Source organism: Oceanisphaera litoralis, from assembly GCF_016907015.1.
In the GTDB taxonomy this organism is placed as follows: Bacteria; Pseudomonadota; Gammaproteobacteria; order Enterobacterales; family Aeromonadaceae; genus Oceanimonas; species Oceanimonas litoralis.
This window is the reverse complement of sequence record NZ_JAFBBE010000019.1, coordinates 1-56,446: the sequence shown is the minus strand read 5'-3', so window position 1 is coordinate 56,446 and position 56,446 is coordinate 1. Positions and strand designations below refer to the sequence as shown.

The following is a 56,446-nucleotide window of genomic DNA, read 5'->3' as shown; positions in this document are numbered from 1 at the left end:
CTCTTGCCGCGTTTCGGGGACCACATCATCCAGCAGGCTTTTCTGCAGTTCCTGGGCCGCCGATTCCCCCTCGTCCAGCAGACCCAGGTCCCGGTCCTGCTCCAGCTCCTGCAACCGTTGCCGATACAACCGGGTATTGAGTTGGTTACGGCTATGGCTGGACTCGGCCCGGCCTCGGGTCAGGGGCAGTATTATCACCAGTGCCAGCAGCAGCGTCAGCAGGCCGCTGGCGATCCAGAATAAGGTCATATCAGCTCTCTTTGTCTTTGTTCAGCAGGTCGGCCAGGCGCCGTTTTTCTTGCTCACTCAAGGTGCTATCGGCGCCGGCTGCGCTGTTTCGCGATTTTTTTCGCGTCCGTACCAGCACGATCACCAGTCCCAGCAGCATCACCAGCACGGGGCCGAGCCACAGGATCAGGGTCGAGGCCATGACCGGCGGCCGGTAGAGAATGAAGTTGCCGTAGCGGGCCACCATGTAATCGATGATCTCTTTCTTGCTGCTGCCTTCGCGCAACATGCTGTAGGTCTTCTCGCGCAGATCCTTGGCCAGCTCGGCATTGGAGTCGGAAATGTCCTGATTCTGGCACTTGGGGCAGCGCAGCTCCCGGGTCAGCTCGCGGAAGGCTTCTTCCTGCTGAGGGGAGTCGAATTCATAGACATCGATGGCAGCCATGGCCGGCGGCAGCCATAAGCCTGCCAGTAATATCAGCACAGAGCATAAACGCATCGCTTTACTCCATCCGCTCGAAAATGGGTTTCAGGGTCTGCTGCCATACCTGTTCGTTCACATCGCCCACGTGGCGGTAACGGATCACCCCCTGGCTGTCGATGAGAAAGGTCTCGGGAGCACCGTAAACGCCCAGATCCAGCCCCAGCATGCCGCGAGGATCATACAGGTCGATGGCATAGGGATTGCCCAGGTTTTTTAACCAGCGCAGGGCCTTTTCCCGCTCGTCCTTGTAGTTCATGCCGACAATATAGATACCCTCTTTCGCCTTCAGCTCGTTGAGGTATTCGTGCTCGGCATAACAGGTCGGGCACCAGGTGGCCCAGACGTTGAGCAGCATGGGCCGGCCGGTGAAAATGTCCCGGCTGAACTGCTGCTCCGGGTTCTGCAACGAGGTCAGGGCAAACTCGGGCACCTGCTGGTCCAGCAAGACCGACTCCAGCTTACGCGGATCCGAATACAAGCCCTTGTACAGGAAAATGCAGGCCCCCAGAAATATCAGCAGCGGGATGGACAGAATCAGTACACGACGGTTCATACAGCCTCCTGCGGCGTTTTACCACCGAAACGGTAGCGTTTGTCGACCATGGAAATAACACCGGCGACGGCCATCAGCAGGGCGCCGAACCAGATCCAGCGAATAAAGGGCTTGTAATAGAGCCGTACCGCCCAGGCGCCATCATCCAGCTCTTCACCCAGAGCGGCATACAGATCCCGGGTAAAACCGGCGCTGATGGCCGCTTCGGTCATCGGCATGCGCTGTACCAGATAGAGCCGCTTTTCCGCCTTGAGACTGGGCAGCACGCGGCCGTCCTTGCTGACGCCAATCACCCCCTTGAAGCCTTCGTAGTTGGGGCCGTCGGCCCGACGGGTACCCTCGAAGGTAAAGGTGTAACCGGAGAAGGTCACGCTGTCACCGGCAGACATACGCACGTCCCGCTCTATGCTGTAGAGCTGGGTGCAGCTGATGCCGATGATGGTCACCGCCAGGCCGATATGGCCGAGGAACATGGCCCAGTGGCTGTTACCCAGCTTGCGTACCCCCACGCCGAATGAATGGCGATGGGTGGAGCGAACCCAGGTTTCCTGCAGGCTGGTGATCACGATAAAGGCCCCCAGACCCAGACCGACCGCCGCCCAGACTTCGAAGCTGTCGGCAAAATACCAGGGCAGAAAGGCCCCGATGGCCACACTGGCCACCGCCGCAAACAGCAGCTTGCCGTTGATTTCCTTCATGCTCTGGCGGCGCCAGCGGAACAGGGGGCCGGCGCCCAGCAGCAGGGCAAAGGGAATGATCAACCAGGCATAAAGGCTGTTGAAGAAGGGCGCGCCGATGGAAATACTGCCCAGGCCCAGTTCCTTGTGCACCAATGGCAGCAAGGTGCCGATCAGCACCACCACCAGCCCCGCCATCAGCACTATGTTATTGCCGAGCAGCATGCTCTCTCGGCTGGCCAGCTCATGCTTGCCGTGGCTTTTGACTTCCGCTCCCTTGATGGCGTAGAGCAGCAAGGAGGCGCCGACCACCAGCATCAGGAACACCAGAATAAAGAGCCCTCGGGTCGGGTCCGACGCAAAGGCATGCACCGACACCAGCACCCCGGAACGCACCAGAAAGGTACCGAGCAGACTCAGTGAAAAGGCCATGATCGCCAGCAGTACCGTCCAGGCCTTGAAGGTGGCCCGTTTTTCGGTTACCGCCAACGAGTGGATCAGCGCCGTACCGGCCAGCCAGGGCATGAAGGAGGCGTTTTCCACCGGATCCCAGAACCACCAACCGCCCCAGCCCAGCTCGTAATAGGCCCACCAGGAGCCCAGTGCTATGCCCAGCGTCAGAAAAATCCAGGCGGCCATGGTCCAGGGGCGCGACCAGCGCGCCCAGGCTGCATCCAGCTTGCCGGTCATCAGGGAAGCGATGGCGAAGGCAAAGGCCACCGAAAAGCCCACGTAGCCCATATAGAGCATGGGCGGGTGGAAAATCAGCCCCGGATCCTGCAGCAGCGGGTTCAGATCCCGGCCATCGACCGGAAAAAACGGCAGGGTGCGCTCGAAGGGGTTGGAGGTCACGATCACGAACAGCAGGAAGCCGACGCCGATCATGCCCATCACACTCAGCACCCGGGCCACCGCATCCAGCGGCAGCGCCCGGCTGAAGCGGGCCACGGCGGCGGTCCAGCCGGCCAGGGTCAGCACCCACAGCAGCAAAGAGCCCTCATGGGCGCCCCATACCGCGGAAATGCGATATTCCAGCGGCAACAGGCTGTTGGAGTTGGAGGCCACATAGAGCACGGTAAAGTCGTGGTCGATAAAGGCCCAGGTCAGGCAGCCGAACGACAGCAGCAGAAAGCCGAACATGGCGTAGGACAGGGGGCGCGCCAGCAACATCATGTTGACGTTGCCGCGAGCGGCCCCGAGCAAGGGGTAAATACTGAGTATCACGCTCGCCGCCAGGGCGAGGATCAGGGCAAATTGCCCTATTTCTGGGATCATGACCGGCTTCCTTTAAGCTGCTCCGGGGAATATTCGGGTTTGATGTGCTCGATTCCCTTGAGCGCTTCGGCCAGTTCCGACGGCATATATTCTTCGTCGTGTTTGGCCAGTACCTCGAAGGCGGTGATGGTGCGCGCATCGTCCAGGTGGCCCTGGGCCACTATGCCCTGCCCTTCCCGGAACAGATCCGGCAGTATGCCGTCGAAGACAACGGTGATCACTTCACCACCGGCGTCCACCAGATCGAAGCTGACCTCAAGGCTTTGCTGATCCCGGCTGACCGAGCCCGGTACCACCATGCCGCCGATGCGCAGACGCTGGCCCACTTCCGGTTTGATTTTGGCCTCACCCTTGCCCTGCACCAGCTCGGTGGGGGTATAAAAGAGGTCAATATTCTGCTGCAGGGCATAGAGCACCAGCCCGGTCATGACCGATAATCCGATCACGACCGCCAACAGCAGGGTCATGCGTTTTTTACGTCTCGGGTTCATAAGGTATTCTCCAACTTCTGGGCGGCTTTACGGCGGGCCGCCCGGGCCTGTTTCTGTTTCACTGCACGCAGCAGGCTTTTTTTGGTCGTCATGGTCGACACCACCAGTGCCAGCAAGGCAAAAATGGTCAGACCAAAAGACAGCCACACATAGAAGCCGTAGCCGTCCATGGCCCAGAATGCGGACCAGCTATCAAATTTCATCCTGTTCCTCCGCCAGTTTCAACACCCAGGGACGATGGGACTCACGCCGGATCAATTCATTGCGCAGCCGCATCAGGGTCAGGGCCCCCAGAAAACACGTGAAGGCCAGTATCATGATCAACAGGGGCCAGAGCATGTCGTTGGAAATGGACGGCCGGGCGAACTTGGTGATGCTGGCGCCCTGATGCAGGGTGTTCCACCATTCCACCGAATAATGAATGATGGGCAGGTTGATCACCCCCACCAGCGCCAGAATGCCGGCGGCACGACCGGCCAGCACCTTGTCGGAAATGGCGTTATAAAGCGCGATAACACCCAGATAGAGAAACAGCAGTATCAGCTCGGACGTCAGGCGCGCATCCCACACCCACCAGGCGCCCCACATGGGTTTACCCCAGGCGGCACCGGTAAAGAGCGCGATGGCGGTAAAGACGGCCCCCACCGGCGCGATGGCCGCCACCGCCATGTCGGCGGTCTTGATTTGCCACACCAGACCGATAAAGGCGGCGATGGCCATCGAGGAGTAGGCGCCCATGGAAAGAATCGCGGAGGGCACATGAATATAGATGATGCGAAAGGCATCACTCTGCTGATAATCCGCCGGCGCAAAGGCCAGCCCCCAGGCCAGGCCAATGACAAAGGACACCACACTGAACACGGCAAACCAGGGTAACCAGAGGCCGGCCAGCCGATAGGCTTGCTCCGACTTGGCGTAGGGATGTAACCATTTCCACATGTTGCTCACAGACCTTTTTTGTATTGAAGATTGTTTACAGGTATTTGGTTAAACAAGGGCCCAAGATATCCCAAATTCCTCTTTCAGGACACTATGCAGACACCATGCAGACACCATACAGACACCATATTCTCAGTTGACGCTGACTCGCAGTGCCGAGGCGATGGCAAAGGGCGCCAGGGTCATGCTGCCCACCAGCATGGCCGCCAGAATCGCCAGCTGACCGTCGTACGGCGCACCAAAGGCCGCCGCCTCGATGGCCGAGGTAGCAAAAATCAGTACCGGAATATACAGCGGCAACGTCAGCAGGCTCAACAGCACGCCCCCCTTGCCGATGCCCACGGTAAGCGCCACCCCGATGGCACCGAGCAGGCTCAGGATCGGCGTGCCCAGTAACAGGGTCCAGAACACGGCCTGAAAGGCCACCATGTCCAGGCTCAGCAACACGGCCACCAGGGGGGACAGCAGCAGCAGCGGCAACCCGGTCAGCAACCAGTGCGCCAATACCTTGGCCAGCATCAGTACCCCAAGAGGACAGGGCATCAGCATTAATTGTTCCAGGGTACCGTCAATAAAATCGTCTTTGAACAATCGCTCCAGCGCCAGCAGCGACGACAATAGCGCCGCGACCCAGACGATGCCGGGGGCGATACGCGCCAGCAGCGTCGGTTCGGGGCCTATGCCTAACGGAAACAGGGTAATGACAATAACGAAAAACCACAGGGGATTGAGGATATCGGCCCGCCGGCGCAGGGCCGACACCAATTCGCGACGCAGTACCCCGGTAAACATGGATCTCATGCCATCTCCTCCTGATAGGGGGTCAGCTGCAGGGTACGAGCCCGGTCGGCACAGAGAGAGAGATCCTGGTGGGTGGTGATCAGGACCATGCCGCCGGCGTCGGTATGGTCCAGCAGCAGTCGCTCCAGTACCCTGACACCGTGTTTGTCGATGGCGGTGAAGGGTTCATCGAGAATCCATAGCCGGGGACCTCCCAACCATAACCGGGCCAGCGCCACCCGCCGTTTCTGGCCGGCAGACAGCTGGCCGGCGGTCTGATCTTCCAGTCCGGCCAGGCCCACCATGGCCAGCACCTCCCACAGATTGGCGCTACTGTCGGCATGGTGCATGCGGCGGAAGAAGGCCAGATTCTCGAAGGCGGTCAGTTCATGCTTGATACCGGCCTGATGGCCGAGATAGAGCAGGTCCCGATGATAGTCGTCCCTATGCTGCTCTATGTTCTCGCCCTGCCAGTGCACCTCACCGCCGTAAGGGCGAGACAGGCCGGCCAGCAAGCGCAGCAGACTGGTTTTACCGACGCCGTTGGGGCCGGCCACCTGCACCAGATCGCCGGGCGCCACCTTCAGCGATAACTCGCTGAACAGGGTGCGTTCTTCACGGACACAGGTCAAGGCTCTGGCTTCAAGCATAATCGTTGATAATTCAAACCATTAAAATGGGCGCCAGTTTAACACACGGCACCCATATGTGCAGAAAGAAACATCGGGAACGGTAAGGGATAATGAGCGGGGAAAACTATTTCCGGTGCAGGGAAATAAGCAGCTCGGCTTCGGCTCTCGGCATCTCGCACTCGGCCATGATTTCGTCAATATCGGCCCCCAGTTGCACCATGCGGGTCGCCCGGCTATAGAGCCTGCCCTGAGGATCCTTCAGCGCCAGCTCCTGCTGCTGCTCGCTTAACTGCCCCTGCAGGCGATGCAGGTCGCTCACCTTGTTGCCGAGGCCGATATTGGCCGCCTGCAGCTCTTCTATCTGCTTGCGGTAACTGTCCCGGGTACGGGTCAGTTCGCGCATCAGCCGGCTCATGGCCTCCAGCTTGCGCTGGCTATGCCGCCACATAGACCAGGACACCAGCAGGGCAACCGCGGCCAGCATCAGCGCCACTGTCGCCAGTATGAACGCCGGCTGCAGCCACATTACAGCTGGCCCAACTCGTCCCACTCGTCGTCGGACAGCAGCTTGTCCAGATCCACCAGGATCAGCAGCTCCTGCTCACGGTTGCACACGCCCTGAATAAACCTGGCGCTTTCGCTGGTGCCGACATGGGGGGCGTTTTCGATGTCGGACGACTTGAGATACACCACCTCGGACACGCTGTCGACCAGAATGCCGATGACCTGTTTTTCCGCCTCGATGATCACGATACGGCTGTTGTCGGTCAGCTCGGCCGGCTGCAGGCCGAACCGCAGCCGGGTATCGAGCACCGTCACTACGTTGCCACGAAGATTGACGATGCCCAGCACATAATCCGGGGCCCCGGGTACCGGGGCTATGTCGCTATAGCGCAACACTTCCTGCACCTGCATGACATTGATGCCGTAGGTCTCGTTATCGAGACGGAAAGTGACCCACTGCAATACCTCACCTTCGGCAAGATTTTCCGCTACGTTGCGATGACTGTTCATAGATTTTCCCTTATGCCTGCTCAGACCTGATGTCCGTCGATATTCTTGCCCTGCTCCAGCAGCCCGATCAAGGCGTCCACATGCAGCAGGGCACACATTTTGTCTTTTACCATGCCCGCCAACCAGGGTCGAGAGCCCGGTACAGCGCGCCATTTCACCTGTTCCCGGGTCAGCAGAGCCGTGCCTTTCAGCTGATGGCAACCCAGCCCCCAGTTGCTGTCACCCAGGGTCACCAGATACCGGTATTCTTCTTCGTCCTGATGGCCGGGCATGGCCCAGCGGGCGGTATCCACCACATAAAACTGACGTTCACGCTCGCTCAGTACACCGGCAAACCAGTGGGGTTGGCCGAACAGGCTGGTCAGCCTGGCCATCTGATGGATGCCCCCGAGGCGGGTCAGCGGTACCGCAAAGGTCATGCCCGCCACCTCGAAGAACAGGGCCTGAAAACTGCTTTCGGTGTCCATATTATGCCATTCGGTGACGACCGGCACGTCGGCGGTTACCGGCACCTCGGCAGCCACCGGCGTTTCAGTCGTTATCGGCATCGGCGGTGTCAGCGGTACCGGTTCGGTCACCACAGGATCGTCGATTGACACCGGTGCCAACGGGGGCACAAACAGGGGGATTTGCTCCCGTTCCGGTTCGGGAGCCGGCACGTCAACCGGCGGCGGCAGGCTTTCCTCTTCTGTCAGCTCTGCTACCCGGGCCAGCAGAACCTCCAGCCCCCGGCGTCGCTCCTCCCCGGCCGGATCGGCAAAGAGAGTGGCAGGGCCGGAACCGGCAACCGGTACCGGCCGGGCTGGTAATGGTGATGGTGATGGTGATGGTGCAGGGGAACTCTCTTCCAGCAGGGCACCAAAATAATCGTCGAGGGCGTCGGATTGTCGTTGATTCATAATGCCGGCTCCACGCCATCGAGCTGCCACAGGTAGCGCAGCAGGGTCTGATAGGCATACACCCCCCGGCTGCCCCTGGCGAAGTAGGAAGGGGGTTCATGACGCAGGCTGGCATCGCGGAACTTGGTGTCCACCGGGATGACCGAGGGCCAGAGCCGCTCACCATACCGCTGCTTCAGGCTGTCCAGACTCTGCACCGAGGCCCGGGTGCGCTGATCGTACATGGTGGGCACCACCGTATAGTTGAAGCCGTTCTTTCTGGCCCTGTGCATCAGCCCAAAGGTACTGACCATGCGTTCCAGCCCCTTGATGGCCAGAAACTCGGTCTGCACCGGCACCAGAATGCGATCACAGGCGGCCAGCGCATTGACCATCATCACGCCCAGCACCGGTGGGCAGTCGATGATGACCACATCAAAGTCATGCTGCAACTCTGCCAGCAGGCGCTTCAGAATCAGCCCCATGCCTTCGCGGCTGCTGGAGGTGCGATCCAGCGTCGCCAGAGAAATCGACGCCGGTAGCAGCGTCAAGCCGTCGAAACAGGTCTTCAGCGCGACCTGTCCGAACAGGGCGCGGTTCGGGCGATCTGCCTGAAACAGGTCAAACAGGGTGTACGGCAAGGCATCCATATCATAATCGAGATAGGAGGTCAGAGAGCCATGAGGGTCGGTGTCGATCAGCAGCACCCGCTTGTCGCGCTGCGCCAGCAAACCGGCGAGCGCCACGACGGTCGTGGTTTTACCGACGCCCCCTTTCTGATTTGCCACTGTCCAGACAATCACTGCTTGGCCCCGCCCTGTGTTGCTGTTGTGCCGATACGTATGCCGCCGCCGGGCAGCTCATACACCCGCAGTATCGGGCTCTGTTCCGTATTCAGCGGCCGTGAGGGCAAGGCGGTTCCAGGTTGCCATCTGTGTGCCGAAATGGCGATTTCGACCCGACGATTGCGGGCCCGCCCCCGCTCGCCCGGCTCTTGATCTCTGGGATGAAATTCGCCGAAGGCCTCCAGCGCCAGGCGCGGCGCGGCAATCCCTTCCTGAAGCAGCCATTCCAGCACCCCCCGCGCCCGCTCGGCAGAGAGCTGCCAGTTGGAGGCATAGAGTTCGTTGCTGACCGGCAGGTTATCCGCATAGCCGCGTACCCGAACAAAATGATTCACCGGCGCCAGCACCGGGATCAGGGCACTCAGCACCGGCTGGGCGTTGGCCCCCGGCAAGGCGCTGCCACTGGCGAACAGCAAACTGCCATCAAAATTCAGCGTCAACCAGTCGCCGTCGTTTTCAAGTTCCACCAAGCGACGCTCCAGCAACGGCGCCAGCCGTAGTTCCAGTTCGGCTTGCAGACGGGCCAGGCTGGAGTCATCCAACGGCGCGCCGGTTCCGGTGGCGGCAGATTCGGAAGCAAGCGCCATCCTGCTTATCGCCGCCGTGGCAGGCAGTGCATCGCCGCTCAGGCGTACCAGTGCCTGCTGCATACCGTCCAGCATGGGCTGCTGCAACTCCGTCTTGCCGGCATGAATGCTGTACAGCACCACAAACAGTGCAAACACCAGCGTCATGTAGTCCGCATAAGATACCAGCCAGCGATCCAGCCCGGCACTGTAGGACCCCGAGACCAGGGAGCGACGCCTCATTGACGCTGCCCCTGATATTGGGCCAGCTGCCGGCTGACCGACAGGCTACCGTCACCGCGGGCGATCGCCAGCAGGCCGATGGCGGTCAGCTCCCGGTAGCGCAGCTCCAGCCGGTACATGGCTCGCAGCCGGTTGGCCAGTGGCAACAACAGCAGGTTGGCCAGCCCCACCCCGTACAGGGTGGCGACGAAGGCCACCGCGATGCCGGCTCCCAGCTGGCCGGAATCATCCAGATTCGACATCGCCTGAATCAGCCCCAGCACGGCGCCGATAATACCGATGGTCGGACTGTAGCCGCCCATGGCTTCGAATACCCGGGCTTCCAGCTCTTTCTGCTCTTCGATACGGTCCAGCTCGTTATCCAGCAGCCGCTCCAGCGCCGCCGGCTCGGTGCCATCCACCAGCCATTGCAAGCCCTGGCGGGTAAATGCATCCAGTTCATGCCGTTCAAGGTGAGACTCGAGGGACAGAAAGCCTCCCTGTCGTGCTTCGTTCGACCAGTGCAGCAACCGCGAGGCCTGTTCGTGAAAGGGCCAGGGTGGCCGGCCGACCAAGGCCGTCAATGCCTTGAGTGCCGCCAGGCACTGGGGCCAGGGCGTCTGCAGCATCACCGCCCCCAGGGTACCGCCGCAGACGATCAGCAAGGCGGGCCCGTCCAGCAGCCCCCACAGACTTCCCCCATGCCACCACTGGGCAAGAGTGAGACAAACCAGCGCCAGCAACAGTCCGGCCAGCGCCATATCAGCCGCCCATCTCGTTGATGATGGCGTCACCTATCAGCGACAAGGGCAAGGATTCGGTGGCGATCCCGGCCTTGGCGACCGCCTGGGGCATGCCGTAGACCACGCAGCTTTCTTCGTCCTGTGCCCAGACGCCGGCGCCCTGCTCTTTCAGCAAGCGTGCACCTTCGCGCCCGTCCGCGCCCATGCCGGTCAGCACCACCGCCAGTACCTTGCCACCGTAGGTTTTGGCGGCAGAGGCAAAGGTGATGTCGACACTGGGTTTGTAACTGACCTTGTCGTTACCGTCCATAATACGCAGCCGGACAGCGCCGGGGCGGCCTTCAAACAGCATCTGTCTGCCACCCGGCGCCAGATAGGCATGACCGGGACGCAGCTGATCACCATCTTCCGCCTCCTTGACCCGGATCTGGCACTGGCCGTCGAGCCGGCCGGCAAAGGCGGTGGTGAAGGTACCGGGCATATGCTGGATCAGCACGATGGGATGGGGAAAACTCGCCGGCAGCCCTGTCAATACCTTCTGCAGCGCGACCGGGCCGCCGGTCGAGGTGCCGATGGCCAGCAGTTGATAACTCTTGCCGCTGCGCCGAGGCAAGCTGCGGCGCTCGACAACCGGCTCGGCCGCAACCGGTGTGACCGGTGTGACCGATGCGGCGGCGAGGCGGCTAGCAACGCCGGAGCCGGCCGGCGCCGAGCGGGCGCGCAGCGGGCTGGACGCCGTCGCCCGGGGCGACATGAAGGCCCGGCGACGGGCAATGGCCTTGACCCTTTGCTGCAGCAACAGGGTCGCTTCCTCTTTGCTGCGGGCTATGTCTTCGAATCGTTTGGGCAAAAAATCCATGGCGCCGGCGTCCAGCGCATCCAGCGTGGCCCGGGCACCATCGTGCGTCAGTGAAGAAAACATCAGTACCGGTGTCGGGGTCGCCTTCATGATGGCTCGCACCGCGGAAATGCCGTCCATCACCGGCATTTCTATGTCCATGGTGATCACATCAGGGCGCAACAAGCGGGCTTTCTCCACCGCTTCCTGACCATTGCTGGCCGTATCCACCACGGTCAGCACCGGATCCTGCTCCAGGATCTCGCTGACGCGACGCCGAAAAAAACCGGAATCATCAACCACCAACACCCGAATAGCCATGATTATCCTCGCACTCGCTTATTGTTCTCAGGCATAACGCCGGGCATAGGCCTTGATCAGACCCGCCAGGTCCAGAATTAACGCAATGCCGCCATCACTGGTAATGGTGGCCCCGGCCATGCCGGGAGTACCGTGCAGCAGCTTATCGAGTGGCTTGATCACTACTTCTTCCTGACCGATAAGGCCATCGACCACAAAACCGACCTGCTGGTTACCCACCACCACTATCACCACATGCCCCTTTTCCTTGCGGGCCCGGCGTTCGCCTTTCAGCAGCCAGTCCTGCAGATAGAACAGCGGAATGGCCCTGTTGCGCACCACTATGGTGAGCTGGCCATCGACGGTGCTGGTACGGGTCAGATCGAGGTGGAAAATCTCGTTGACGTTGGTCAGTGGCAAGGCAAAGGTCTGCTTGCCCACCAGTACCATCAAGGTCGGCAATATCGCCAGGGTCAGGGGTACCTTGATCTGCAGCCGGGTGCCCTTGCCTTTTTCCGAGTCGATATGAATGGAACCATTCACCGCCGTAATGCCGGTCTTGACCACATCCATGCCCACACCGCGACCGGAGACATCGGTAATTTCCTGTTTGGTGGAAAAGCCGGGCGCAAAAATCAGGTTATAGGCTTCGTTGTCACTCATGCGGGCCGCACCGTCCGCATCGAGGATACCCCGCTTGATGGCGATACTCTTGAGCTTTTCCGGGTCCATACCGGCACCGTCATCTTCGATGCCGAGCTGAATATGATCGCCTTCCTGAGAGGCGGTCAAGCGAATGGTTCCCGCCCTCGGCTTGCCGGCCGCTTCGCGCTCGCCGGGCATTTCTACCCCGTGATCGCAGGAATTTCGCACCAGGTGCACCAGGGGATCGGCCAGCGCCTCCACCAGGTTTTTATCCAGATCCGTGTCTTCCCCGACCATTTCCAGATTGATTTCCTTGTTCAGGCTGCGTGCCAGATCGCGCACCACCCGCGGAAAACGGCCGAATACCTTCTTGATGGGCTGCATTCGGGTTTTCATTACCGCGCCCTGCAGATCACCGGTCACCGCATCCAGGTTGGCGACGGTTTTGGAAATATCTTCATTGTCATGGCTGGCATCGAGGCTGAGCAGACGGTTACGCACCAGCACCAGCTCGCCCACCATGTTCATGATGTTATCAAGCGTTCTGGTATCCACCCGCACCGTGGTATCCGGTGCCGGAGCCTTGGCCGGCGACTTGGCCGGCGGATTGGCCGGCGGTTTGGCCGGCGGTTTGGCCGGTGCCCTCTCGGCAACAGCCGTCGCCGCCACGATGTGGGCTCCCGACGTCGTTACCGGATCGGAGGCGGGAGGCGTCACGGGAGCAGGCACAGAGGCCGTGACCGTGGGGCCCTTGCCGGCACCATGCAACTGATCGAGCAAGGCTTCAAACTCGAGATCGTCAATCTCGTCATCGCCGCCGGAGCTCGGGCTGGGCGGTGCCGCAGCCGGCAGAGGAGCGCCACCGTGCTTGCCGACACCGTGCAGTTGATCCAGCAGCGCCTCGAATTCATCGTCGGTAATATCATCCCCGCTGCCGGCCGGGGTATTGTCGGCAACGGTGTCAACAACGGATACAGTGTCGGCAACGGATACGCTATCGGCAACGGATACAGTGTCGGCAACGGTGTCGGCAAGAGCGGCAGAGGCCATATCGGCACGGTTTCCGGCGGCTACCTCTGGTACCAGTTCATCCAGCATTTGCCGGTATTCCGTTTCGCTCAAACCGGCAATGGTCGAGTCCACCACGGGCGTCATCCCGGTATCAGCCATCGCTTCGTCGTCGCTGGCGGGCTGGCAATAACGTTCCAGGGCGTCGAGCAACGGCGGCTCGGCCGGGGTCGGATCCTTCCTGTCCTTGATTTCGGCAAACATGCTGTTTACCGCATCCAGCGCCCGCAGTATTACGTCCATCAGCTCGGAGTTCACCCGGCGCCGGCCGGTGCGCAATATATCGAACACGTTTTCGGCTTTGTGGCAGATTTCTACCAGTGCAGTCAGCGACAAAAAACCGGCACCACCTTTAACGGTGTGAAAACCGCGAAAAATCGCATTGAGCAGGTCTTTATCATCCGGTTGGCGCTCCAGTGCCACCAACTGCTCCGACAAATGCTCCAGGATCTCCGATGCCTCCACCAGAAAGTCCTGCAGAATATCCTCGTCTACCTCAAAGCCCATGTGCGCTCCTTAAAATCCCAGACTGGACAGCAGATCGTCTACGCCGTCCTGATCCGAGACCACATCATGACGATGCGCTTTATTGATGATGGGGCCTTCGGCAGCAATGGCCGAGACCGGTGCACTCTTTGGTTCGGCCCAGGCGTCTTCCATACCGGGCAAACGACCAAAGACGGAAAGAATGGCCACCAGCTTGGCCTCCACCTCGTGCGCCAGGTTGATCACCCGCCGTATCATCTGACCGGTCAAATCCTGGTAATCCTGCGCCATCAGGATCTCGGTCAGCAGTTGCCGCAACTGATTGGCATCCTGCTCGGATCCCTGTAGAAAGTCGTCAAGCTGAAAGCACAACTCTTTGAATTTGTTCAGCTCAAGCTGGCGCTGCATCAAGTCACGCCAGCCCGGCATCACCTGTTGAATACGGTCATTGAGCCGGTCTGCAATAGGCAGGCTGGCTTCTACCGCATCCATGGTGCGGTTGGCGGCCTTGTCGGTCATGTCGATGACATAACTCAGCCGTTCTCTGGCGTCGGGAATGTCATTTTCCGCCAGCTCCGGCAAGCGCGGATCATTGCGAAACTCCTGCAGCGCGTCATGCAACTGACGGGTCAACTGCCCGACTTCACCGAGCAGATCTTTCGTCTGGGGCATGCACACGTCGGCAAGATAACGGTCTGCCCCCTTCTGATCGCCACGCTCCAGCATGGCGACCAGTATCTGAGCCTGCTCCAGACTGATCATTCCTTTCTGTTGTGCCATTGTCATGCCTTTTTATCCGATACGCTCGAAAACCTTCTCGAGTTTTTCCTTGAGGGTGCCGGCGGTAAAAGGCTTGACCACATAGCCGTTCACCCCCGCCTTGGCAGCGGTAATAATCTGCTCGCGCTTGGCTTCCGCCGTCACCATCAATACCGGCAGGTGCTTGAGCCTGTCGTCGGCACGAATGGCACGCAGCAAGTCGATGCCCTGCATGCCGGGCATGTTCCAGTCGGTGACCACAAAGTCGAAATCACCGCTCTTGAGCATGGGCAAGGCGGTGGTGCCGTCGTCGGCCTCATGGGTATTGTTGAACCCGAGGTCTCGCAGCAGGTTTTTAATAATCCGGCGCATGGTTGAAAAATCATCCACGATGAGGATTTTAATGTTCTTGTTCAAGCCTTTCCTCCTATCAGCCAAGCCTTCTGCCGCTGAACAAATATCTTCACTATATCGACCCGTTATACCTTAACTTGAATCGTATATTGCGCTGTTGGCACACTAAAATACATCGAAGCCCCGATTTCGATTGTTTAATAACCACAACCGCGCATCTTCTCTTGTCATGCCCGCGCAGGCGGGAACCCAGAACCTGTGGCACAGAACGGTCAAACTACGGAACGCTTGCAAAGGCACTGGACCTCCGCCTTCGCGAGGGTGACGATAAAGGCAAAACAGCCCCACAATCCACATCAGTCATTGGATATGGCTTTATTTCACTCTTTCCATTCTTTCAGTCTGGCGCGCAAGCGGTGCATGGCCTGACTGTGAATCTGGCTGACCCGGGATTCGCTGACCTCGAGTATCCGGCCTATGTCCTTCAGGTTCAGCTCTTCGTCGTAATACAAAGACAGCACCAGGGCTTCTCGCTCGGGCAAGGTCTTGATATGACTCGACAGAGCGCTCAGGAAGCGTTGCCTGGCCATGTCGTCAAACGGACTGCCCGCATGGCTTCCCTCCTCCGCCTGATGATCAACACCGGATTCAAATTCGTCCATTTCCAGCATCTTGCCGTTGCTGGTGTCGCGCAGCATGGCGTAGTAGCTGTCCAGACTCACACCCAGCTCCTCGGCCACCTCTCTGTCGTTGGCATTGCGTCCTTCCCGCCGCTGTATGGTGGCGATGGCGGTGGAAATCTGGCGGCTGTTTTTGTGTACCGAACGCGGCACCCAGTCGCCACGGCGAATTTCATCGAGCATGGCGCCGCGAATGCGAATACCGGCAAAGGTCTCGAAGCTGGCGCCCTTGCCGGCGTCAAAATTACGGGCGGCTTCCAGCAAGCCGACCATGCCCGACTGGATAAGGTCGTCCAGCAGCACCCTGTCCGGCAATCGCGCCAGCAGATGATGCGCGATGCGACGTACCAGCCCCGCATGGCGCTCCACCAGCTGGTTGCCCTGCTGTCTGGCATACACCAGCGCCTTATTCGCCCCGGACATGGGTCTCTACCACCGGCGGCTGCAACAGTTTTTCGATAAAGAACTGCAAATGGCCGCCGGCTCGCTGGGGCGCCGGCCAGCTCTGGGCCTTGGCCGCCAGCAGCTTGATCGCCATGGCAGAAGGTGAGGCAGGGTATTGATTGACCACCAGCGTCTGGCGGCGTACCGCCAGACGCAGGTTGCCGTCGAACGGCACGCAGGCCACCAGTTCGAGCGCCGCATCGAGAAAACGGTCGGTCACCCGGGTCAGCTTGGTGAACAGCTCCTGGCCTTCGCGCTGGCTGCGCACCATGTTGGCCACGATTTTGAAGCGAAACACGCCATGGTCGCGAGACAGTATCTTGATCAGGGCGTAGGCATCGGTGATGGAGGTGGGCTCGTCACAGACCACCACCACCACCTCTTGCGCGGCCCGGGAGAAGCTGAGCACCATGTCGGAGATGCCGGCGGCGGTATCCACCAGCAGGATGTCAATCGGCGTCTGCATCTCGCTGAAGGCGCGGATCAGACTCACATGCTCCATCGGTGACAGCTCTGTCATCGACTGATTGCCGGAAGTCGCCGGTATGATCTTCACTCCCTGAGGCCCTTCCACCAGCACCTCGTCCAGGGTGCACTCCCCCCGCAATACGTGGGAAAGATTGCGCGTGACCCGGATACCCAGCAAGACATCGACGTTGGCCAGGCCCAGATCCGCATCCAGCACCATGACCCGCTTGCCCTGTGCCGCCATGGCCGAGGCCATGTTCAGGGTGATGTTGGTTTTGCCAACCCCCCCCTTGCCGCCGGTAACCGAGATAACCTGTACCCTACTTGTTTTTTGCATGCGTCGCAGTCCGCTCGCCTGGTCCTGAAACCAATTATTCATAAAAACGCGCATCCTCTTCATCAAACTCGGAGGATTCCCAGTAATAAGGATCCTCCCGACGCTGCTCTATGGTGCTCAATGCCTGTTTGACCAGTTCGAGGGCGTCCGCCAGCCGCAGGTCTTCCGGTACTCGTTGCCCATCGGTGATATAGCTGATGGGCAGGCTGTTCTGAATGCTGATGTCCAGCACATCCCCCAGCGACAGGCTTTCATCCAGCTTGGTAAGGATGCAACCGGCCAGGGGGATGCGGCGAAAGTGATCCACCGCTTCCTGCAATACCCGGCGCTGGGCCGTGGCCGGCAACACCAGATAATTGCGGATCTTGATTTGTTTATCCCCCACCAGGGTGTCGAGCTGCTCGCTGAGCCGCAGATCCCGCTGGCCCATGCCGGCGGTATCGATCAACACCAGCCGCCGATGGCGCAGCTGATACAGCGCCTGCGCCAGCTCCTCATAGGTGCGCGCCTGCTTGACCACCACCCCCATGATGCGGCCATAGGTCTGCAGCTGTTCATGGGCGCCAATCCGGTAATGGTCGGTCGTCACCAGCGCAATCTGGTCGGCCCCGTAACGGGAGGAAAAGCGGGCGGCCAGCTTGGCGATGGTGGTGGTTTTACCGACGCCGGTGGGGCCCAGCAGCGCCACGGCCCCGCCCTGGCGCAAGATGTCGTCTTCGCCGGTCATCAGTTGCTCACTCAGGGTCGCTTCAATCTGACGCCAGGCTTCATGGGGCTGCGCCTTGTCATTCACCCGCATCGCCAGCTGATCGGCAAAACCGTCGCTGAATCCCAGCCCGCTCAGCTGCTTGATCACCATGGCGCGTACCGGTTCGCGTCGTTCCACCTCCTGCCACATCAGACCCGAGACCTGATGCTCCAGCAACTGCCGGATACTGGCAATTTCCTGACGCATGGCATTCAGTTCCTTGTCCTTGGCTCCTTCGTTGCGCTTACGCTCGCGGCTGTCATGCAACTGGGGCTGAGCCTGCGGCTCTCTCGCCCCCAGCTCTCTCGCCCCCAATATGGGCTCCTGACGTTGCTCCTTGCTCGAGGCTTTCGGCCCGGGTTCGGCCCAACTACCCTGCTCGGCCAGGGTCTGGGGAGACGATTCGCGTCGGCCACGCATCAACAGCGACTGCAGGGTTTCGGACTGCTGCTTTTCATCCAGAGGGGAGATAAATTGACGGGCCTGCGACGATATTCTGACATTGTCATCCCGCAGCGGTCGTGCCACCGGGGCGACCTCTGTATCCTCGTCATCCACCGCCGCCACTATCTCGATGCCGCCCGAGACTTTTTTATTGGACATGATGACCGCGTCCGCGCCGAGCACCTCCTTCACTTCGGCCAGAGCGGCTCTCATGTCCTTGGCAAAAAATCGTTTTATCTTCATTCAAGCTACCACCCTGTTACTGCTGGCCAACAGACGCCACAATGCGGATTTGTCGATCATCAGGCACTTCCTGATAAGACAAGACCCGCAGACTGGGAATCGTGTGTTTTACAAAGCGCGCCAAGGTGGTGCGCAACATGCCGGAGGTCAGCAATATCGCCGCCTGCCCTTCCATTTCCTGATTGGCCGCCGCCTGGGCCAGCGATTGCTGCATGCGCTCGGCCAGGCCGGGCTCGATGCCGCTGCCCTGGGCGCCGCCGGCCTGCAAGGAGTTCTGCAATATCTGTTCCAGTTCTGGGGCCAGGGTGATCACCGGCAGTTCCCGCTCGGTGCCCGCTATTTCCTGCACCATGAAACGACGCAGGGCGATACGACAGGCGGCGGTCAATACTTCCGGATCCTGGCTCTTGGTCGCATACTCGGTCAGGGTCTGCAGTATGGTGCGCATGTCACGGATGGTCACTCCCTCATGCAGCAGGCTCTGCAGCACCTTGGTCACCAGGGCCAGACTCATGGCGCCGGGCACCAGCCCCTCTACCAGCTTGGGCTGACTGCGGCCTGTCTGATCGATCAGGTGCTGTACTTCCTCATGGCCCAGCAACACGGACGCATGGTTGGTCAGCAGTTGACTGAGGTGGGTGGCCACCACGGTGGCCGCATCCACCACCGTATAGCCCAGGCTCTGGGCCTGCTCGATGTGATCCTTGGCAATCCAGGTGGCTTCCAGATCGAAGGCCGGATCCCGGGTATCGATACCCTGTATCGGTCCGAAGACCTGGCCGGGGTTGATGGCCAGCTCCCTGTCCGGATAAATGTCGGCCATTCCCGAGCTCACCCCCATCAGGGTGATCTGATACTGGTTGGGGCCCAGCTCCAGGTTGTCGCGAATATGCACCGCGGGGATCAAAAAGCCCAGCTCCTGGGAGAGCTTCTTGCGCACTCCCTTGATCCGGCTCAACAATTCGCCGCCCTGGGCCTGATCGACCAGGCTTATCAGCCGGTAGCCCACTTCCAGGCCTATGGTGTCCACCTGCGCCACATCGTCCCAGCTCAGCTCTTTCATCTCGGTGCCCTGCACCGCCGGTGCCTGCTCCTGTTCCACCGCTTGCTGCGCATGACGCGCATTGCGTTTGATGGTCCACCAGGCCGCAAAGGCCGCCAGCCCACCCAGCAACAGAAAGGCGAAATGGGGCATGCCCGGCACCAGCCCCATGGTGATCAGAATGCCGGCGGCAATGGTCAGCGACTTGGGATTATCGAACAGCTGGCCCAGCATCGCCTGGCCCATGTCTTCCCGGGTATTCTGGCGGGTCACGATAATGGCGGCGGCAATCGACAGCAGCAAAGAGGGAATCTGCGCTACCAGGCCGTCACCTATGGTCAGCAGGGTGTAGATTTCGGCCGCCTCGCCGAACGGCAGCCCGTGCTGGGCCATGCCGATGATGAAGCCGCCGATGATATTGATGAACAGGATCATGATGCCGGCGATGGCGTCGCCCTTGACGAACTTGGAGGCACCGTCCATGGAGCCGTAGAAGTCGGCCTCCCGGGTCACTTCGTCCCGGCGCAGCCGCGCCTCGTCCTGATTGATCAGGCCCGCATTCAGATCCGCGTCTATCGCCATCTGCTTGCCGGGCATGGCGTCCAGGGTAAAGCGGGCACTGACTTCCGAAATGCGTCCCGCGCCCTTGGTGACCACCGCGAAGTTGATGATCATCAGGATCAGAAACACGATAAGGCCAACCGCGTAGTTACCGCCGATCACCACTGAGCCGAAGGCCTCGATCACGTTACCGGCCGCATTACCGCCCTCGTGCCCTTCCAGCAGCACCACCCGGGTCGAGGCCACGTTCAGTGCCAGCCGCAACAGGGTCGCCACCAGCAGCACGGTCGGAAAGGCGGCAAAGTCCAGCGGCCGCTGGCTGTATACCGCCACCAGCAGGATCACCAGCGCCAGGGAGATATTGAAGGAGAACAGAATATCGAGCAGCAGGGCAGGAACGGGCAACACCACCATGCCCAGTGCCGCCAGCACCAGCAGGGGCGTACCCAGCCCTTTATGAAACCACGAGGACCAGGGTCCTGCCTGTAAAAGCTTGTCCTTGAATGCCATTACCGCTGCTGTACTGCCGATGATTGATGCGGCTTAATATGCAATAAACAGGCCAGAACCAACTATAAGCCGTAAGCAATCGGCTGTAAGCAGCCCTCCCCTTGCGTTGCACCCCGCTGTCATTCCGACAAGCCGAGTCAAAGGGGAGGGTGCAGATCGACGCCGAGCTGCCCCTCCCCCTTGGCAGCGGGACCACTGGCATAACGGCAGATTTGCGCCAGGGGGAGGCTGGGAGGGGGTGTCACTTCGACAGCGGTACCGAGCCTGCGGAACATGTGAATATTCTGCAGTAACCCCTCCCCAGCCCTCCCCTTGCGTTGCACTCCGCCATTGTTCTGATGACCTTGAGGCCAAGGGGAGGGAGTAAAGCGGCTGCTTGATCAGACCCGATATTCATCCGGTATCGGCAGCTCTTCCTTCAGCGGTACGGGTTTATTGCCCTGGCCCTTGCGCCAGGCGTTAAGCTGGAAGACATAGGCCAGCACCTGGGCCACGGCCACGAAGAGGCCATCGGGAATTTCCCGGTCGAGCTTGGTGGAGTGATACACGGCCCGTGCCAGGGCAGGAGACGAAATAACCGGCACCTCGTATTCCCGGGCAATTTCCCGGATCTTGAGCGCAATCTCATCCAGCCCCCTGGCCACCACCATGGGGGCGGCACCGGGCTTGTCCTTGTCATAACGCAGGGCCACCGAGTAATGGGTCGGGTTGACCACCACCACGTCGGCGGTGGGCACCTCGCCCATCATGCGGCGGTTGGCCATTTCCTGCTGCAAACGACGAATACGGCCTTTCACCTCGGGCTTGCCCTCGGTGTTCTTGTATTCGTCCTTGATTTCCTGCAGCGTCATCTTCAGCTGGCGGGTGTGATTCCAGATTTGAAAGGGCACATCGATGGCGACGATGGGCAACAGGGCCATGCACAGCAGCAGCCCCATGTGCAGCAGCAACTCCAGCGATCCCACCATGGCGGCAGGCAGGGTCTCATCGCTCAGGCGCAGAATATTGTCAAACTGGCCCCACAGCAGCCAGATGGCCAGGGTGGCGATAAACACCACCTTGGCGATGGACTTGAGCAGCTCCACCAGCGCCTGCATGCCGAACATCCGCTTGAAGCCCTTCATCGGGCTCATGCGATCCAGCTTGGGCAGCATCGCCTGGCTGCTGAAGTTAACCCCACCGAGCAGACTGTTACCCACCAGCGCCGCCACCAGCACGATGGCAAAGAAACCAAACAGGGGCCACATCAGCCCCAGCAAGGAGTCACGCAGCGCCGGCATCATGGTCTCGGGGTCGAACAGGGCGGCCCTGTCGACCCGAAAGTTCTGCTCGAATACCCGCGACATGGCCTGGCCCAGCGCATCACCCACCATCATGAGTCCCAGCGCCGCACTCAAGAGCACGGCGGCGGTACCCAGCTCTTTGGAACGGGGGATCTGGCCTTTTTCCCGTGCCTGGCGAAGGCGTTGTTCCGTAGGCTGTTCTGTTTTTTCCTGACCGTCCGACTCCGCCATTCAGCCTCCCTCGCAGGTCAGATTAAGGGTGTCGCACATCACCGTCTGCAGCCGTAGCCACTGATTTTCAAAATGCCCCAGAAAACCGCCCAGGGTCAGCCACAGAATAAAGAGGCCACACACCATGCTGACCGCAAAACCAACGCTGAAAATATTCAGCTGGGGTGCGGCCCGGGTCAGCACCCCGAAGGTCAGGTTAATCAATAACATGGCGACAATGGCCGACAGCGACATGGCCACCGCCGCCTGAAACAGCAGGCTCAGCAGGCCGGCCAGATGTTCCCAACTGGTCACCGACAAACCATTCATCGCCACCGGCAGGGTGTCGAAACTCAGCACTATGGCTTCAATCATCACCAGATGGCCGTTCAGGGCCAGAAACAGCAGGGTGCCCAGCATCAGATAGAACTGACCCACCACGGGGGTGGACTGACCGTTGAGCGGGTCGACCATGGAGGCAAAACCCAGGCTGGTCTGCATGGCGATGATCTGGCCGGCGGTAACGAAGGTTTGCAGCAGAAACTGGGACAGCAGGCCGATCACGGCGCCAATCAGCACCTGCTGCCCGGTGATCAGAAAGCCACCGACCGAGAACAGCGCCACATCGGGCATGGGTGGCAGCACAGGTGCCACCGTCAGTGTGGTAGCGAGCGCCAGCAATACGCGGTTATAGACCGGCGTCAGCTGGGCACCGAACATCACCATGGTCATCATCATGCCGGCGATGCGGCACAGGGGCCAGAGATAAGCGGCCAGCCACATCAGGATTTGCTCGGTGCTGTAGTTCAAACGCCCTATCCTGCCATTGTTAAAGATGTGAGGGGTAAGGGGTAAGGGGTAAGGGGTAAGGGGTAAGGGGTAAGGGGTAAGGGGTAAAACACAGCCTCGCTTCACTCCTCACATCTCACTCCTCACATCTCACCCCTCACCCCTCACAAAGAGGTTACCCAACCACCTGCGGGATCTGGTAAATCATCTCGTAGAAGAAATCCATCAGCATATCGAATCCCCAGTGGGCGCCTACGGCCAGCGCGCCCAGGGTCACCAGCAAACGGGGCAGGAAACTCAGGGTCTGCTCGTTGATCGAGGTGGCCGCCTGAAACACGGCCACCACCAGGCCGATGGCCAGACTCGGCAATATCACCGCCGACACCAGCAAGGTCACCAGCCAGAGTGCGTTGCGAAAGATGTCGACGAAGGTTTCCGGACTCATTATCCCGCTCCCAGACCAAAGCTGTTGGCCAGGGTGCCCATGATCAGGTTCCAACCGTCCACCAGCACGAACAGCATCAGCTTGAACGGCAGCGAAATCAGCATCGGCGACAGCATCATCATGCCCATGGCCATCAGAATACTGGCCACCACCAGATCGATCACCAGAAAGGGCAGAAACAGCATGAAGCCAATCTGAAAGGCGGTTTTCAGCTCGCTGGTCACAAAGGCCGGTATCAGCACCCGCAGCGGCACTTCGGCTTCGCTGTCGACCTTGATATCGGCGATGTCGAGAAAGGTGTCGAGATCCCTGACCCGGGTCTGGGCCATCATGAAGTCGCGAATCGGCAACTCGGCCCGGGCCAGGGCTTCCCGGGAGCCGATTTCTTCCGCCAGATACGGCTGCAGGGCATTCTCGTTCACCCGGTCCAGCACCGGCGACATGATGAAAAAAGACAGAAACAGGCTGATGCCGATCAACACCTGATTATTGGGACTTTGCTGCAGGCCCAGCGCCTGACGCAGAATCGACAGCACTATGATGATCCGGGTGAACGAGGTCATCATGATGACCATGGCCGGCAGGAAAGACAGCGCCGTCATCAGCGCCAGTACCTGCAGGGTCAGGCTGTATTCCTGGCTGCCATCGGTATTGGTGGTGACCGTCACCGCCGACATGCCCTGCTGGGCCATGGCCGGCCCTGCCAGCAGCAGCACCGGCACCATGAACAGCCAGCCGCTACGATTTCGCATCATGACGCCTCGCCGGCAGGGGACCGGCCTGTTCCGCAACCAACGGCTGCGCAAGCTTGCCCAGATCGGATATCTGCTGGGCGGTCACGCCCAGCAGCCGCTGCTCTTCGCCCACCTGCACCACCAGCAGGCGTTCACGCTGCCCCAACGCCAGGGTCGCCACTATCTTGAGTTGGCGGCTGCCGCCCAGCAGCGCCCCCCCCCGCAACCGGCGTAACAGCCAGCCCAGGACCAGGATCATCCCAATCACCAGCACCGACGACAGCGCCCACGAATCCCAGCGGATTTCCGGCCCCTGCGCCAGCGCCGTGGCCGGCAGCAACAGTAATACCGATACCGATAACAGACGCATTATTTCAGCTTTTTGATGCGTTCGGTCTGGCTGATCACATCGGTCAGCCGAATACCGAACTTGTCGTTCACCACCACCACTTCGCCATGGGCGATCAGGGTGCCATTGACCATGACGTCCAGCGGCTCGCCGGCCAGCCTGTCCAGCTCCACCACGGATCCCTGGTTCAGCTGCAACAGATTGCGGATGCTGATCTTGCTGCGGCCCACTTCCATCGAAATGGTCACCGGAATATCCAGAATGGCGTCAAGTTTCCGACGCTCGTCACCGGATAACGGCGCCGCGTCACCGCCATTGAAATCATCCAGCTCGACCCGCCTTGCCGCCGATGCCTGTTCTTTCCCGCCTTCCCCGGTCACCGGCTCGGCCATGGCTTCGCCCCAGGCATCACCCAGCTCATTCTGTTCATCACTCATGATGCATCCTCAATGGTTCTTTCCAGTTCTTCCAGTTCGGCCTCGCCGTCGATTCGCACCCCGCGGCGAGTAACATGACTCAGCTCGGTCTTGACCGTTTCCGGCTTCTTGATTTTTTCGGTGATCCGCACCGCCATGCTCTCGCCGGCCCGCCCCAGCCGGCCACGGAAGCTGGGCAGTTCCTCCACCGAGACCAGCAAATGCTCGGGCATGTCCACCGGAATGATATCGCCGGCCTGCCACTCCATGATGGCGCGCAGGCTCAGCTCCTTTTCCAGCAACTTGACCGACATATCCACCCCCACATCGAGGATTTCATCACGCAGCGCCTTGCCCCAGCGCAAATCGTTTTCACCCTTGTCGCTTTGTACCCCCGCATCCAGCAGCTCGCGAATGGGCTCCAGCATGCCGTAGGGCAGGGTCACATGAAAGTCGCCGCCGCCGCCATCCAGCTCGATATGAAAGGAGCTGACCACCACCACCTCGGTCGGACTGACGATATTGGCCATGGTCGGATTGACTTCCGAGTCCAGATATTCGAATTCCACATCCATCACCGGCGCCCAGGACTCCTTGTAATCCTCGAACACCAGTTTCAGCAACAGCTGGATCACCCGCCGCTCGGTAGGGGTGAATTCACGGCCCTCGATCTTGGCATACCGGCCATCGCCACCGAAGAAGTTGTCCACCAGAATAAACACCAGCCGGGCTTCCATGGTGATAAGGCCAATGCCCTTGAGCGGGCGAAAGCGCACCATGTTCAGGCTGGTCGGCAAAAACAGCGAATGCACGTATTCGCCGAACTTGATCATCTGCACCCCGTTGACGGACACCTCGGCGGTGCGGCGCATCATGTTGAACAGACTGATGCGCATATGCCGGGCGAAGCGCTCGTTGACCATTTCCAGCGTCGGCATCCGCCCGCGAACGATGCGATCCTGGGAAGAAAAGTCGAACATGGAAACGCCGCTTCCATCATTGACCTCTTCTTCCGCTACATCCTCCACCCCGTGCAACAGGGCATCAATTTCATCCTGAGATAACAGATCGCTCACGAATCACCTATTGCATTACGATACCGGTAAAGAGCACCTTTTCTATCAGGGGTGCTCCCAGCTCTTTCGTCAATACCGCGTTCAACCCGTGCAGCGCTTCCTGGCGGACCAGCTGTTTGCCTTCGGCCGACAGATAGTTATCGGCGCTCTGACGACTGAACACCGTCAGCAGCACACTTTCCAGCAACGGCAGGTGACGCCTGGCCTTGCCGTCATTGGCGCTGCCCCGGATCATTAACTGAACCTCAACCTGCACCAAACGGTCCCGTCGGCCGGCAGGCACGGAAAAGACAAAGGGCCGGGAGAAACCGACATAGTGCACCTGATTATCCTCTACCGACGCTTCAACCTGTGCCTCGGCACCGGGCATCCACCACCAGGTCAGGCCTGCCGCCGTCACCGCCAGCAGCGTGACGGCTATCCAGACAAGTTTATGTTTGTACCATGCCACCCCCGGCATGGTCAGTTCATCGGCCATGTTGTTTCTTTATCCTTACTGAACAGTGAAGGGATCACTTGTTTGAATCATGCAAAAAAATCAATTCTGCCGGTGTCACGGGCAGTCAGCCGCGTTCGCGCTTCCTCTGGCAACGCCAGAGATTCACCGCCGTCGGCGGTGCCGTGCAAGCCCTCACGGGAGCCTGCTTCCGACGATTGAGCTTCCTGCCCGGTTTCCTGCTGCGCACCCTGATTGAAGCCCCCCTGCTGGCCCTGACTCAGGTTCAGCCCCTGCTGACTCATCATCTCTCTCAGCCGAGGCAAGGCCTGATCGAGCAGCTCCCGGGCCTGGGGATGGCTGGCCACAAACTGCACCTGCACTTCACCCTGCTCCATTTTCACCTGAATTCTGAGGCCGCCCAGCTCCGACGGATTAAGACGAATATCCGCCTCCTGCAGGTTCTGGCTCACCATCACCTGCACCTGCTGCGACAGTTGCCTGGCACTCTGCTCGGGGGAGCCGTGCAGGGACAGGGGGCGATCCGGCGACAGGGCGCGCTCGTTCGATAACAGCGGCGCCTGCCCCTCTCGGTTCAACGCCAGATTCGCGTTTATGCCACCGTCGCCTGCCGGCGGCAGCGGGTTGCCGCTGTCGCTCCCGTCGGATTGCAGCAGGCGGTGACTGTGCGCTATCTGTTCCAGCCAGTCGCTTGTCGGCTCATCGGACGTCTGCGGTATCTCGTCCGGCTCTTCTCGCCTGGCAGCCCGTCCAGACCGTTCGGACCGCTCGGACCGCTCGGCATTCAGGTCGGTGGCTTCCGCCTCCATGGTCTCCCCGGCCTGCACCGCCTTGAGCTGAGCCTGCCTGGCTGCCAGCGCTTCCCGGGCGGCATCCTCTTCGCCGCTGGTGTCTGCCGTCGCGTTCGCCTGAGCCGAGCCTTCCCCATAGTGCACTGCGGTGTTACCGGTTGCGTTTGCCGATTTTAGATCCTGCACGGGTGCGGACTGGCTGCTTAGAAAAGGCTCGCCTGCACCATGGTGCTTGTCATCCTCCGCTACCGGCTCCTGCTCTTCCTCGCGGGAGGCCTTGCCGGGCACTTTTTTTGATGCATTGTTCGAGACGTTGTTCGAGACATTGTTTGAGACAGTGTCCGAGGTATTGTTAAAGGCATTGTTCGAGGCACTGTTCGCGGCATTGTGCCTGGTGCTATCGGCGGCAGCAGGCTCCCGCCCGGCCAACAGCTCGGCAAAACCGGTATCGCCCTTTTCGTTTGCCGCCAGGCCGCCCGCCTTCGCCCCGGCTCCGCTCGTGGCCGTCACCCTGCCTATCATCATGCCCACTCCCCGCTTGTAGTGTGATCAGGCCATATGGCCCTGGTGCGCCGGCTCAGATGCCTGCCCGTGACAAGCAAAACACATACCAGTTGTTAAATACTCTTCTTGTGAAACCGGTAGATGGCCAGATTATCCAGCATTTTCTGCTCCTGCCGGTGGCTGTCGAGCCGCTGTCGTTCGGCCTCCCGCTCCAGCAGCTTGTCGATGGCCTGCTTGCGGGTACGTATCGCCATCCAGGCGCTACGGCTTTGCTCCAGCTGTTGCCTGGCCTGCTGCAGGCCGGCTTGCTGCTGTTGCCGAGACAATTCCAGCTTGTCGATAAAACCCTGAAAGTGACCGAACTGATGCGCGCTGAGACCTTGTTGGCCACGGCGGTGAAATTCCTGACTGTAGTGGCGCTGATACTGGCTCAGGGTCTGCTGCTGCTGCTCCAGCCGTTGCAGTTGCAGCCGGGCGGCACCCAGCTCTGCCGCCGCCTTGCGTTCCTGGCCATCGAGCTGATCCAGCAATAACCGTAGTGCCCGACTCATCCGCCGGCGCTCAGCAAGGGATGACTGATGCTTTCCAGCTCGGCCAGGCACATGGGCAGCGCCATCACGTCTGTCATGCTCTGGGTCAGGAAGTGATCCAGCCGGGGACGAATATGAATGGCCATGTCCAGCCGGGGGTCGGCACCGGACTGATAGGCGCCGAGATTAATCAGGTCGTGATTCTGCTGATAGAGGGCATAGGCCTGTTTGACGGCACGGGCCTGCTGCTGGTGCGCCTCCGTGGTCACCGCCGTCATTACCCGGCTGATCGACTTTTCGATATCGATGGCCGGGTAATGGCCGCTGTCGGCCAGTTGCCGCGACAGCACTATGTGGCCATCCAGGATGGCCCGGGCCGCATCGGCGATGGGATCCTGCAGATCGTCCCCTTCGGTCAGCACGGTGAAGAAGGCGGTGATGCTGCCCTGGCCTTCGGTGCCGTTACCCGCCCGCTCCACCAGCGCCGGCAGGCGGGCAAACACCGAGGGCGGATAGCCCTTGCTGGCCGGGGGCTCACCCACTGCCAGCGCAATTTCCCGCTGAGCCTGGGCATAGCGGGTCAGGGAGTCCATCAGCAGCAGCACGTTGAGCCCCTGATCGCGAAAGTATTCCGCCAGGGTCAGTGCCGTTTCGCAGCCCTTGAGTCGCATCAGGGGCGATGCATCGGCCGGCGCCGCCACCACCACGGCGCGAGCCCGGCCTTCTTCGCCGAGAATGACATCGATGAACTCTTTGACCTCCCGGCCCCGTTCACCAATCAACCCCACTATCACCACATCGGCCCTGGCGCCGCGGGTCATCATGCCCAGCAGCACACTCTTGCCGACCCCCGAGCCGGCAAAAAGCCCCATGCGCTGGCCCTGCCCCACGGTCAGCAGGGCATTGATGGCGCGCACCCCCACGTCCATCGGCGCCTCGATGGGCTGGCGTGCCATCGGGTTCAGTCGCTGGGCGGTAAAATCGGCGGTGGTACTGGTGACGATGGGGCCCAGGCCGTCCAGCGGCTGGCCGATGCCGTCGATCACCCGCCCCAGCAATTCCATGCCCACCGGCACCCCTGCCCCCTGCCCCACCGGCGTAACCCGGGCCCCGGGGATCACGCCCTTGAGCGATTCGCTGGGCATCAAAAACAGCCGATCGTCGGCAAAACCGACTACTTCGGCGTTCATTTCACCAAACATCGTCTGAATCTTGCACTGACTGCCCACGGCGGCGGTACAGCCCACCGCCTCCAGCGTGAGGCCCACCACCCGGGTCAGCTTGCCACTGGCCGCCATGGCCGGCATCAAGCCCCGGGTCTGATAGGCAGCCAGCCGCTCAGGGAGCGTCATGGAAACGATGCCAGTTGGCCTTGAGGAAGTTGGCCATCAGCTCGTCGATACGCTGTGCCAGGCTCACATCCAGCTCGGACATCGCGGTTGTGACCCGCAGATCGCCCCGGGCCAGATCCGGCTCGCTTACCAGCTCCCACCGTCGCTGGCGGCGGCTTTTTTCATCGAAATGCTGCTCGATAATGGCCATATCGTCCGAGTGCAGGTACAGGGTGATGTCGCCCTCATGGCCCGGCAAGGCCGCCACCGCCTCACGCACCGTGGCCAGCAATAACTGCGGCGAGGTGGTGGCTTCGGTTTTGAGCAGATTACGGGCCAGCTCCTGCGCCAGGGTAACCAGGCTCTGCTCCACCACCTTGTCCATCTGCGCCAGCGGTGCCTGCAACCGTTCCAGCAGCTGCTGCCATTGCTGCAGTTGCCGGTCGATTTTTTCCTGCCCTTCCGCCAGCCCCTGCTCCAGCCCCTGCTCCAGCCCCTGCTTGAGGCCGGCCTCGTGGCCCTGCTGCAAGCCCGTCAGCCGCCCTTCTTCCTGCCCGGCAACCAGGCCCTCCTGTTTGCCCTGTTCAAAGCCTTCCTCATAGGCGGCCTGGCGAATGGCTTCCAGCGCCTCGGCCGTCAGCGGCTCGGGCTCGGGTTCCGCTATCGGCTCGGGAGCGGCCACCTCGGCCCGGCGCTTGATATTAAGCGCCCGCTCTTTGGGCTCGGTTCCGGGTTGGGTCATGTCCGGCCAGGGCCAGTGCTCGGCGGCCGCGTTGTCATCGCGGGGCGGATGGCCATGACCAGAGGAATAGGCGTTACGACTCATATAAAGTCATCTCCGCCGCCCTTGGACAGCATCATCTCACCGCTGTCCGCCAGGCGACGGGCGATGGCCAGAATTTCTTTCTGGGCCAGCTCGACCTCGCTCACCCGCACCGGACCCATGGCGTCCAGATCGTCCTGCATCATTTCGGCGGCCCGCTTGGACATGTTGCGCAGAAACTTGTCCTTGAGCTGATCATCCGCTCCCTTCAGGGCCCGCTGCAACAGCTCGCCGCCAACCTCGCGCAGCAGTATCTGCACGCCGCGGTCATCCACATCAATCAGGTTTTCGAACACGAACATCAGATCCTGAATCTTCATGCTCATTTCTTCGTCTTCGTCACGAATGGCCTCCATCAGCGCCCCTTCGACGGTGGTATCCAGGTAGTTCATGATACTGGCAGCGGCTTTCAGGCCCCCCATCTTGGCGGCCTTGGCGCCACTCTGGCCGGCAAACTGTTTTTCCATGATGTCGTTCAGCTCTTGCAGCGCCGCCGGCTGCACTTCTTCCAGCTCGGCAATGCGCATCACCAGATCCAGGCGCAACGGCTCGGCAAACAGCTGCAGAATTTCGGCGGCCTGCTCCGGATCGAGATAAGACAGCACTATGGTCTGAATTTGCGGGTGTTCGTTGAGAATAATACCCGCCACCTGGCGTGCATCCATCCACTTCAGCGAGTCCAGCCCGCGTGAACCGGCACCGGCCGAAATCTGGTTGACCAGGCGGCCGGCCTTGTCTTCGCCCAGGGCCGAGACCAGGGCGTTGCGCACGAAGTCCTGACTGCCCACACCGATTTTGGTGAAGCGCTGAATATCCTCGATAAAGTGACGATGCACGGCCCCCACCCGGTCGGGGCCAAAATCGCCGACCGAGGCCATTTTCATGCCCAGCCGCTGCACCTGTTTGGGGTCGAGATGACGAAAAATCTGGGCCGCGTCCTCTTCCCGCAGGCTCAGCATCAACAGCGCCGCCTTTTCGGTACCCGTCATCTTGTCGAGCAGCTGGCGCTGCTCGTCGGTAATCATCAGTTGCTGAGGTTGCTGAGTATCAGTCATCGGCTTTCACCCAATCTTTCACCACCTGCGCCGCCAGATCCGGTTCGTTGGCCACCAGGGCCCTGACCGCCGACAGCACATCTTCATCCTTATTCAGATCCGGCAGTTGCAAACGCCCTTCGCGGATGCCGAACATAGTGTCGTCCTGCTCCGCCTGCTGGGACAGCAACGCCAGATGGTCATTGCCCAGCAAGGCGTTCTGGCCATCCAGATCCACGGCTTCCGGCATTTTTTCATCGCTGCCCAACAGGCGCAGCACCATGGGCCGCACCAGGGTCAGCAGCAACACAATCAGCACCAGAACGGCGCCGAGAATCCGGGCCAGATGCAAGAACCAGGGCTGTTCATAAAAAGGGATACCGGCAATATCGTCAAGCCGGGGCCGATTGAACGCCACCGACACCACCTCGATGGCATCGCCCCGGCTTTCGTCGAAGCCCAGGCCGCCCCGCAGCAGCCGGTCGATGCGTGACAGCTCTTCCGGCGTCAGTGCAAGTCGCTCCGTGGTGCCATCGGCGTTGCTGACGGTCTTGTGATCCACCGCCACCGATACTGTCAGCCGACGCACATCACCGGTCGCATTCCGGGTATGACTGATGGTGGTGTCCAGTTCGAAATTGCGGGTCGATTCACGGCGGGTACGCTCGCTATTTTGTTTTTCCTGCGCCAGCCCGGCGGCCTGTTCGGGAGTCTCGCTCTCGGCCGGCGGCTGATTGGTGAGCGCGCCCGGAATGCCGATGGCTCCCATGCCGGAAGTATTGTCTTCCATCACCATTTCCGAGCGTACCGCCGGCAGCTCGGGATTGAACGACTTGACGGTCTGCTCTCTGCGGGTGAAGTCGAGTCGCACATCCACCTCGGCGGTGTAATTGCCCAGGCCCAGCACCGGGCTCAGAATGGCGTCAATTTTCTGTCGATACTCGGCTTCCTGCTTCTGCTGCAGTTCGAATTCACGACGGGTACGGGCCGACTGCGGATCCTGCGAGCCGGAATTGAGCAGGCGCCCGTTCTGATCGGTCACCGTGACCCGGCCCGGCGTCATGTCCGGCACCGCCGAGGCCACCGTATCCACGATGGCGTCCACTTCTTCCTGACGCAGGGTGCCGCCCCGGCGCAGGTTCAACACCACGGTGGCGCTGGGCTGACGCTTGTCGCGCACAAAGACGTTTTCCCGGGGGATGGCCAGCAGCACCTGGGCCTGAGCCACGCTGTTGTATTGCTCTATCACCCGCGCCAGCTGTCGTTCGCGGCTCAGGTTGAGCCGCTCCCGCTCCAGGCGCTGGCTAATGCCGAAACCGGGGTCGGACAGCAGAATCGAATCGCCCTCGGGCGGGCTCTGGCTCAGGCCGGAACGACGCAGCTTGAGCTGAATGTCGGAAAATTGATCGGCGCGCACCAGCACGGTACTGCCATCTATGGTGTATTCGAGCTTCTGCGCATCGAGAAAGTCGAGGGTTTCAATCAGTTCCTGATTGTTGTACATACCCAGCGGTCGCATCTGGGGTTCCTTTCCCCAGAGCAGAATAAACACCGCCATCGCCAGACAAATGGCCAGCGCCAGCACGATAATGACCTGACGCAGAATATCGGTGTTGCCCAGCAGGGCGAAAGGCGTGCTTTTCCGCTCTTTGGCTCCCGGAGAGCCCGCCTCACTGGCGGCAAGTGCGGATTTGTCGGTATTCACCAACGGATTATCAGCCACCCATCAAGTCCTCATACCGGCATGTTCATAATGGTCTTGTAGGCCTCCACCACCTTGTTGCGCACCTGTACGGTGGCCTCGAAGGCGAGGCTCGACTTTTGCGCCGAAATCATCACCTGCTCCAGGCTGACCGAGTCGTCACCCAGCTCGAAGCGGGTGCGCAGGCTATCGGTGCCTTGCTGCAGGTCATTGACCTTGTTGACCGCCTGGGTCAGCAGGGCGGAAAAATCCTGGTGCGGGGCTGCGCTATTGGCTGGCGTCAGCGGCTGCAGTTCGCCCTTGACGGCCTGCATCTCTGTTAATAGTCCGGCTGCGCTAATGTCCATCCCGCTCATCCTCAGTCAATTAAATAGCGTGAAGATCATAATGCAAACGACGGGCCAGTCTATCTTTATCTGCTTGCGGGTACGAATGCGGGCCGCCGGGTAGGCAGCTTAAGGCTTTCTGTTCCGCCTTCCCTCACGCTCTCTTTCTCATAGCTCATAGCTCATAGCTCATAGCTCATAGCTCACGGTTAATACCGTATTTCTTCATTTTCTCGACCAGGGTGGTGCGGCGCATGCCCAGGTGCTCGGCGGCCCTGGCCACTATGCCTTCGTTCACTTCCAGCGCCTGACCAATCATGTCCATCTCGATATTGGCCAGCATGGCCTTGAGGTTGATGCCCTCTGGCGACAGCGAGGGAGCCACCGGCTCCGGCTCTTCCGGCGCCATGTCGTCGGTGGCCTGAAAATCGAAAAAATCGGCTTCGTCTTCGGTGGCCCCATCATGGGTCTGAAATATCGACGACAGCGCATCGCGCTCGTCCAGCTCGTCGAAGGGCTTGTCGGCCAGTTGTGCGTCAGTCGGAAACCGGTATTTTGCCGGCAGATCTTGCGGCTGCACCACCCGATTGGGGCACAGAATAAACATCCGCTCCACCAGGTTGGACAGCTCGCGCACATTGCCCGGCCAGTGCCAGGCCTGCAGCGAGGCGATGGCATCCGGTGAAAAGGACAACTCGGCCCCGTGAGTCACCCGATGACGAGCGATCAGCTCGTTCAGCAGCGCCGGAATATCGTCCTGCCGCCGGCGCAAGGCGGGCACCTCGACAGGAAACACATTCAGACGGTAATAGAGATCTTCCCGAAAGCGCTGCTCGTGAATCATCTGCTCCAGATCCCGATGGGTGGCGGCAACAATCCGCACCCGGGCGCTGATGGAGCGGGTACCGCCCACCCGCTCGAAGGTACGCTCCTGCAGCACCCGCAACAGCTTGACCTGCATCGGCAACGGCATGTCGCCGATTTCATCCAGAAACAGGGTGCCGCCCTCGGCCAGCTCGAAGCGACCCTTGCGCGACGATACCGCCCCGGTAAAGGCGCCTTTTTCGTGGCCGAACAGCTCGCTTTCGAGCAGTTCGGCGGGAATGGCGCCACAGTTGATGGGCACGAAGGGCCCCTTGGCCTGAGCCGACAAGGCGTGAATGGCGCGGGCAATCACTTCCTTGCCGGTGCCCGACTCGCCCAGCAACAGCACATTGGCCGGCTTGGCCGCTACCTGACGGATCAGCGTCTTCACCGCCTGCATCGGTGCGCTGTCGCCGATCAGCAATTGCTGCAGCCCCTCATCCCACTCACCGGACTGCCGCACCGGCTGCCAGTGTTGTGCCTGGGTCAGCAAGCCGGTCAGCTCGCCATAGGTCAGCTCGCTCAGGGTACCCAGCAGGTTGTCGGCCTCGGCCGCTTGCTTGTCGAGCTTGTCTATATGGTCGATATGGCCGAGGCTAATAAATGCATGATGAGGAAAACGGTTCAGCAGTTGCGACAGGGAAGCCTCGATGTCGCCCACCAGCACCGTCAAATTCTGCGGCTGACTCTCCAACCAGGCCAGATCATCGGCCCTGCTGCCACTGCGCCATGCCACCTGCATGAAGGAAAGAATGGCTTCCAGCCTTGATCGTCGCTCCTGGTTCTGATCCATAATCAAGACGCAGCCGTTAAAGCCCATAGGGTATATATCCTTGCTATTCAGTTAGTTATTAATATTTTTGGGTCTAGGGTTAACCCGAGTCGGGCCACAGCATAGCACCGTGACTATACCGGTTTGAAGCCATACCAGACGTAATTCTGACACGAGCGTCAAAAAAACCCGACAGACAAGGTCGCAACCAGGCCGTTATCGGTGATCCGGATCCAATTTACCGGGCAGCATGGCGGTGTTTCCATCAACTCAAAAGCTTGTCACCCATAATATACGAGAAGGCTGGCAAAATTATGACACCGGGTGCCTGCCTGAACAAAGCCGCGCCAACGGCGGCGGCGGGCAATGACGAGCACAAAAAAACGGGGACCGGGCCTTATGCCCGATCCCCGTTTTTGCCCCGACAGTGACAGCCGGCTGGCTTAGGCTGGCACCTGCTGCTGGGCGGCGGGAATGGCATCCCAGCTTTCCTTGATGTCGCGCAGCAGGCGGCTGACGCCTTCCAGCCGTTCGCTGCTGCTTTCGCTGTTGGCCAGCATCAGCTCGCGCACCATGAAGTCGTACAGCTTATCCAGATTGGCAGACACCTCGCCACCGGCATCCATGTCCAGCGAGGCCTGCAGTTGCTGAATAATGGCAATGGTCTTGCCGATCAGCTCGCCGCGCTGGCTGATGTTTTGCTGTTCTATGGCAGTGCGGGCCCTGGCCAGTCGCTCCAGGGCGCCCGCCAACAGCATTTGTACTACGCGATAGGGGCTGGCGATGTCTCGCTGGCTGTCTACCGCTACCGATTTATAGGCCTTAAGGGAGCCGCGCATGATTTTCTCCTGATTAATTTTTTTTAACGTCACCGTAGGCCCGCGCCGAGCGCCGACCTTTTTGTATTGTTGCCAGCTTTTCTGCCAGTACCGTTCGACTGAACTCTGCCTGCCGGGCCAGCCGCCGCGAGCGTTCAATCAGCTCGCTCACCTGCTCGGCATCGAGCATGTCTGTGCTCGTGCTCTTTGTATTCATAGTATTCATAGTATTCATAGTATTCATAGTATTCATAAGCGATTGCAATAACCGGGCCCGCTCCGCCAGCCGCTGTTCAATGGTGTCGGCCTGCAATAGCGCCGGGTCGGCAAATTCGGCCAGCAGCGTCTCGTCCAGCTGTTGTAATTCTTCAAGCAGAGTCATTATTTTTTACCACTGAAGTCGGGCATGTTCTCGAAGGCGCTGATCACCGAGCTGAGTTGCTGGTTCATTTGCGCGACCGCCATGTCCATGGCGGAAAACTGTTTATAGGTACGCTCTTCAAAACTCACCATGTACTCGGAAAAGCTATCGGCTTCTTTTTCCAGTTTTTTCATCTGCTCGTTCAAGGATTCGTTTTTGTTGGTCAGTATGCCCTCTTTACCCACAAATTCTTCCATCAGGGTATCCAGCTTGTTGCTGACGCCGTTTTCCGATGAAAATAACAAGCCCACCTTTTCGAAGTTATCCGTTAGCTGTTTTTTCAGTAAGTCGTCATCCAGCTCTACGGTACCGTCCTGTTTGCTGGTAATGCCAAGATCGGTCAGGCTTTTAATCGGTGCCACGGCCCCTTCTACCGACTCGCTCAACAACTGGCGAATTTTCGAGTTCAGATTACGGGCGGTACCGTCACCATTAAGTGGCCCGGCCTGTTCGGTTTCCGGGTTATAACGGCTGAGCTGGTTAATGGTATTAACCACCTTGTTGAACGACTCGACAAAGCCTTTCAGATTGGTTTCAACCGCATTTTTGTCATAACCAATGGTCAGCTTGGTATTGGGCTTGTCACCGGCGGGATCGTTTATTTTTTTAACATCCAGGGTCACGCCGGCAATGGCATCCTTTATTTCGTTACTCTGACTGGTAACGAGAGCGCCATCTATGGTGATTTCGGCATTCTGGGCGGCCTGAATTTCATTGGTCACCCCCAGGGCGGCCAGACTATTGCCGTCTTCACCATCATTGTTACTACTGGCAACAACGGAAATCTGGTTATCTTCACCGGTTTTATCGGAAAAATAGACCAATCGCGAGCCGCCATCGTCGGTAATCACGGTGGCGCGAACGCCTTTATTGTCTTCGGCGTTATTGATGGCGGCGGCTACCTCGGCCAGCGAGCTTTTGTCTTTATCGATAGTAACGATAAACGACTCATCACCCACCCCCAGCGTGAGGCTGCCCGAGCCCAGCGCTTTATCGGGTGCAACCGCCTCCGAGCCCAACTTGTGTGCTTGCGCCAGCTGAATGACCTGCAGGTTATAACTACCCGCCACTGCATTCTTGTCGGCCTTGGCACTCACGAAGCCACTTTCGCTCAAGCTGGTGGAACGCTTTTGAAAGGCTTCTTCTTCACCCAGCTTTTTGAGCGAGGTCTTGAACTCGTCCAGCACCCCTTTCAGTCCGCCGTAAGCGGACAGTTGCACCTCTATATCGTTAGCCCGGCGTGCCAGTTGCTGCTCTTTGGGCGCACGCTCGGCCTGCACCGTAATATCGACGAAGTTCTGAATCGGGAAACCCGAGCCGACGCCGGGTAATTTAAGATCGCCCATGGTGCTGCCTCCTATGCCTGGGTATCGAGCAGGCCGCCACTGGCCTCATTCAGCCGATTAATGACATCCAGCAGCTCTTCACTGGGGATCTGGCGGATCACATCGCCGGTGTCGCCGTCCAGCACCGTCACCACATTACGGCCCGAGTCTTCGTCCACCTTGAACTGCAGGCTGCGATTGAAGCTGCCGATAAAGGTCTGCATCTCTTCGGCCATCAGCGCCAGCTGGTCGGGCGACAAATCTGCAGCCTGGGTTTGCTCCGTGGCCTGCACCGCCTGGGCGGTTTGGGTGGCTTCAACCTGGGCCTGAGCCTGAGCCTGGGCCTGGGCGGCCGGTGCCGCCGGCTTTGCCGTGCCCTGCTCGCCGGACGTCAACGCAGGGCGAGGGGCGGAAGAAGGTATGTCCATGATATGGCTCCTTGTTGAGCGCGCCGAATGCGCGCACAGACCACAAAGCAAAAAATGATGTTAGGGGTTAGGGGTTAGGGGTTAGGGGTTAGGGGTTAGGGGTTAGGGGTTAGGGGTTAGGGGTTAGGGGTTAGGGGTTAGGGGTTAGGGGTTAGGGGTAAAGAAAGCCTCACTCCTCACTCCTCACTCCTCACTCCTCACTCCTCACTCCTCAGTGTTCACACTCGATGCTTTGCTTTGCAATCTTATCAGGTGGCACAAAAGGGGCGTCGCCGCCCCCTTGTTATCTTAGTGGCCTTTAGTTGCCGATTAACCCAGCAGCGACAATGCCGCCTGGGGCAGTTGCTTGGCCTGGGCCAGAATGGAGGTACCGGCCTGCTGCAGTATCTGCTGCTTGGTCAGGTTGACCGTTTCCTGGGCAAAATCCACGTCCATGATGCGGCTCATACCGGCGGCGGCATTCTCGCGCACGTTGGCCAGGTTGTTGATGGTGCTGCCCAACCGGTTCTGGAAGGCACCTAGATCTGAACGTTGATCGTCGATTTGGCCAATGGCGGCATCAATCACATCAAGAGCACTCTGTGCCCCACCACTGGTACCAATATCGATCTTATCAACGCCTCTCAACGTGGCAGCAGTCAGGGTTGCTGTATTATTGATTGCAGCAGTATTAAATCCTGAAGCCGTACCATCCTTGACCGTTTTCACATTTAACAGACTGTGTTTGTTATCAACGGCAGCAGTACTCCAATCAACAAAACCGGTTGTGGTAACGGTAGAAGAACCACTATTTGTAACCGTTGCTGTGCTGGCAGCAGAAGTTATTGTAGACGCTGAACCAGTTGTACTACCATCCTCATCACGTGACTGAATGGTAGCAGTAGCGCCATCTGTTAACCCACCGGTAATGCTCATGGAGATATCTACATTTTCGCCATTCGCGTCTGTAATGATAATACGGTTGTCCGCAGTAGTACCGCTATTATTCTCGAGAGTAATAGTTATTCCCTGTTCTTTAAGCTCAGCCAAAGCATCTGTTTTAGTAGCTATTTCTGTATAAAGCGCACCGGTTGCAGTGTCTACATCCGCAGCAGTAGCAAGACTAAACCCACTTAAAATGGATACACCATTAATGGAAAGGTCAACGGTATCTGAATCAGTTGTATTAGTTCCCATCTGCAGTTCGGTTACGTTTTTCGCTCCAACGCCACTTAACCCTTCAACACTGTTAATTTCGCCAGCAAGCTCCGCTGCACTAATCCCATCGCGCAAGGAAATATTTTCAGTTTTTGAGCCCAAGCTTACCTGCAGCGCATCACCGGTACCAAACTTAAGTGAAGATGTACGGACACCTGCTATGCCAATGTTTCCAATGCTAGAGCCAGTTACTCCTTTCGCATTCATGCCAATTTTATCTGCACTCACAGAAGCAAGGTTGAGACCCAATGTTTCATTGGAATTAGAACCTATCTGAAACTTTTGTGAACCAAAAGAACCATCCAACAATTTTTTTCCACCAAAAGAAGTGCTCTCGGCAATACGGGTGAGCTCCGACTGCAGCGAACTGATCTCCTTCTGCATCGCCACCCTGTCACCCTTGGAGTTGGAACCGTTAGCCGCCTGCAGAGACAAATCCCGCATGCGCTGCAGTATGTTGGTGGACTCCTGCATGGCGCCTTCTGCGGTTTGGGCAATGGAGATGCCGTCGTTGGCGTTTTTCATCGCCACGCCCAGGCCACGAACCTGGGAGTTCAGCCGGTTGGCGATCTGCAGGCCGGCGGCATCGTCCTTGGCGGAGTTGATGCGGCTACCGGAAGACAGCCGTTCCATGGACGTGGTGAGGGCATTGCTGGAGTTGCTCAGGTTACGCTGGGCAGTCAGGGCCGAAATGTTGGAATTAACAGTAATCGCCATAATCGAATCTCCGTAAGGGTTCAGTGCCGGCGTACCGCCGGTAGTGTGCTTGCTTGTTTTTTTGTGTCTACTAATACGGTTATCGGCGGGGTTTTCGACAACTTTAACCTTTTTGTGCGCGGTTTTGACGTTGCCGCTTTACTACCAAGAAAGCCGCCGAAAGTCCCGTCCGGTTACAAATGGGTATCGGCGGGAAGCGGGAGAGCTTTAGGGGAAAAGAAAGCGGTAAGCCTCAAGCTGTAAGCGGTCAGGCAAACCATCGGTAAATGCGGCATTGGTGTCATGCCGCACAATGTCGATTCGTCTGATGGCGCTTTTGAGGCAATCCCTGCTGTCTCTTCAGACGCAGGAGCTCGCTGTTGGCATCACCAACAGGCGACTCCGGAGCTTCGATGAGGACAAAGGGAGCAGCTCAGCCGACCATCACATGACAGGGATGTCATGTGCTGAGCGTCACATGGATGTGCTTGAAGCGAGTCGGCGGAGCGGGCCCTTTGTCCGATGATAAGCCCCCGGTTTAATCTGGCAACGGGGTTGCGCCGCATGAATGGGCGCCTACGGGGATCATCTCCGTAGCGTGCCGAAGGAGGCGACAGCGTTGGGCAGCCTCACCGTGGCATGCACCTTAGTTTAACTCTATAATATTGGGTGTTATGTCGAAAAAGAAAACTTAAGGCACATTAAGATGGATTTAATATTCACCAAACCCAGTGAGGTTACCGAACTGCTTTGTGAGCGGCTGCGCAAAGAGCGCCTGACCCGGCAGATGACCCAGGCAGAGGTGGCTGCTCGTGCCGGCGTTGGTGTTAACACCTTGTCCAATTTGGAAAATGGCCAGAATGTCACCTTCGAGACGGTGATCCGGGTGGCGATGGTGCTGGGGCGGCTTAACGAGCTGGAAGAGTTATTCAAGCCCAAACTGGATAGCCTGGATGATGTTCGCCGTTACGAAGCCGGTGCCAAGCGCCATCGTGCCAAGAGGAAGCCCAAAAATGGCTGAGCAAATAAAGGTTTACTATGAAGGCTGGGGCGAATGCTGGCATTGGGGCACGTTGGTTTCGTCCACCGCCCTCACCGGTCGCCCTTTGATTTTGTTCGAATACAGCGATGAGGCAATCAATAAAGGCTATGAATTATCGTCTTATCTTCTGCCTTTACAGGGTCCCAAGTTACGCAAGGCGTTCCCTGCTCATCAAATGAACTTACCCGGTCCGGTTTATGATGCCTTGCCGGATGGGTGGGGCATGTTGCTAATGGATCGCCTGTTCAAGCGTAATGGCCTTAATTCTGCGCGCATCGGCCCGCTGGAGCGGCTAGGTTATATAGGCTCTAATGCCATGGGAGCCATGTCATTCAAGCCTGTTTCGTTAGAAGCCCCCACTACGATTGAAGATGTGACTCTCGAGAAATTATCGGCAGACGTACAGACCGTGCTTGATGGCGAGGGTGGAGAATTTTTGCAGAAACTGATGCTGATGGGCGGCTCCCCGCAAGGTGCAAGACCCAAAGTATTGCTCTACCGCCGTGCTGAAAATGGTGTTTTCAGCACGATTGAGGTACCGGGTTCAGAGGCTTGGTTGATTAAGTTTCCTGCTAGAGAAGAACATCCGGAAGTGTGTGCCATTGAAGCCGTCTATTCTTCATGCTTGCGCGAGTGCGGTATTAATACGCCTGACACCCTGTATTTTAGTTTGCCGAATGGTCAGGCCGCGTTTGCAACCAAACGCTTTGATCGACAAGGCAACATACGAGTTCCCATGCAAAGTCTTGCCGCCTTTACAGGTGCTGACTATCAAGCTCCCGGGGCATTAGACTACGCCAATTTTTTGCGGGCGACTCAAATATGCACCAATGATATGCGTGAAAAAACAAGTGCTTTTGAGCGAGCTGTGTTCAATGTGGTATTCAACAACCGCGATGACCACCCTAAAAACTTTGCCTATATCATGTCGGCCAATGGCCAGTGGAGCCTGGCTCCCGCGTATGACGTCACCTTTTGTGAAGGCCCCGGCGGTTACCATCAGATGGACATAATGGGAGAGGCGCTGCATGTTAGTCGCAAAAACATGCTGTCGCTCGGCGTTAAAGAAGCCGAGTTATCCTCTCGTGAGGCAGCCGATGTTATTGACCGGTATTGTGACGTGGCTGCCGGCTTCAGTCGCAAGGCGAAGAGTATGTTTGATGGCCATATAAGCCAAGACACACTGCAGCTGATTCAGAGCCGCATTAACGACAACATTAACCGGCTTAAAAAATGATCTATTTCATCTCGGCTTGCTGCAGAATATTGGCATGTTCGGCGGTCCGGTCAACATCGACACCCCCTCCCCACCTCCCCCTGGCGAAAACCCGCCGTTATGCCTGCTGGTCCGCTGCCAAGGGGGAGGAGCAGTGCGGTGCCAACCGAAGCGGGGGGCACCCGGTTTAACGCGGTCGAATAAATTCGACCTGCGCAAACGCCCCGTGGCAGATTAGCAAAAGACGGTGCCTTGTCTCGTTCGCCTTACGCCTTTCCCCTCACTCCTCACGCCTTTCATCAGATGTAATTGAACAGGCTCATGCCCTGCAGCTTGCCGAATGCGCTCTGGCTGGCCTGCAGGGCCACCATGGTCTGGTTGAGCTCGCCAATGGCCTGGGCGTAGTCCAGGTCTTCCATGCCGCTGCGCACCTTGTCGATGGTCAGGCTCATGTCGGCATGGTGGGCGCTCTGGTTGTCCAGCCGCTGCAGGCGAATGCCGGTGTCGGCCCGCACCCGGGTAAAGTGGCTGCCCATGGCGTCCATTTCGGCGAGTATATCGGCCAGCTCGCTCTGATCACCGGCGGTGTTGCCCTCTTGCTGCAACCAGCCCAGGGCACGATTGAGGCTGTCGAACACGCCGAGGGTGCCCCGACCGTCGATATCGTCCTCGTTGACGTTCAGGGTGATCACGTCTTCGGCTTTGGCCTCGCCGGTCAGGGTCATGGTGATGCCACCGGCGTTAATGCTTTGCCCCGGCTGATAAGGCTGGGTGAGCAGCGGGTCGCCGTTTTCATCCTGCAGGGCATTGCCATCCTTGTCGGTCACCGTCACTTCCATCATGTCGGCGTTCTCTCTAAAAGTGAGGGTATAGGGCTGGGCATCGTCATTAAAACCGGCCGCCTCGCTGACGGTCGCCCGGCTTACCAGCAGGGTCTGCTCGCGCACGCCTCCCTGCAGCCCGCTGTAATCAAGGGTCACCTCGCCTTTGGGGTTGGGCACCTGACCAAAGACCAGGCGGCCGTCGTGATTGAGCCCCACCTTGACGTTGTCGCCGATGGCCAGTTCGCGCTGACCGCCGCTGCCCTGATAACGGACGCTGCCGTCGGCATCGCGCACAAAGGGCAGCTTGTCGGTCTGAAAACCGCCAAAGATATACTGGCCAAACTCGTCGCGACTGTTGGCCAAGTCCAGCAACTCGTCGATGCGGCTGTCCAGATCGGCGGCCAGGGCCGCCTTGTCTTGCGTGGTTACGGCGCCGCTGTTGGCCCTTAGCATCAGCTCTTTGGCCTGCTGGCCCAGGTGTTCGGCGCTGGTGAGCAGCCCCTCTTCCCGTCGCAGCCGGTTTTCGGCCAGGCTGATGTTGTTCTGATAGCGGGCAATGCTGTTCAGTTCCTGCTTGTAGCCGAGAATGCCGTGGGCGGCAATGGGGTCGTCGGCGGCGGTTTGCACCCGTACTCCGGACGAGAGTTTGTCCAGCTGCTGGCTGGCCTGGCCGCTTTTGCCGGTGATGTTGTTCAGGTTGTTCTGATAAAACTGAAAGGTAGACAAGCGCACGGGGGCTCCTTAGCGGATTTGCAGCAGCGAATTGAACAGCTCGTTGGCCACCGAGACCACCCGGCTGGAGGCCATGTAGGCCTGCTGAAAACGCAGCAGGTTGGCGGCTTCTTCATCCAGATTGACGCCAGAAAGCGACTGCATGCGGTTTTGCGACTGGGCCAGGGCGGCGGTGGCGGTGTCGGCTTTTATTTTCTGGTTATAGGTTTTTCCCCCCACGCCCACCAGGGTCTGATTGAGGCTTCCTTCCAGGGTTGCGGTTCCCCCGTTGAGCCATTTTTTCTGTTTCAACTCGCCAAAGGCCTGGGCGTTGAGGTTGTTGCCGGCGCCGCTGACCTGTTCTATTTCAAAGCGGTCACCGGGGCTGCCGCCCTTGCCGGACACCTCGATGGTCAGGCCATCGAGCGTGATGACCGGATTGGCAGAGTCAAGAGTGTCGCTGGCCAGCGAGGTATCGGGATCGCTTTTTCTGAACACCTGATAAGCGCCGGCATCATCCAGTGTGACCACCAGGGGATCGCCCCTGGTCGGCAGGTCGTCGCCCGCCGCATCGGTTATCTGCATGCCAAGCCGGGCGGTGCCGGTGTTGTCTCTGTGGGCGATGGCCATCAGCTGGCTGGAAGCGGCCAGCCCTTCGGGCTGGTGCAGGCTCACGGCCAGATCGGCGGCGCCGTTGCGGCTGGGGCGGATCAGCATGGCATCGCCATTGGCGGGGGTGCCGGTCAGGGTTAATGAAAAGCCATCGACATTCAGTTTTCCGTCGGCATCGGGCACCAGGTCGGTACTCTTACCCGAGCCGAGATCGGTAATGGAATAGGCACCGTCTTTATAGTCCAGCCGGTATTCGCTGCCGGTCAGCTTGCCGGTGTCGGTGATGGTCACTTCACCGCCGACATCGGTATTGCTGGTAAAAAAGCGCCCGGCACGGGCCCCGGGGGCGTTGATGTCGGTAAACAGGTCCCGCCCCGGCACACCGTTCATATCCACCCCCTGGCGCTGCACCCGGTTGAAGGCGTCGGCCAGGCCCATGGCGGTGCGGCCTATGTCGCTGAGGGTGGGCGCCAGCACCTGGTCGCGAAATGTCAGGGTGGCGCCCAGCTTGCCGCCCAGCTCGTGGCCGTTTATCCGGGTGGCGGCGTCGGCCCGGCCCGGGGTGCCCAGGTAAAGTTCGGTCTGCTGCGGGTCCGGATTGCCGGCTCTGGCCTCCAGGGCGAGCGCCCGGCTGCCACTGACCAGGGAATCGCGCCCGCCCAGCAGCACCGACACCACGCCGCCGGGCTCGGCCACCGTGGTGATGTGCACCTCCTGCCCCAGATCGCCGATCAGTTTGTCGCGCCGGTCCAGCAGATCGTTGGGCGAGCCGTTTTGCCCCGCGTTCATGATTTCCTGGTTAAGGTCGGCAATGCCGGCCGCCAGCTCGGTCACCCGGTCGGCACGGCTGGCAATGTCCTGGCTGTTCACCGAATACTGCTGGTTCAGGTTGCCGTACATGGTATTGAAGCCGGACGCTACTTCTTTGGCATGTGCCAGAAACAGCTGCCGGTTACCCAGATCGCCGGGGTTGTCGGTAAAGGCGTCGATGGTTTTATAGAGCGAGTCCAGGCTCTGGATCATCGCCTTGCCCATGTCGTTGACGCTGCCATTCAGGTAGTTGAGCTGCTCATACAAGGCCTGGGCGCCCGCCTGCTCGGTGCCGTTGACCAGCACGTCCTTGAAGGCGTATTGCTGATACAGTCGGGTGACATCGGTTACCCGGGTGCCGGTGCCGTAAAACTGGCCGCCGACATAGAGGCTGCCTTCGGTCATCTGCTCCGCCCGCTGGCGGTGATAGCCCTCGGTATTGACGTTGGCGATGTTATGGCCGGTAGTGGCCAGCTGGGCCTGGGCGGCCATGAGGCCGCTGACGCCGGTTTGATACATATCAACAGCCATGGTGTGTCCTTATGCTTGTGATGCCAGTCGGGTTACGGTATTGAGAACGGCACTCAGCTTGTCGGCGTATTTGGGGTCGGTGGCATAGCCTGCCTGCTGCAATGCCTCGAAATAGTGCCGGGGCGAGTCGGTTTGCTGCAATGCCTCGCCGTAACGCGGATTGTCATGCAAAAAGTCGACATAATCGTTGAAGCTGTCGTTGAAGGAGCCGTATGACCGAAACGGCGCCTGCACCTTTACCGCTATGCCCTGCTCGTATTCCAGGGTATTGACCCAGGTTTTTGCCTGCTTCCAGCTGTTATCGGCCTTGATGCCGAAAAGATTATGGCTGGAGTCGCCATTTTTTTGGCCGATGATCTTCTTGCCCCAGCCGGTTTCCAATGCCGCCTGGGCCAGCATGGCCTCGGGCGGCAAGCCCAGGCGTTTTCCTGCCGCCACGGCGGCGGGCATGAGCCGACGCACAAAGTCCTGGGGGGAGCGGAACGGCTGGCTTGCGTTATAGGTAACGGTATCCGGGCTGTTAGCGGCGGCCTGCAGTGGCGGCCGCGCCTGTTCTGCGGCTTGTTTTGCGACCTGTTTTGCGGCTTGTTCTGCCACCTGTTTCGAGTCCGGTTTAGTATCTGGCGCTTCGCCCGCGCTCTGCCCCGGCGGCCGCACCACCTTGCCGGACACCCGGCGTACGTCGGTCAGCTCGAAGTGCCGGGCCGGGGGCGCCACCTTGTTGGGCTCGCCGCCCAGTTGGCGGACGACCAGATCGGCCAGCCCCAGGCTGCCCTGGCGACTGAGTTCGGCGGACATCTGCTGATCGTGCATGTCCTGATAATACTGGGTGTAACGGCTGTTCATGGGGCTGTTGGACTCGAACACCTTGTTGGCGGCACGCATCGACTTGAACAGCTGCTGGGTGAACAGGCTCTCGAACTGGCGCGCCGCTTCGTCCAATGCCTTGCCGCGGTCTTGCTCAAAGCCCTGCCGGCGTAGTTTGTCCAGCCCCTGAATGTCGTTGACCAGCAGGCTGTTGTTGAATGAGTCGATGCCTTTCATGCTGTTGCTCCTTGAAACAAAGCGGTAAGCGTTAAGCTGTCAGTAAAACCTGAGTCTAAAATCGGGGTCCTGCCGTAACCCCTCCCCAACCCTCCCCTTGCGTTGCACTCCGGCGTTATTCTGGCAACCTGGGGCCAAGGGGAGGGAGCAAAAAAGCGCCGGTTTGTTGGGCCTGAGCCGAACCGCTCCTCCCCCTTGGCTATGGCGCCACAGGCATAACGAGGGCGCTTCGCCAGGGGGAGGCTGGGTGGGGGTGTCGCTTTATCGCACCAGACCTCACTGCTCACTCCTCACATCCAATTAAATAATCACCAGCTCGCCTTGTATGGCGCCGGCCTGGCGCAGGGCTTCGAGGATGGCGACCAGGTCACCGGGCGCCACGCCGACCTGATTGACTGCCCGCACCAGGTCATCCAGGGTGGTGCCGGTGTCCAGCTTGAACATGCGGCCGTCTTGCTGCTCGACGTTGATGTTGCTGTTGGGCACCACTACCGTTTCGCCCTCGGCCAGCGCATTGGGCTGGGAGACCTGAAGGTTTTCCGAAATGGTAATGGTCAGGCCGCCGTGGGCGATGGCCGCCGGTTTCAGCCGTACCGTCTGGCCAATCACCACTGTGCCGGTGCGCGAGTTGATGATGATTTTGGCGGCTTCGTCGGCCACGTCCACGATCAGGTTTTCCAGGGTAGACAGGTAACTCACCCGCTGGCCCGGATCCCGCGGCGCGTAAACCTGCACCGAGGTGGCATCCAGCGCCTGGGCATTGTTGGGGCCTACCACGTCGTTGATGGCCTCGGCCATGCGTTTGGCGGTGGTAAAGTCGGAGCGATGCAGGTTGAAGGTAATGGTGTCGCCGCGACCGAAGGAGCTTTCTACTTCGCGCTCCACCATGGCACCGCCGGGAATGCGGCCGACGGTGGGTATATTGACCATGACGGATGAGCCATCGGTGCCTTCGGCACCCAGGCCGCCCACCACCAGGCTGCCCTGGGCCAGGGCATAGACCCGGCCGTCCACCCCTTTCAAGAAGGTTTGCAGCAGGGTGCCGCCGCGCAGGCTCTTGGCCTCGCCGATGGCAGACACGGTAATGTCGATGGTCTGGCCCGGCTTGGCAAAGGCCGGCAGCTCGGCATGCACCGCCACCGGCGCCACGTCTTTCATCTTGGGTTGCAGGTTGTCGGGTACGATAATGCCGAAGTTGTTGAGCATGGTGCGAAAGGTCTGGGCGGCAAAGGCGTTGTTACGCTCGCCGGTACCGGGCAGGCCTACCACCAGGCCATAGCCCACCAGCTGGTTGGCGCGCACGCCGGCCACCGAGCTGATGTCCTTGATGCGGGCCGCCTGGGCGGGAATCAGGGCACCCGTCAGCAAGGTGAAGCTCAGTAATATAGCCGTGAGCTGCTTCATGTATTTCTCCTGACAACAAAGCGATAAACAAAACCTGAAAACGAGATCCTGATGTTCATCAGGATGACGGCGGAGACAGGCAGTAACCCCTCCCCAACCCTCCCCTTGCGTTGCACCCCGCCGTTATTCTGACCATTCGAGGCCAAGGGGAGGGAGCAAAACAAGGTCAACAGCGGTCGAATGAATTCGACCCTACACGCCTCACGCCTCACGCCTCACGCCTCACCCCTTTCCCCTCACGAATTTAAAACGGCAGCCAGGGGCTGTTGAAAAACCTGGCCAGCCAGCCACGGGTCTGGGTGTTGGCAAAGTCGCCGGTGCCGCCGTAATAGATGCGGGCATTGGCGACCCGGGTCGACTCCACCCGGTTGTCGGCACCGATATCCTGCGGCCGTATCATGCCGCTGATGCGCACGTATTCTTCGCCGGTATTCAGCATGATCCACTTTTCGCCCTGCACCAGCAGGTTACCGTTGGCCAGCACCCGGGCCACGCTGACGGTGATGCTGCCCTGCAGGCTGTTGCTCTGGTTGCTGTTGGCCTGGCCGTCGAACTCGTTGCTGCTCGACATGGAAGCCTGCAGCGGATAACCGCCGATGTTGACCGGCGTGCCACCCAGGCCGAGCGGGTTGATGTTCAGGCTGGCGTCTTTGCCCTGCTGGGTGGTGGCGCGCTTCTGGGCACGGGTAGACTCGGCCAGGTCGACGGTAATGATATCGCCCACCCGATGCGCCTTGATGTCGGAATACAGGCTGTTGGCGTAGTTGTCCCTGAAGATGCCGCCGTTGGGCTCCAGCTGCCGTTCGTTCAGGCTGGGGATCACCGGCGCAAAGGCCGGATCGTCCGGCCTGGGGGTATAGGGGGTGCTGGTACAGCCCGCCAGTCCGCCAAGCCCCAGAACCAAGGCCATCATGATGCTACGCATTACAGTCACCCTGTTTAAAGAGCCGTTACAGCTGCTGATTCACATAGGCCATCATTTCATCGACCGACGAGATCACCTTGGAGTTCATCTCGTACACCCGCTGGGCCTGGATCAGGTTGACCAGCTCTTCGGTCACGTTGACGTTGGAGGTTTCCAGCATGCCCTGCTTGACGGTGCCGTAGCCGTCGGCCCCGGCAATGCCCTGCAGCGCCACCCCGCTGGACTGGGTTTCCAGGTAGAGGTTTTCCCCCTTGGGTTGCAGGCCGGCGGGGTTGGCGAAGTCGGTCAGAATAAGCTGGCCAATCACCTGGGATTCGGCCTGGCCGGCCAGTTGTACCGACACCTCGCCGTTGGTGCCCACGCTGATGCTCTGGGCATTGTCGGGAATCTGCATTTCCGGCTGCAAGGGGTAGCCGTTGCCGGGGGTGACGATGGTGCCTTCTTCGTTAAGAGCAAACTGGCCGTTACGGGTATAGCCGGTGGTGCCGTCGGGCAGCATGACTTCGAAGAAGCCACGGCCATCAATCATCACATCCAGGGCGTTGTCGGTGGTTTGCACGCTGCCCTGGGTAAAGGTTTTCTGGGTGGCCACCACCTTGCTGCCCGCCCCCAGCATGAGGCCGGATGGCAGATTGCTGTCGGCGGTGGCGCGGCCTCCGGGCTGGTGAATGTTCTGATACAGCAGGTCTTCGAAGATGGCCCGGCCTTTCTTGAAGCCGACGGTGCTGGCGTTGGCCAGGTTGTTGGAGGTGACCGAAATATTGGTCTGCTGGGCATCGAGGCCGGTTTTACTAATCCATAATGCGGGGTTCATCGCAATCTCCTTTAGATGCGCAGCAGCTGGGCGTGGGCTTTGTCATTCTCTTCGGCGTGATTCATCATCTTCAGCTGGGTTTCGAAGCGCCGCTGCAAGTCGATAAGGTGGGTCATTTCGGCCACCGGGTTGACGTTGCTGCCTTCCAGGGCACCGGCAATCAGCTGAACCTGGGCCGAGGGGGCCTCGGCCTGACCGTCTTTACGACGAAAAAGGCCATCCAGTCCTTTTTCGATGTCGCCGTTATCCGGCAACACCGTCTTGATGCGTTGCAACTCGGCCCCGCCGTTGGCGGGCTCGCCTTCCAGCCACGCAAAAATGGTGCCGTCCTTGTTGATTTCCATTTTTTCCAATGGCAGCGGCAGAAAGATGGGGCCGCCGTTGTCGTCCAGCACATTGAGGCCGTTGCCGGTTTGCAGCAGGCCCTCGGGAGACAGCTGCAGGCTGCCGAAACGGGTGTAGGCCTCGGAGCCGTCTTTGGACTCGACCGCCAGCCAGCCGTCACCGGCCACGGCAACGTCAAGATCCCGACCCGTGGACTGAATGGGACCGGCGGCAAAACTTTGCCCCGGCCGCTCGGCCATGGCAAACACCCGGCTGGGCAGCCCCTCGCCAAAGGCCTGCATGGCCCGGGCCTGCTCCATATCGGCCTTGAAGCCGGTGGTATTGGCGTTGGCCAGGTTGTTGGCACGCAGGGCCACGCTGTGCATGTTTTCTTTGGCGCCAGACATGGCGATATAAAGCAAATGATCCATTTCAGCTCCGTCGCCGCTGTGGCCGAATAAGTACTGATTGATGCTGAACGTCAGCGAGGGTACACACTATTTTGCAGAATTATCTTCAAAATTAATCTGCAAAATTAATGCCATTAAAACACCGTGAGGGGTAAGGAGTGAGGGGGTGACCACCTCCCCCCTTACTCCTTACCCCTCACGATTTGAGTTAGCGGATCTGCAGTATGGTCTGCTGCAGGGTGCTGTTCACTTCCAGTGCCCGGGAATTGGCCTGAAAATTGCGCTGGGCGGTAATCAGGTCCACCAGCTCGGTGGTGAGGTTGGTGTTGGACTGCTCCAGCTTGGATGAGTCTATTTTACCCAGGGTGCCGGTATTGGGCTGGCCGACGATCGCTTCGCCCGACAACAGCGACTCGCGCCACTGGGTATCGCCAATCTGGCTCAGACCCTGTTCGTTGGAAAAGCGCGCCATGGCCACTATGCCCAGCTTTTCGATGGTGCCGTTGCTGTAGGTCGCGGCCACGGTGCCATCGGGCCCTACATCTATGTTGGTCAGGCGGCCCACGGTGGCACCATCCTGGGTCAGCCTGCCCACCTCGAAGGGAGCCGAAAACTGGGTAATGCTGTCGAAGCCGATGTCGATAACCTGCGCCGTATCGGAGCCATTCTCGAAATCAAGGCCAATGGTGTCGATACGAGCCGGGTCGGGAGAAGCTATCTTGCCATTCGCATCAAACGTCAAGTCCAACGTGCGCCGGGTCGTCGAGGTTGGATCTGCCGGATCCGTTAGTACAGGGTTGCCAGTATCCGGATCGGTAACGACCCCCAGCGCGTTTTGACCATCCACATAGGCGAACATCTGCCATTCGTTATCAGTGCCGCTTTTGACGAAATACTGAGTCAGGGTGTGAGGCTCACCCAGCGAGTCGAAAATGGTCACCGAGGTGGATGAGCTGTAGGTCTTGGCATCGGTCGGATCAAAAGCGGCAGGATCCAGTCCCGGCGTCTTGGCCGGCAGGTTCATGCTGCCGTTCACGGTGTCGGTTTGTTTCGGAATGCCGGCCCGCTCGGGTATCTGCAACGGTTTGGTGGCATTCAGAGACAGCGACGCCGGTGTGCCGCTTTCTGTCACCGCGAAGGTCTGCAGGTAATTTCCCCGGGAGTTCACCACAAACCCCTGATCGTCCAGGCTGAAGGCGCCGGCCCGGGTGAAGGTTCTGTCTGTCGAACCGCTTTCGTTGGACATCACGAAAAAGCCATTGCCGTTAATGGCCATGTCCAATGCGTTATTGGTGGACAGCCGCCCCCCCTGATGAAACTGCTGAGCCACAGTGGCCGTCTGCACGCCACTCCCGACCTGAGTTCTGGCATTGGAAAAAATCGAGTTGGAATACACATCGGCAAACTCGGCCCTGGACTCCTTGAAACCCACCGTATTGACGTTGGCGATGTTGTTGGCAGTGACATCCAGATCTTTCTGGGCCGCGTTGACACCACTGAGGGCGATATTAAAAGACATGCTTGCTCCTTACGCCGATTTACGACCGGCAATTTCAAGAACCTGACTCAAGGGGATGCCCCCCAGGCCAGACAGGTTGACCAGCGTCGGTGTCTCGCCGCTCCCCAGGGTGACGCTGCCTACCCGGCCAAACATCAGGGCATTCAGATCTTCCCGCTTGTTGTTTACCAGCCCGTTGACCTTGAAGTGATATATGCCCACCGGGGCCGGTTCGCCATTGTCCTTGAGTCCATCCCAACTGAAGGGCACATTGCCTCGTTTCGAGCCATCCAGGCTGATTTCACGGAGCAACTGGCCTTTTTCATCCTCGACCCGCACCTTGACGTTTTGCGCCCCCTCCCCGACCGCAATGGCACCTTCTACCGGCTCGGTCTGATCCCAGTATCCCAGGTTGCTGGGCAACAATACCTTCTGCCCGACCAGGGTCGAGGCCTGTAGTGCCTGGTTGGAGGTCATGACATCGTTCAGACCGGCCAGCTGCCGAGACATGTTGTTGATGCCTTCGGAGGTGGAAAAGGAGGTCATTTGCGACACCATTTGCGCGTTATCGGCCGGTTTGAACGGATCCTGATACGCCAGTTGCTGGGTTAGCAACGCAAAAAAATCTTCCTGCTCCAGCTGTGCCTTGCTGTTGCCATCCACCTTGCCGGCCGGACTTTGATCGCCCTGCCATTTGAGGCCGTTAAGGTAATCGTTATTGACCTGCATGACTTATTACCCCTTGTTACCCCTTGCCCAGCCGCAGGGTCTGCTGCAGCATCTGCTTGGCGGCGTCGGCCACCTGCACATTGGTCTGGTAGTTGCGCGAGGCGCTGAGCATATCGGTCATCTCTTCCACCACGTTGACGTTGGGCTTGTAGATGAAGCCGTCTTTGTCTGCCATGGGGTGATCGGGCCGAAATTCCTTCAGCAGCGGCTTGTCGGTTTCCACTATGCCCATGACCTTGACGCCGACGCTTTGCTGACGATCAGACAGCGCCTGACTCAGATCGGCGGCAAACACCGGTTTGCGGGCGCGGTAGGTTTCGTTGATGCTGGAGCTGACGCTGTCGGCGTTGGCCAGGTTGCTGGCGGTGGTATTGAGCCGCACCGACTGGGCGCTCATGGCGCTGCCGGAAATATCAAATACCTTGAACAGGCTCACATTGAATCTCCTTTGATGGCCTTCAGCAGGCCGCTGATCTTGCCGTTGAGAAATTCCAGCGAGGCCTGATACTGCAGGGCGTTTTCCATGTAGTTGTTACGCTCGGTTTGCACGTCCACGGTATTGCCGTCACCGGTATCCGGCTGATTGGGCACGCGAAACTGTACCGTACCGGAGGGGGCAAGCTCAACGGCAAAATGTTGCTGACTGGTGCGGTTCAGCGAGAAGCCCTGATGTGTCTGCGCCTGGTTCAGGGCCGCTTGAAAGTCCATGTCTCTGGCTTTGTAGCCGGGAGTGTCGGCATTGGCCAGGTTGCCGGCCAGCAATTCGGCCCGCTCGGAACGGGCCACCAGGGCGTGTTGATGAATACCAAAGGCTTTGTCGAAGGAAATCGTCACCTGACACCTCTTGCGTTATGTTGACGCCATATCGTGGCTAAAACGCAGGCCACGAGGTTATGCCTAAAACAAAGCAAGAGTTATGCCATACATTATTTGAGACGATAGATGATGCCCGGGCTGCAACGGATCATCTCGAACTTGTCAGACAGGCCAGTGAGCGACTCGGAGGCACCCAGCAGCAGGTAGCCACCGGGATTCAGACTGTTGGCAAACTGGTTGAGAATTTTGGACTTATTCGCGGGAGAGAAATAAATCAATACGTTACGGCAGAAGATAATATCGAACTTGCCCAGCAGGAGGTAACTGTCCAGCAGGTTGAAGGGCCGAAAGCTGACCATGCTTCTCACCCTGGCCTGCAACTGCATCTTGCCGTCTTCCAGGGGCGTGAAAAACTGCTTGCGTCGCTCGGGTGACAAGCCGCGCGCCAGTGACAGGCTGTCGTAAATGCCGCTTTTGCATTGTTCCAGCATGCTGGTGGAAATGTCGGTGGCAACAATTTGCAGCCCCGGCAAACCACCCGGCCGCCGGGCCTGATATTCCAGCGCCGCCATGGCAATGGAATAGGGTTCTTGCCCCGAAGAACTGGCGGCAGACCAGATTTTCAGGCGCTTGCCCGGCCTGGCCAGCTCCGGAAACAGCTTGTCCGTTAGCTGGGTAAAGGGGTAGCTGTCTCGGAACCACAGGGTTTCGTTGGTGGTCATGGCGTCGATGACCGCGGTTTTCAGCTCCCGTTCGCGGACCGACATGGCTTTGCTGAGCAAGTCACCGAGTGAGCCTATCTGAAAGCGAGACAACAGCGGAGACAGCCGACTTTTTACCAGGTACTGCTTGTTATCGCCCAGCACTATGCCGGTGCCGGCTTCAAGAAACTGGCAGAATACCCGGTACTGCTGGTCGGTAAAGTTATTCATCTGTGTTGTTTACACCTTTTATTACAGCGCTTTTTGCACCGCAGATGCCAACTCATCGGGGTGGAATTTGGCGATAAAGTTATCCGCCCCGACCTTCTCAATCAACGCCTTGTTAAATACACCACTCAGGGAGGTATGCAGGATCACATACAGGCTTCTCAGTGCGGGATCATTACGGATTTCGGCCGTCAGGGTATAGCCGTCCATTTCCGGCATTTCCACATCGGAGATCACCATCGACAGTTGTTCATTGATGGGGCCGGTAGCGGCCATTTCTCTGAGCTTGTTCAGCGCAAGTTTGCCGTTTTCGACAATGATGCATTCCAGCCCCAGGGTGTTCATGGTTTTCTCGATTTGACGGCGTGCCACGGAGGAATCATCGGCAACCAGTATCGGTTTTTGCTGCGCGGTATTTAAATGAGAAACCTGCTCCAGAATCTTGGCGTTTACCACGCTCTTGACCGGCGAGATCTCGTCGAGCACTTTTTCCACGTCCAGAATTTCCACCAGATCACCGTCAATTTCGGTCACCGCCGTCATGTAATTAAGGCGTCCCGCCCCCTTGGGCGGCGGCAGTATCGACTCCCAGTTGACGTTGATGATGCGTTCAACCGAATTCACCAGAAAGCCTTGTACCGAGCGGTTATATTCGGAAATAATCACGAAGCTGTTATCGGTCTGCTCGACGGGCCTGCCGCCCATGGCCTTGCTGAGATCGATGATGGATATGGTTTGACCACGAATATTGGCCACCCCTTTAACCATGGGGTTACGCTGTGGCAAGCGGGTCAGCCTGGGGCACTGCAATACTTCCTTTACCTTGAACACGTTAATGCCAAATTTTTGACGACCATTCAGCTTGAACAGCAGTAATTCCAGTCTATTCTGACCGACGAGTTGTGTTCTTTGGTTTACCGAGTCGAGTATCCCCGCCATTGCCTTATCTCCATCTTTACCATGGCATGTTTTATGCTTGTTTGTAAGATTATGCTGCTTGAGTTGAGATTATGCTGCTTGAGTCGTGCTTATTCTGCTTGAGTCGTGCTTATGCTGCTTGCGTTATACCGCCTTGTCTTACGCCTGTCCAAGGCCGGCACCAACGGAAGTCAGCTTACGTGCTTTATCGGCCATGAGGTAGCAATGCTTAAGGTAAACTTGCCATTTTTTAACATGTGTCGGCATACATTGTCGCAGGTAAACGTCAGGAGGTGGCCCTGGTTGCTACCGGTATTACTGCTGGCCATTTCGCCGTGGCCAGTACACGCCCAGGGGCCGGTACATGATGAACTTCGCCACTATGCCGAAGACCATGTGCGCGATTTGGTACCGTTACAGCCCGGCGATCGGCTGGAAGTCAAGGCCGCCAGCATCGATACCCGGCTGCCCTTGACCGAGTGCCTGGGCAAGCTGACGGCCGATATTCGCGGAGCAGGCGAGATACGCCGCAATACCCACGTTTATCTTCAATGCCATGAGCAGCCTGGCTGGGATCTATTTGTGCCTGTGCGGGTGAAGGTACTCAAGCCGGTGGTTACCGCCGCCGACCCCGTTGCCCGCAACACCCTGTTGCAGCCACAGCATCTGACGGTGGATTATCAGGACGAGGTGTTACTGCGCGGCGATGTATTCAGCTCACCGGAGGAACTGGTTGGCGCCCGCAGTAAACGAGACCTTCGACCCGGCCAGCCCATTCGCAGCAGCCAGCTCTGTGTGGTGTGCAAGGGGGACAAGGTCGGCATCTTCGCGCAAACGGGGGGATTGATGTTGAAAACCGACGGCATGGCTCAGGAAGACGGTGGCTTTAATGACAGCATTCGGGTACGCAATATCAACTCGGGTCGAGAAATTACCGCCAGGGTCATGGCCGCCGGTCGAGTGCAGGTCAAACTTTGACATCCTCCTCGGCCTAATGGCCGAGGATTCCTACTGCGGTTAAACGCTTGCGCTTAACTCACTTCGGTGGGTTCCTGCTGCTGGCGACATTAATGCATCGCTCACTTCACAGGCTAACCGGGCGTGTCCCGCCCTTAATACATTGATCGCGCCGACCACATCGGCGTTTTCCTCAAACCCACAGGCCACACAGACAAACAGCGCCTGGCTCTGTCGGTTATCCGCCGAGATATGCCCACAACAGGGGCAGGTTCGGCTGGTGTTCTTCGGCGGCACGGCTATCAGGTGCCCGCCTTGCCAGGCCAGCTTGTAGTCGAGCTGGCGGCGGAACTCGAA

Annotated in this window: 61 protein-coding genes (1 of these 61 cut by a window edge); 3 read left to right on the top strand and 58 right to left on the bottom strand. The window is 59.2% G+C overall.

Annotated features, from left to right (window positions below; translation table 11 throughout):
• The 44 genes from ccmI to HNR62_RS16325 all read right to left on the bottom strand — a co-directional run.
• On the bottom strand, positions 1-249 hold the 5' portion of the coding sequence (gene ccmI / locus HNR62_RS12385; RefSeq protein WP_204796404.1) for a c-type cytochrome biogenesis protein CcmI. Its footprint begins 963 nt before the window's first position; 249 of the gene's 1,212 nt are visible here — the first part of the coding sequence; it begins with the start codon at positions 247-249; its stop codon lies beyond the left edge, outside the window.
• Between the two features lies 1 nt (position 250).
• Positions 251-727: a cytochrome c-type biogenesis protein gene (locus HNR62_RS12380; protein ID WP_204796403.1), complete on the bottom strand. Its 477-nt coding sequence runs from the start codon at positions 725-727 to the stop codon at positions 251-253.
• A gap of 4 nt (positions 728-731) precedes the next feature.
• A complete protein-coding gene (locus HNR62_RS12375; protein ID WP_204796402.1) occupies positions 732-1,265 on the bottom strand; it encodes a DsbE family thiol:disulfide interchange protein in 534 nt (177 codons plus the stop codon).
• Positions 1,262-3,217 carry a heme lyase CcmF/NrfE family subunit gene (locus HNR62_RS12370; RefSeq protein WP_204796401.1) on the bottom strand — a complete coding sequence of 652 codons (1,956 nt, stop codon included), beginning with the start codon at positions 3,215-3,217 and terminating at the stop codon, positions 1,262-1,264. The genes HNR62_RS12375 and HNR62_RS12370 overlap by 4 nt, the downstream gene beginning before the upstream one ends.
• Positions 3,214-3,708 (bottom strand): cytochrome c maturation protein CcmE, encoded by a 495-nt coding sequence (gene ccmE, locus HNR62_RS12365; protein WP_204796400.1) that lies wholly within the window; start codon positions 3,706-3,708, stop codon positions 3,214-3,216. The genes HNR62_RS12370 and ccmE overlap by 4 nt, the downstream gene beginning before the upstream one ends.
• Positions 3,705-3,911, bottom strand: coding sequence for a heme exporter protein CcmD (ccmD, locus tag HNR62_RS12360; protein ID WP_204796399.1), 207 nt, complete (start codon positions 3,909-3,911; stop codon positions 3,705-3,707). The genes ccmE and ccmD overlap by 4 nt, the downstream gene beginning before the upstream one ends.
• The gene (locus HNR62_RS12355; protein ID WP_204796398.1) at positions 3,901-4,647 is read right to left on the bottom strand and encodes a heme ABC transporter permease; all 747 of its coding nucleotides are present in this window, start codon (positions 4,645-4,647) and stop codon (positions 3,901-3,903) included. The genes ccmD and HNR62_RS12355 overlap by 11 nt, the downstream gene beginning before the upstream one ends.
• Positions 4,648-4,779: 132 nt before the next feature.
• Positions 4,780-5,448 carry a heme exporter protein CcmB gene (gene ccmB, locus HNR62_RS12350; protein WP_204796397.1) on the bottom strand — a complete coding sequence of 223 codons (669 nt, stop codon included), beginning with the start codon at positions 5,446-5,448 and terminating at the stop codon, positions 4,780-4,782.
• Positions 5,445-6,077, bottom strand: a complete 633-nt coding sequence (gene ccmA, locus HNR62_RS12345; protein ID WP_239552777.1) for a cytochrome c biogenesis heme-transporting ATPase CcmA — start codon at positions 6,075-6,077, stop codon at positions 5,445-5,447. The genes ccmB and ccmA overlap by 4 nt, the downstream gene beginning before the upstream one ends.
• A 106-nt stretch (positions 6,078-6,183) precedes the next feature.
• Positions 6,184-6,585, bottom strand: a complete 402-nt coding sequence (locus HNR62_RS12340) for a DUF2802 domain-containing protein (protein ID WP_204796396.1) — start codon at positions 6,583-6,585, stop codon at positions 6,184-6,186.
• Complete coding sequence (locus HNR62_RS12335) at positions 6,585-7,073, bottom strand: chemotaxis protein CheW (protein WP_204796395.1); 489 nt, start codon at positions 7,071-7,073, stop codon at positions 6,585-6,587. Before HNR62_RS12335 ends, HNR62_RS12340 begins: the two co-directional genes overlap by 1 nt.
• 20 nt (positions 7,074-7,093) lie before the next feature.
• A complete protein-coding gene (locus HNR62_RS12330; RefSeq protein ID WP_204796394.1) occupies positions 7,094-7,972 on the bottom strand; it encodes a chemotaxis protein CheW in 879 nt (292 codons plus the stop codon).
• Entirely contained in the window at positions 7,969-8,754 is a 786-nt protein-coding gene (locus tag HNR62_RS12325) for an AAA family ATPase (protein ID WP_204796393.1), read from the bottom strand. The genes HNR62_RS12330 and HNR62_RS12325 overlap by 4 nt, the downstream gene beginning before the upstream one ends.
• A complete protein-coding gene (locus HNR62_RS12320; RefSeq protein WP_204796392.1) occupies positions 8,751-9,605 on the bottom strand; it encodes an OmpA family protein in 855 nt (284 codons plus the stop codon). Before HNR62_RS12320 ends, HNR62_RS12325 begins: the two co-directional genes overlap by 4 nt.
• Positions 9,602-10,345 (bottom strand): flagellar motor protein, encoded by a 744-nt coding sequence (locus HNR62_RS12315; protein ID WP_204796391.1) that lies wholly within the window; start codon positions 10,343-10,345, stop codon positions 9,602-9,604. Before HNR62_RS12315 ends, HNR62_RS12320 begins: the two co-directional genes overlap by 4 nt.
• Before the next feature lies 1 nt (position 10,346).
• Entirely contained in the window at positions 10,347-11,486 is a 1,140-nt protein-coding gene (locus HNR62_RS12310; protein WP_204796390.1) for a protein-glutamate methylesterase/protein-glutamine glutaminase, read from the bottom strand.
• A gap of 27 nt (positions 11,487-11,513) precedes the next feature.
• Positions 11,514-13,685, bottom strand: a complete 2,172-nt coding sequence (locus HNR62_RS12305) for a chemotaxis protein CheA (protein WP_204796389.1) — start codon at positions 13,683-13,685, stop codon at positions 11,514-11,516.
• A gap of 9 nt (positions 13,686-13,694) precedes the next feature.
• A complete protein-coding gene (locus tag HNR62_RS12300) occupies positions 13,695-14,444 on the bottom strand; it encodes a protein phosphatase CheZ (protein ID WP_204796388.1) in 750 nt (249 codons plus the stop codon).
• A 12-nt stretch (positions 14,445-14,456) separates the two neighbouring features.
• Positions 14,457-14,840, bottom strand: coding sequence for a chemotaxis response regulator CheY (cheY, locus tag HNR62_RS12295; RefSeq protein ID WP_204796387.1), 384 nt, complete (start codon positions 14,838-14,840; stop codon positions 14,457-14,459).
• 317 nt (positions 14,841-15,157) lie between these two features.
• Positions 15,158-15,880: an RNA polymerase sigma factor FliA gene (locus HNR62_RS12290; RefSeq protein WP_204796386.1), complete on the bottom strand. Its 723-nt coding sequence runs from the start codon at positions 15,878-15,880 to the stop codon at positions 15,158-15,160.
• The gene (locus HNR62_RS12285; RefSeq protein WP_204796385.1) at positions 15,864-16,748 is read right to left on the bottom strand and encodes a MinD/ParA family protein; all 885 of its coding nucleotides are present in this window, start codon (positions 16,746-16,748) and stop codon (positions 15,864-15,866) included. Before HNR62_RS12285 ends, HNR62_RS12290 begins: the two co-directional genes overlap by 17 nt.
• Positions 16,741-18,141, bottom strand: coding sequence for a flagellar biosynthesis GTPase FlhF (flhF, locus tag HNR62_RS12280; protein WP_204796384.1), 1,401 nt, complete (start codon positions 18,139-18,141; stop codon positions 16,741-16,743). Before flhF ends, HNR62_RS12285 begins: the two co-directional genes overlap by 8 nt.
• Before the next feature lie 16 nt (positions 18,142-18,157).
• Positions 18,158-20,254: a flagellar biosynthesis protein FlhA gene (flhA, locus tag HNR62_RS12275; RefSeq protein WP_204796383.1), complete on the bottom strand. Its 2,097-nt coding sequence runs from the start codon at positions 20,252-20,254 to the stop codon at positions 18,158-18,160.
• A gap of 380 nt (positions 20,255-20,634) precedes the next feature.
• A complete protein-coding gene (gene flhB, locus HNR62_RS12270) occupies positions 20,635-21,768 on the bottom strand; it encodes a flagellar biosynthesis protein FlhB (RefSeq protein ID WP_204796382.1) in 1,134 nt (377 codons plus the stop codon).
• Positions 21,769-22,557: a flagellar biosynthetic protein FliR gene (gene fliR, locus HNR62_RS12265; RefSeq protein ID WP_204796381.1), complete on the bottom strand. Its 789-nt coding sequence runs from the start codon at positions 22,555-22,557 to the stop codon at positions 21,769-21,771.
• A gap of 154 nt (positions 22,558-22,711) precedes the next feature.
• Positions 22,712-22,981: a flagellar biosynthesis protein FliQ gene (gene fliQ, locus HNR62_RS12260; RefSeq protein WP_204796380.1), complete on the bottom strand. Its 270-nt coding sequence runs from the start codon at positions 22,979-22,981 to the stop codon at positions 22,712-22,714.
• On the bottom strand, positions 22,981-23,736 hold the full coding sequence (fliP, locus tag HNR62_RS12255) for a flagellar type III secretion system pore protein FliP (RefSeq protein ID WP_204796379.1): 756 nt from the start codon (positions 23,734-23,736) through the stop codon (positions 22,981-22,983). The genes fliQ and fliP overlap by 1 nt, the downstream gene beginning before the upstream one ends.
• On the bottom strand, positions 23,720-24,088 hold the full coding sequence (gene fliO, locus HNR62_RS12250) for a flagellar biosynthetic protein FliO (RefSeq protein ID WP_420827162.1): 369 nt from the start codon (positions 24,086-24,088) through the stop codon (positions 23,720-23,722). Before fliO ends, fliP begins: the two co-directional genes overlap by 17 nt.
• Positions 24,085-24,501 carry a flagellar motor switch protein FliN gene (gene fliN, locus HNR62_RS12245; protein WP_204796377.1) on the bottom strand — a complete coding sequence of 139 codons (417 nt, stop codon included), beginning with the start codon at positions 24,499-24,501 and terminating at the stop codon, positions 24,085-24,087. Before fliN ends, fliO begins: the two co-directional genes overlap by 4 nt.
• Positions 24,498-25,556 carry a flagellar motor switch protein FliM gene (fliM, locus tag HNR62_RS12240; protein WP_204796376.1) on the bottom strand — a complete coding sequence of 353 codons (1,059 nt, stop codon included), beginning with the start codon at positions 25,554-25,556 and terminating at the stop codon, positions 24,498-24,500. Before fliM ends, fliN begins: the two co-directional genes overlap by 4 nt.
• A 7-nt stretch (positions 25,557-25,563) precedes the next feature.
• Positions 25,564-26,034: a flagellar basal body-associated FliL family protein gene (locus HNR62_RS12235; RefSeq protein WP_204796375.1), complete on the bottom strand. Its 471-nt coding sequence runs from the start codon at positions 26,032-26,034 to the stop codon at positions 25,564-25,566.
• A 47-nt stretch (positions 26,035-26,081) separates the two neighbouring features.
• Positions 26,082-27,329 (bottom strand): flagellar hook-length control protein FliK, encoded by a 1,248-nt coding sequence (locus HNR62_RS12230; protein WP_204796374.1) that lies wholly within the window; start codon positions 27,327-27,329, stop codon positions 26,082-26,084.
• A gap of 92 nt (positions 27,330-27,421) precedes the next feature.
• Positions 27,422-27,859, bottom strand: coding sequence for a flagellar export protein FliJ (fliJ, locus tag HNR62_RS12225; protein WP_204796373.1), 438 nt, complete (start codon positions 27,857-27,859; stop codon positions 27,422-27,424).
• The gene (gene fliI / locus HNR62_RS12220) at positions 27,856-29,190 is read right to left on the bottom strand and encodes a flagellar protein export ATPase FliI (protein ID WP_204796372.1); all 1,335 of its coding nucleotides are present in this window, start codon (positions 29,188-29,190) and stop codon (positions 27,856-27,858) included. Before fliI ends, fliJ begins: the two co-directional genes overlap by 4 nt.
• Positions 29,177-29,995, bottom strand: a complete 819-nt coding sequence (gene fliH / locus HNR62_RS12215; protein ID WP_204796371.1) for a flagellar assembly protein FliH — start codon at positions 29,993-29,995, stop codon at positions 29,177-29,179. The genes fliI and fliH overlap by 14 nt, the downstream gene beginning before the upstream one ends.
• The gene (gene fliG, locus HNR62_RS12210; RefSeq protein ID WP_239552776.1) at positions 29,992-31,047 is read right to left on the bottom strand and encodes a flagellar motor switch protein FliG; all 1,056 of its coding nucleotides are present in this window, start codon (positions 31,045-31,047) and stop codon (positions 29,992-29,994) included. The genes fliH and fliG overlap by 4 nt, the downstream gene beginning before the upstream one ends.
• On the bottom strand, positions 31,040-32,731 hold the full coding sequence (gene fliF, locus HNR62_RS12205; RefSeq protein WP_420827161.1) for a flagellar basal-body MS-ring/collar protein FliF: 1,692 nt from the start codon (positions 32,729-32,731) through the stop codon (positions 31,040-31,042). Before fliF ends, fliG begins: the two co-directional genes overlap by 8 nt.
• A gap of 29 nt (positions 32,732-32,760) precedes the next feature.
• The gene (fliE, locus tag HNR62_RS12200; RefSeq protein ID WP_204796369.1) at positions 32,761-33,075 is read right to left on the bottom strand and encodes a flagellar hook-basal body complex protein FliE; all 315 of its coding nucleotides are present in this window, start codon (positions 33,073-33,075) and stop codon (positions 32,761-32,763) included.
• A gap of 175 nt (positions 33,076-33,250) precedes the next feature.
• Positions 33,251-34,738, bottom strand: a complete 1,488-nt coding sequence (locus HNR62_RS12195; protein ID WP_204796368.1) for a sigma-54 dependent transcriptional regulator — start codon at positions 34,736-34,738, stop codon at positions 33,251-33,253.
• Positions 34,739-35,133: 395 nt separating this feature from the next.
• A complete protein-coding gene (gene fliS / locus HNR62_RS12190; protein WP_204796367.1) occupies positions 35,134-35,529 on the bottom strand; it encodes a flagellar export chaperone FliS in 396 nt (131 codons plus the stop codon).
• Positions 35,530-35,542: 13 nt separating this feature from the next.
• A complete protein-coding gene (locus tag HNR62_RS12185) occupies positions 35,543-35,890 on the bottom strand; it encodes a hypothetical protein (RefSeq protein WP_204796366.1) in 348 nt (115 codons plus the stop codon).
• Complete coding sequence (fliD, locus tag HNR62_RS12180) at positions 35,890-37,275, bottom strand: flagellar filament capping protein FliD (protein WP_204796365.1); 1,386 nt, start codon at positions 37,273-37,275, stop codon at positions 35,890-35,892. Before fliD ends, HNR62_RS12185 begins: the two co-directional genes overlap by 1 nt.
• A gap of 11 nt (positions 37,276-37,286) precedes the next feature.
• Positions 37,287-37,682, bottom strand: a complete 396-nt coding sequence (locus tag HNR62_RS12175; protein ID WP_204796364.1) for a flagellar protein FlaG — start codon at positions 37,680-37,682, stop codon at positions 37,287-37,289.
• 309 nt (positions 37,683-37,991) lie between these two features.
• Positions 37,992-39,596: a flagellin gene (locus HNR62_RS16325; RefSeq protein WP_204796363.1), complete on the bottom strand. Its 1,605-nt coding sequence runs from the start codon at positions 39,594-39,596 to the stop codon at positions 37,992-37,994.
• Between the two features lie 685 nt (positions 39,597-40,281).
• On the opposite strand from HNR62_RS16325, the gene HNR62_RS12165 reads away from it, so the two are divergent.
• Both HNR62_RS12165 and HNR62_RS12160 read left to right on the top strand, forming a co-directional pair.
• Positions 40,282-40,596 carry a helix-turn-helix domain-containing protein gene (locus HNR62_RS12165; protein WP_204796362.1) on the top strand — a complete coding sequence of 105 codons (315 nt, stop codon included), beginning with the start codon at positions 40,282-40,284 and terminating at the stop codon, positions 40,594-40,596.
• Complete coding sequence (locus tag HNR62_RS12160) at positions 40,589-41,854, top strand: type II toxin-antitoxin system HipA family toxin (protein WP_204796361.1); 1,266 nt, start codon at positions 40,589-40,591, stop codon at positions 41,852-41,854. Before HNR62_RS12165 ends, HNR62_RS12160 begins: the two co-directional genes overlap by 8 nt.
• Positions 41,855-42,132: 278 nt before the next feature.
• Here the strand turns inward: HNR62_RS12160 and flgL are convergent, their stop codons facing one another.
• The 13 genes from flgL to HNR62_RS12095 form a co-directional block, all read right to left on the bottom strand.
• Complete coding sequence (flgL, locus tag HNR62_RS12155; RefSeq protein WP_204796360.1) at positions 42,133-43,389, bottom strand: flagellar hook-associated protein FlgL; 1,257 nt, start codon at positions 43,387-43,389, stop codon at positions 42,133-42,135.
• A gap of 9 nt (positions 43,390-43,398) precedes the next feature.
• Complete coding sequence (gene flgK / locus HNR62_RS12150; RefSeq protein WP_204796359.1) at positions 43,399-45,321, bottom strand: flagellar hook-associated protein FlgK; 1,923 nt, start codon at positions 45,319-45,321, stop codon at positions 43,399-43,401.
• A gap of 9 nt (positions 45,322-45,330) precedes the next feature.
• Complete coding sequence (flgJ, locus tag HNR62_RS12145; RefSeq protein WP_204796358.1) at positions 45,331-46,365, bottom strand: flagellar assembly peptidoglycan hydrolase FlgJ; 1,035 nt, start codon at positions 46,363-46,365, stop codon at positions 45,331-45,333.
• 300 nt (positions 46,366-46,665) lie between these two features.
• Positions 46,666-47,769 carry a flagellar basal body P-ring protein FlgI gene (locus HNR62_RS12140; RefSeq protein WP_204796357.1) on the bottom strand — a complete coding sequence of 368 codons (1,104 nt, stop codon included), beginning with the start codon at positions 47,767-47,769 and terminating at the stop codon, positions 46,666-46,668.
• A 244-nt stretch (positions 47,770-48,013) separates the two neighbouring features.
• Positions 48,014-48,694, bottom strand: coding sequence for a flagellar basal body L-ring protein FlgH (gene flgH, locus HNR62_RS12135; RefSeq protein ID WP_204796356.1), 681 nt, complete (start codon positions 48,692-48,694; stop codon positions 48,014-48,016).
• A gap of 25 nt (positions 48,695-48,719) precedes the next feature.
• Positions 48,720-49,508, bottom strand: coding sequence for a flagellar basal-body rod protein FlgG (gene flgG / locus HNR62_RS12130; protein ID WP_204796355.1), 789 nt, complete (start codon positions 49,506-49,508; stop codon positions 48,720-48,722).
• An 11-nt stretch (positions 49,509-49,519) separates the two neighbouring features.
• Entirely contained in the window at positions 49,520-50,263 is a 744-nt protein-coding gene (locus tag HNR62_RS12125) for a flagellar basal body rod protein FlgF (protein WP_204796354.1), read from the bottom strand.
• 187 nt (positions 50,264-50,450) lie between these two features.
• Positions 50,451-51,761 (bottom strand): flagellar hook protein FlgE, encoded by a 1,311-nt coding sequence (flgE, locus tag HNR62_RS12120; RefSeq protein ID WP_204796353.1) that lies wholly within the window; start codon positions 51,759-51,761, stop codon positions 50,451-50,453.
• Positions 51,762-51,770: 9 nt separating this feature from the next.
• On the bottom strand, positions 51,771-52,469 hold the full coding sequence (locus HNR62_RS12115; RefSeq protein WP_204796352.1) for a flagellar hook assembly protein FlgD: 699 nt from the start codon (positions 52,467-52,469) through the stop codon (positions 51,771-51,773).
• 16 nt (positions 52,470-52,485) lie between these two features.
• Entirely contained in the window at positions 52,486-52,905 is a 420-nt protein-coding gene (flgC, locus tag HNR62_RS12110) for a flagellar basal body rod protein FlgC (protein WP_204796351.1), read from the bottom strand.
• Entirely contained in the window at positions 52,902-53,303 is a 402-nt protein-coding gene (gene flgB / locus HNR62_RS12105; protein ID WP_204796350.1) for a flagellar basal body rod protein FlgB, read from the bottom strand. Before flgB ends, flgC begins: the two co-directional genes overlap by 4 nt.
• Before the next feature lie 92 nt (positions 53,304-53,395).
• Complete coding sequence (locus HNR62_RS12100) at positions 53,396-54,217, bottom strand: CheR family methyltransferase (protein WP_204796349.1); 822 nt, start codon at positions 54,215-54,217, stop codon at positions 53,396-53,398.
• Between the two features lie 21 nt (positions 54,218-54,238).
• Positions 54,239-55,153: a chemotaxis protein gene (locus HNR62_RS12095; RefSeq protein ID WP_204796348.1), complete on the bottom strand. Its 915-nt coding sequence runs from the start codon at positions 55,151-55,153 to the stop codon at positions 54,239-54,241.
• A gap of 282 nt (positions 55,154-55,435) precedes the next feature.
• Here HNR62_RS12095 and flgA point away from each other — a divergent pair, with 282 nt between their 5' ends.
• Positions 55,436-56,110: a flagellar basal body P-ring formation chaperone FlgA gene (flgA, locus tag HNR62_RS12090; RefSeq protein WP_239552775.1), complete on the top strand. Its 675-nt coding sequence runs from the start codon at positions 55,436-55,438 to the stop codon at positions 56,108-56,110.
• 39 nt (positions 56,111-56,149) lie between these two features.
• On the opposite strand, the gene HNR62_RS12085 is transcribed toward flgA, so the two are convergent.
• The coding region (locus tag HNR62_RS12085; protein WP_204796347.1) for an RNA-guided endonuclease InsQ/TnpB family protein at positions 56,150-56,446 on the bottom strand (297 nt) is incomplete at its 5' end.

Coding starts and splice junctions, on each gene's coding strand:
- HNR62_RS12380 (WP_204796403.1), bottom strand. CDS start 727: ATGCGTTTATGCTCTGTGCTGATATTACTGGCAGGCTTATGGCTGCCG.
- HNR62_RS12375 (WP_204796402.1), bottom strand. CDS start 1,265: ATGAACCGTCGTGTACTGATTCTGTCCATCCCGCTGCTGATATTTCTG.
- HNR62_RS12370 (WP_204796401.1), bottom strand. CDS start 3,217: ATGATCCCAGAAATAGGGCAATTTGCCCTGATCCTCGCCCTGGCGGCG.
- ccmE (WP_204796400.1), bottom strand. CDS start 3,708: ATGAACCCGAGACGTAAAAAACGCATGACCCTGCTGTTGGCGGTCGTG.
- ccmD (WP_204796399.1), bottom strand. CDS start 3,911: ATGAAATTTGATAGCTGGTCCGCATTCTGGGCCATGGACGGCTACGGC.
- HNR62_RS12355 (WP_204796398.1), bottom strand. CDS start 4,647: ATGTGGAAATGGTTACATCCCTACGCCAAGTCGGAGCAAGCCTATCGG.
- ccmB (WP_204796397.1), bottom strand. CDS start 5,448: ATGAGATCCATGTTTACCGGGGTACTGCGTCGCGAATTGGTGTCGGCC.
- ccmA (WP_239552777.1), bottom strand. CDS start 6,077: ATGCTTGAAGCCAGAGCCTTGACCTGTGTCCGTGAAGAACGCACCCTG.
- HNR62_RS12340 (WP_204796396.1), bottom strand. CDS start 6,585: ATGTGGCTGCAGCCGGCGTTCATACTGGCGACAGTGGCGCTGATGCTG.
- HNR62_RS12335 (WP_204796395.1), bottom strand. CDS start 7,073: ATGAACAGTCATCGCAACGTAGCGGAAAATCTTGCCGAAGGTGAGGTA.
- HNR62_RS12330 (WP_204796394.1), bottom strand. CDS start 7,972: ATGAATCAACGACAATCCGACGCCCTCGACGATTATTTTGGTGCCCTG.
- HNR62_RS12320 (WP_204796392.1), bottom strand. CDS start 9,605: ATGAGGCGTCGCTCCCTGGTCTCGGGGTCCTACAGTGCCGGGCTGGAT.
- HNR62_RS12315 (WP_204796391.1), bottom strand. CDS start 10,345: ATGGCGCTGGCCGGACTGTTGCTGGCGCTGGTTTGTCTCACTCTTGCC.
- HNR62_RS12310 (WP_204796390.1), bottom strand. CDS start 11,486: ATGGCTATTCGGGTGTTGGTGGTTGATGATTCCGGTTTTTTTCGGCGT.
- HNR62_RS12305 (WP_204796389.1), bottom strand. CDS start 13,685: ATGGGCTTTGAGGTAGACGAGGATATTCTGCAGGACTTTCTGGTGGAG.
- HNR62_RS12300 (WP_204796388.1), bottom strand. CDS start 14,444: ATGGCACAACAGAAAGGAATGATCAGTCTGGAGCAGGCTCAGATACTG.
- HNR62_RS12290 (WP_204796386.1), bottom strand. CDS start 15,880: ATGTCCGGGGCGAATAAGGCGCTGGTGTATGCCAGACAGCAGGGCAAC.
- HNR62_RS12285 (WP_204796385.1), bottom strand. CDS start 16,748: ATGAATAATTGGTTTCAGGACCAGGCGAGCGGACTGCGACGCATGCAA.
- flhF (WP_204796384.1), bottom strand. CDS start 18,141: ATGAAGATAAAACGATTTTTTGCCAAGGACATGAGAGCCGCTCTGGCC.
- flhA (WP_204796383.1), bottom strand. CDS start 20,254: ATGGCATTCAAGGACAAGCTTTTACAGGCAGGACCCTGGTCCTCGTGG.
- flhB (WP_204796382.1), bottom strand. CDS start 21,768: ATGGCGGAGTCGGACGGTCAGGAAAAAACAGAACAGCCTACGGAACAA.
- fliQ (WP_204796380.1), bottom strand. CDS start 22,981: ATGAGTCCGGAAACCTTCGTCGACATCTTTCGCAACGCACTCTGGCTG.
- fliP (WP_204796379.1), bottom strand. CDS start 23,736: ATGATGCGAAATCGTAGCGGCTGGCTGTTCATGGTGCCGGTGCTGCTG.
- fliN (WP_204796377.1), bottom strand. CDS start 24,501: ATGAGTGATGAACAGAATGAGCTGGGTGATGCCTGGGGCGAAGCCATG.
- HNR62_RS12235 (WP_204796375.1), bottom strand. CDS start 26,034: ATGGCCGATGAACTGACCATGCCGGGGGTGGCATGGTACAAACATAAA.
- HNR62_RS12230 (WP_204796374.1), bottom strand. CDS start 27,329: ATGATGATAGGCAGGGTGACGGCCACGAGCGGAGCCGGGGCGAAGGCG.
- fliJ (WP_204796373.1), bottom strand. CDS start 27,859: ATGAGTCGGGCACTACGGTTATTGCTGGATCAGCTCGATGGCCAGGAA.
- fliI (WP_204796372.1), bottom strand. CDS start 29,190: ATGACGCTCCCTGAGCGGCTGGCTGCCTATCAGACCCGGGGCTTGATG.
- fliH (WP_204796371.1), bottom strand. CDS start 29,995: ATGAGTCGTAACGCCTATTCCTCTGGTCATGGCCATCCGCCCCGCGAT.
- fliG (WP_239552776.1), bottom strand. CDS start 31,047: ATGACTGATACTCAGCAACCTCAGCAACTGATGATTACCGACGAGCAG.
- fliE (WP_204796369.1), bottom strand. CDS start 33,075: ATGGACATTAGCGCAGCCGGACTATTAACAGAGATGCAGGCCGTCAAG.
- HNR62_RS12195 (WP_204796368.1), bottom strand. CDS start 34,738: ATGGGCTTTAACGGCTGCGTCTTGATTATGGATCAGAACCAGGAGCGA.
- fliS (WP_204796367.1), bottom strand. CDS start 35,529: ATGCGCGGCTCCCTTAAGGCCTATAAATCGGTAGCGGTAGACAGCCAG.
- HNR62_RS12185 (WP_204796366.1), bottom strand. CDS start 35,890: ATGACTCTGCTTGAAGAATTACAACAGCTGGACGAGACGCTGCTGGCC.
- fliD (WP_204796365.1), bottom strand. CDS start 37,275: ATGGGCGATCTTAAATTACCCGGCGTCGGCTCGGGTTTCCCGATTCAG.
- HNR62_RS12175 (WP_204796364.1), bottom strand. CDS start 37,682: ATGGACATACCTTCTTCCGCCCCTCGCCCTGCGTTGACGTCCGGCGAG.
- HNR62_RS16325 (WP_204796363.1), bottom strand. CDS start 39,596: ATGGCGATTACTGTTAATTCCAACATTTCGGCCCTGACTGCCCAGCGT.
- HNR62_RS12165 (WP_204796362.1), top strand. CDS start 40,282: ATGGATTTAATATTCACCAAACCCAGTGAGGTTACCGAACTGCTTTGT.
- HNR62_RS12160 (WP_204796361.1), top strand. CDS start 40,589: ATGGCTGAGCAAATAAAGGTTTACTATGAAGGCTGGGGCGAATGCTGG.
- flgK (WP_204796359.1), bottom strand. CDS start 45,321: ATGGCTGTTGATATGTATCAAACCGGCGTCAGCGGCCTCATGGCCGCC.
- flgJ (WP_204796358.1), bottom strand. CDS start 46,365: ATGAAAGGCATCGACTCATTCAACAACAGCCTGCTGGTCAACGACATT.
- HNR62_RS12140 (WP_204796357.1), bottom strand. CDS start 47,769: ATGAAGCAGCTCACGGCTATATTACTGAGCTTCACCTTGCTGACGGGT.
- flgH (WP_204796356.1), bottom strand. CDS start 48,694: ATGCGTAGCATCATGATGGCCTTGGTTCTGGGGCTTGGCGGACTGGCG.
- flgG (WP_204796355.1), bottom strand. CDS start 49,508: ATGAACCCCGCATTATGGATTAGTAAAACCGGCCTCGATGCCCAGCAG.
- HNR62_RS12125 (WP_204796354.1), bottom strand. CDS start 50,263: ATGGATCATTTGCTTTATATCGCCATGTCTGGCGCCAAAGAAAACATG.
- flgE (WP_204796353.1), bottom strand. CDS start 51,761: ATGTCTTTTAATATCGCCCTCAGTGGTGTCAACGCGGCCCAGAAAGAT.
- HNR62_RS12115 (WP_204796352.1), bottom strand. CDS start 52,469: ATGCAGGTCAATAACGATTACCTTAACGGCCTCAAATGGCAGGGCGAT.
- HNR62_RS12100 (WP_204796349.1), bottom strand. CDS start 54,217: ATGAATAACTTTACCGACCAGCAGTACCGGGTATTCTGCCAGTTTCTT.
- HNR62_RS12095 (WP_204796348.1), bottom strand. CDS start 55,153: ATGGCGGGGATACTCGACTCGGTAAACCAAAGAACACAACTCGTCGGT.